General features: G+C 26.0%; 53 protein-coding genes. 51 read left to right on the top strand and 2 right to left on the bottom strand.

The window, feature by feature from the left end; genetic code table 4:
• Positions 1-487: 487 nt before the first annotated feature.
• From T405_RS00455 to T405_RS00385, 15 genes are all read left to right on the top strand, one after another.
• Positions 488-1,468 (top strand): hypothetical protein, encoded by a 981-nt coding sequence (locus T405_RS00455; protein WP_169734320.1) that lies wholly within the window; start codon positions 488-490, stop codon positions 1,466-1,468.
• A gap of 189 nt (positions 1,469-1,657) precedes the next feature.
• Complete coding sequence (locus tag T405_RS00450) at positions 1,658-3,535, top strand: alpha-amylase family glycosyl hydrolase (protein WP_036429992.1); 1,878 nt, start codon at positions 1,658-1,660, stop codon at positions 3,533-3,535.
• 98 nt (positions 3,536-3,633) lie between these two features.
• Positions 3,634-4,083 carry a hypothetical protein gene (locus T405_RS00445; RefSeq protein ID WP_036429990.1) on the top strand — a complete coding sequence of 150 codons (450 nt, stop codon included), beginning with the start codon at positions 3,634-3,636 and terminating at the stop codon, positions 4,081-4,083.
• Positions 4,084-4,116: 33 nt separating this feature from the next.
• Positions 4,117-6,561, top strand: coding sequence for a hypothetical protein (locus T405_RS00440; protein WP_036429988.1), 2,445 nt, complete (start codon positions 4,117-4,119; stop codon positions 6,559-6,561).
• A gap of 1 nt (position 6,562) precedes the next feature.
• Entirely contained in the window at positions 6,563-7,069 is a 507-nt protein-coding gene (locus tag T405_RS00435) for a hypothetical protein (RefSeq protein ID WP_036429986.1), read from the top strand.
• A gap of 2 nt (positions 7,070-7,071) precedes the next feature.
• Entirely contained in the window at positions 7,072-10,134 is a 3,063-nt protein-coding gene (locus T405_RS00430) for an ABC transporter permease subunit (RefSeq protein ID WP_036429984.1), read from the top strand.
• A 1-nt stretch (position 10,135) separates the two neighbouring features.
• Complete coding sequence (locus T405_RS00425) at positions 10,136-11,095, top strand: sugar ABC transporter permease (RefSeq protein ID WP_036429982.1); 960 nt, start codon at positions 10,136-10,138, stop codon at positions 11,093-11,095.
• 1 nt (position 11,096) lies between these two features.
• Positions 11,097-12,341 (top strand): ABC transporter ATP-binding protein, encoded by a 1,245-nt coding sequence (locus tag T405_RS00420; RefSeq protein WP_036429980.1) that lies wholly within the window; start codon positions 11,097-11,099, stop codon positions 12,339-12,341.
• Positions 12,341-13,012, top strand: coding sequence for a hypothetical protein (locus T405_RS00415; RefSeq protein ID WP_036429978.1), 672 nt, complete (start codon positions 12,341-12,343; stop codon positions 13,010-13,012). Before T405_RS00420 ends, T405_RS00415 begins: the two co-directional genes overlap by 1 nt.
• Positions 13,013-13,082: 70 nt before the next feature.
• Entirely contained in the window at positions 13,083-13,793 is a 711-nt protein-coding gene (locus T405_RS00410) for a GntR family transcriptional regulator (protein ID WP_036429975.1), read from the top strand.
• A gap of 171 nt (positions 13,794-13,964) precedes the next feature.
• A complete protein-coding gene (locus tag T405_RS00405; RefSeq protein WP_036429972.1) occupies positions 13,965-15,983 on the top strand; it encodes an alpha-amylase family glycosyl hydrolase in 2,019 nt (672 codons plus the stop codon).
• On the top strand, positions 15,983-17,617 hold the full coding sequence (locus T405_RS00400; RefSeq protein ID WP_036429969.1) for an alpha-amylase family glycosyl hydrolase: 1,635 nt from the start codon (positions 15,983-15,985) through the stop codon (positions 17,615-17,617). The genes T405_RS00405 and T405_RS00400 overlap by 1 nt, the downstream gene beginning before the upstream one ends.
• A gap of 7 nt (positions 17,618-17,624) precedes the next feature.
• Positions 17,625-20,006, top strand: a complete 2,382-nt coding sequence (locus T405_RS00395) for a glycosyl hydrolase family 65 domain-containing protein (protein ID WP_036429967.1) — start codon at positions 17,625-17,627, stop codon at positions 20,004-20,006.
• Positions 19,999-20,670 (top strand): beta-phosphoglucomutase, encoded by a 672-nt coding sequence (gene pgmB / locus T405_RS00390; protein ID WP_036429965.1) that lies wholly within the window; start codon positions 19,999-20,001, stop codon positions 20,668-20,670. The genes T405_RS00395 and pgmB overlap by 8 nt, the downstream gene beginning before the upstream one ends.
• Positions 20,671-20,740: 70 nt before the next feature.
• Positions 20,741-22,729, top strand: a complete 1,989-nt coding sequence (locus tag T405_RS00385; protein WP_169734319.1) for a transglutaminase domain-containing protein — start codon at positions 20,741-20,743, stop codon at positions 22,727-22,729.
• A gap of 36 nt (positions 22,730-22,765) precedes the next feature.
• On the opposite strand, the gene T405_RS00380 is transcribed toward T405_RS00385, so the two are convergent.
• Positions 22,766-23,599, bottom strand: a complete 834-nt coding sequence (locus T405_RS00380) for a Cof-type HAD-IIB family hydrolase (RefSeq protein WP_036429961.1) — start codon at positions 23,597-23,599, stop codon at positions 22,766-22,768.
• 179 nt (positions 23,600-23,778) lie between these two features.
• Here T405_RS00380 and T405_RS00375 point away from each other — a divergent pair, with 179 nt between their 5' ends.
• The 34 genes from T405_RS00375 to rplO all read left to right on the top strand — a co-directional run bounded on the left by T405_RS00375 (position 23,779) and on the right by rplO (position 53,439).
• Complete coding sequence (locus T405_RS00375) at positions 23,779-26,022, top strand: putative immunoglobulin-blocking virulence protein (RefSeq protein WP_036429959.1); 2,244 nt, start codon at positions 23,779-23,781, stop codon at positions 26,020-26,022.
• A 10-nt stretch (positions 26,023-26,032) separates the two neighbouring features.
• Positions 26,033-29,002 carry an Ig-specific serine endopeptidase MIP gene (gene mip, locus T405_RS00370; protein ID WP_036429957.1) on the top strand — a complete coding sequence of 990 codons (2,970 nt, stop codon included), beginning with the start codon at positions 26,033-26,035 and terminating at the stop codon, positions 29,000-29,002.
• 7 nt (positions 29,003-29,009) lie between these two features.
• Entirely contained in the window at positions 29,010-30,617 is a 1,608-nt protein-coding gene (locus T405_RS00365; protein ID WP_036429955.1) for an MSC_0624 family F1-like ATPase-associated membrane protein, read from the top strand.
• Position 30,618: 1 nt separating this feature from the next.
• Positions 30,619-31,119 carry an MSC_0623 family F1-like ATPase-associated protein gene (locus tag T405_RS00360; protein ID WP_036429953.1) on the top strand — a complete coding sequence of 167 codons (501 nt, stop codon included), beginning with the start codon at positions 30,619-30,621 and terminating at the stop codon, positions 31,117-31,119.
• Positions 31,119-32,018, top strand: coding sequence for an MSC_0622 family F1-like ATPase gamma subunit (locus T405_RS00355; RefSeq protein ID WP_036429950.1), 900 nt, complete (start codon positions 31,119-31,121; stop codon positions 32,016-32,018). The genes T405_RS00360 and T405_RS00355 overlap by 1 nt, the downstream gene beginning before the upstream one ends.
• The gene (locus tag T405_RS00350) at positions 32,018-32,470 is read left to right on the top strand and encodes an MSC_0621 family F1-like ATPase epsilon subunit (protein WP_051619505.1); all 453 of its coding nucleotides are present in this window, start codon (positions 32,018-32,020) and stop codon (positions 32,468-32,470) included. Before T405_RS00355 ends, T405_RS00350 begins: the two co-directional genes overlap by 1 nt.
• Positions 32,463-34,727 carry an MSC_0620 family F1-like ATPase-associated subunit gene (locus T405_RS00345; protein WP_036429948.1) on the top strand — a complete coding sequence of 755 codons (2,265 nt, stop codon included), beginning with the start codon at positions 32,463-32,465 and terminating at the stop codon, positions 34,725-34,727. The genes T405_RS00350 and T405_RS00345 overlap by 8 nt, the downstream gene beginning before the upstream one ends.
• Position 34,728: 1 nt before the next feature.
• Positions 34,729-36,249, top strand: a complete 1,521-nt coding sequence (locus T405_RS00340) for an MSC_0619 family F1-like ATPase alpha subunit (RefSeq protein WP_036429946.1) — start codon at positions 34,729-34,731, stop codon at positions 36,247-36,249.
• The gene (locus T405_RS00335; RefSeq protein ID WP_036429944.1) at positions 36,249-37,628 is read left to right on the top strand and encodes an MSC_0618 family F1-like ATPase beta subunit; all 1,380 of its coding nucleotides are present in this window, start codon (positions 36,249-36,251) and stop codon (positions 37,626-37,628) included. The genes T405_RS00340 and T405_RS00335 overlap by 1 nt, the downstream gene beginning before the upstream one ends.
• 86 nt (positions 37,629-37,714) lie before the next feature.
• On the top strand, positions 37,715-39,805 hold the full coding sequence (locus tag T405_RS00330; RefSeq protein ID WP_036429943.1) for a PTS fructose transporter subunit IIABC: 2,091 nt from the start codon (positions 37,715-37,717) through the stop codon (positions 39,803-39,805).
• The gene (locus T405_RS00325) at positions 39,806-40,723 is read left to right on the top strand and encodes a 1-phosphofructokinase (RefSeq protein ID WP_036429941.1); all 918 of its coding nucleotides are present in this window, start codon (positions 39,806-39,808) and stop codon (positions 40,721-40,723) included. It abuts the gene before it with no gap.
• An 80-nt stretch (positions 40,724-40,803) separates the two neighbouring features.
• A complete protein-coding gene (locus T405_RS00320; RefSeq protein ID WP_036429939.1) occupies positions 40,804-42,468 on the top strand; it encodes a ribonuclease J in 1,665 nt (554 codons plus the stop codon).
• A gap of 1 nt (position 42,469) precedes the next feature.
• Positions 42,470-43,495, top strand: a complete 1,026-nt coding sequence (locus tag T405_RS00315) for a hypothetical protein (RefSeq protein WP_036429937.1) — start codon at positions 42,470-42,472, stop codon at positions 43,493-43,495.
• A gap of 21 nt (positions 43,496-43,516) precedes the next feature.
• Complete coding sequence (locus tag T405_RS00310; RefSeq protein WP_036429934.1) at positions 43,517-43,855, top strand: thioredoxin family protein; 339 nt, start codon at positions 43,517-43,519, stop codon at positions 43,853-43,855.
• A gap of 191 nt (positions 43,856-44,046) precedes the next feature.
• Positions 44,047-44,352, top strand: a complete 306-nt coding sequence (rpsJ, locus tag T405_RS00305) for a 30S ribosomal protein S10 (protein WP_036429932.1) — start codon at positions 44,047-44,049, stop codon at positions 44,350-44,352.
• A gap of 26 nt (positions 44,353-44,378) precedes the next feature.
• Complete coding sequence (gene rplC / locus T405_RS00300) at positions 44,379-45,173, top strand: 50S ribosomal protein L3 (RefSeq protein WP_036429930.1); 795 nt, start codon at positions 44,379-44,381, stop codon at positions 45,171-45,173.
• Between the two features lie 2 nt (positions 45,174-45,175).
• Complete coding sequence (rplD, locus tag T405_RS00295) at positions 45,176-45,955, top strand: 50S ribosomal protein L4 (protein ID WP_036429928.1); 780 nt, start codon at positions 45,176-45,178, stop codon at positions 45,953-45,955.
• A gap of 2 nt (positions 45,956-45,957) precedes the next feature.
• The gene (rplW, locus tag T405_RS00290) at positions 45,958-46,431 is read left to right on the top strand and encodes a 50S ribosomal protein L23 (RefSeq protein WP_036429926.1); all 474 of its coding nucleotides are present in this window, start codon (positions 45,958-45,960) and stop codon (positions 46,429-46,431) included.
• 119 nt (positions 46,432-46,550) lie between these two features.
• A complete protein-coding gene (gene rplB, locus T405_RS00285; protein WP_036429924.1) occupies positions 46,551-47,396 on the top strand; it encodes a 50S ribosomal protein L2 in 846 nt (281 codons plus the stop codon).
• Positions 47,396-47,674 (top strand): 30S ribosomal protein S19, encoded by a 279-nt coding sequence (gene rpsS, locus T405_RS00280; protein WP_036429922.1) that lies wholly within the window; start codon positions 47,396-47,398, stop codon positions 47,672-47,674. The genes rplB and rpsS overlap by 1 nt, the downstream gene beginning before the upstream one ends.
• Positions 47,674-48,015 carry a 50S ribosomal protein L22 gene (gene rplV / locus T405_RS00275; protein WP_036429920.1) on the top strand — a complete coding sequence of 114 codons (342 nt, stop codon included), beginning with the start codon at positions 47,674-47,676 and terminating at the stop codon, positions 48,013-48,015. Before rpsS ends, rplV begins: the two co-directional genes overlap by 1 nt.
• Positions 48,015-48,689, top strand: a complete 675-nt coding sequence (rpsC, locus tag T405_RS00270; protein ID WP_036429918.1) for a 30S ribosomal protein S3 — start codon at positions 48,015-48,017, stop codon at positions 48,687-48,689. The genes rplV and rpsC overlap by 1 nt, the downstream gene beginning before the upstream one ends.
• Entirely contained in the window at positions 48,667-49,092 is a 426-nt protein-coding gene (gene rplP / locus T405_RS00265; protein WP_036429916.1) for a 50S ribosomal protein L16, read from the top strand. The genes rpsC and rplP overlap by 23 nt, the downstream gene beginning before the upstream one ends.
• Positions 49,092-49,286, top strand: a complete 195-nt coding sequence (rpmC, locus tag T405_RS00260; RefSeq protein ID WP_036429914.1) for a 50S ribosomal protein L29 — start codon at positions 49,092-49,094, stop codon at positions 49,284-49,286. The genes rplP and rpmC overlap by 1 nt, the downstream gene beginning before the upstream one ends.
• Positions 49,287-49,288: 2 nt before the next feature.
• Positions 49,289-49,558: a 30S ribosomal protein S17 gene (rpsQ, locus tag T405_RS00255; RefSeq protein WP_051619504.1), complete on the top strand. Its 270-nt coding sequence runs from the start codon at positions 49,289-49,291 to the stop codon at positions 49,556-49,558.
• A 1-nt stretch (position 49,559) separates the two neighbouring features.
• Entirely contained in the window at positions 49,560-49,925 is a 366-nt protein-coding gene (gene rplN / locus T405_RS00250; protein WP_036429910.1) for a 50S ribosomal protein L14, read from the top strand.
• 23 nt (positions 49,926-49,948) lie between these two features.
• Positions 49,949-50,284 carry a 50S ribosomal protein L24 gene (gene rplX, locus T405_RS00245; RefSeq protein ID WP_036429908.1) on the top strand — a complete coding sequence of 112 codons (336 nt, stop codon included), beginning with the start codon at positions 49,949-49,951 and terminating at the stop codon, positions 50,282-50,284.
• Between the two features lie 2 nt (positions 50,285-50,286).
• Positions 50,287-50,832, top strand: a complete 546-nt coding sequence (gene rplE / locus T405_RS00240; protein WP_036429905.1) for a 50S ribosomal protein L5 — start codon at positions 50,287-50,289, stop codon at positions 50,830-50,832.
• Positions 50,832-51,017, top strand: a complete 186-nt coding sequence (locus T405_RS00235; protein WP_036429903.1) for a type Z 30S ribosomal protein S14 — start codon at positions 50,832-50,834, stop codon at positions 51,015-51,017. Before rplE ends, T405_RS00235 begins: the two co-directional genes overlap by 1 nt.
• A 2-nt stretch (positions 51,018-51,019) precedes the next feature.
• Positions 51,020-51,415, top strand: a complete 396-nt coding sequence (rpsH, locus tag T405_RS00230) for a 30S ribosomal protein S8 (RefSeq protein ID WP_036429901.1) — start codon at positions 51,020-51,022, stop codon at positions 51,413-51,415.
• Between the two features lie 9 nt (positions 51,416-51,424).
• Entirely contained in the window at positions 51,425-51,964 is a 540-nt protein-coding gene (rplF, locus tag T405_RS00225) for a 50S ribosomal protein L6 (RefSeq protein ID WP_036429899.1), read from the top strand.
• An 18-nt stretch (positions 51,965-51,982) separates the two neighbouring features.
• Complete coding sequence (gene rplR, locus T405_RS00220) at positions 51,983-52,333, top strand: 50S ribosomal protein L18 (protein ID WP_036429896.1); 351 nt, start codon at positions 51,983-51,985, stop codon at positions 52,331-52,333.
• Position 52,334: 1 nt separating this feature from the next.
• A complete protein-coding gene (rpsE, locus tag T405_RS00215; protein WP_156951211.1) occupies positions 52,335-52,997 on the top strand; it encodes a 30S ribosomal protein S5 in 663 nt (220 codons plus the stop codon).
• A gap of 1 nt (position 52,998) precedes the next feature.
• Positions 52,999-53,439 (top strand): 50S ribosomal protein L15, encoded by a 441-nt coding sequence (gene rplO / locus T405_RS00210; protein WP_084271888.1) that lies wholly within the window; start codon positions 52,999-53,001, stop codon positions 53,437-53,439.
• Positions 53,440-53,723: 284 nt separating this feature from the next.
• Here the strand turns inward: rplO and T405_RS00205 are convergent, their stop codons facing one another.
• Positions 53,724-54,149, bottom strand: coding sequence for a hypothetical protein (locus T405_RS00205; RefSeq protein WP_036429893.1), 426 nt, complete (start codon positions 54,147-54,149; stop codon positions 53,724-53,726).
• Between the two features lie 480 nt (positions 54,150-54,629).
• On the opposite strand from T405_RS00205, the gene T405_RS00200 reads away from it, so the two are divergent.
• Together T405_RS00200 and T405_RS00195 are read left to right on the top strand one after the other, a co-directional pair.
• The gene (locus tag T405_RS00200) at positions 54,630-56,606 is read left to right on the top strand and encodes a S8 family serine peptidase (protein ID WP_036429890.1); all 1,977 of its coding nucleotides are present in this window, start codon (positions 54,630-54,632) and stop codon (positions 56,604-56,606) included.
• Positions 56,584-57,609, top strand: coding sequence for a hypothetical protein (locus T405_RS00195; RefSeq protein ID WP_036429888.1), 1,026 nt, complete (start codon positions 56,584-56,586; stop codon positions 57,607-57,609). The genes T405_RS00200 and T405_RS00195 overlap by 23 nt, the downstream gene beginning before the upstream one ends.
• Positions 57,610-57,661 lie beyond the last annotated feature (52 nt).

The following is a 57,661-nucleotide window of genomic DNA, read 5'->3' as shown; positions in this document are numbered from 1 at the left end:
ATAACAAGTATAAAAACTAAAAAGTTTATATAACATAGTTATATAAAAATCTCTAAAAACTAACTATTTTTAGAGATTCTGGGAAACGCAGGATAGGATTTTTAATTGCAACATTAAATGCAATATTCTTAATTATTTATTTAGTTTACAATACTTTATTGATTGATGCTACTTTAAACTTTATATATATTTTAATAATGATTATTACATTTTGAAAAGTTAAAAGAGGAAAAACAAAAAATATACCTAAATATATTATTTCATGAGAAATATTATTAATTATCTTTATTTTAGGACTTTGCGTATTTTTAGTTTTTTATTTTACAAACCCTCTTATATTTATTTTACAAACCCTCTTATAAATAAAGTAGTTAAATATTTAATTTATAAAGATTATAAATATTTTGGTTATAACTTTAATAATTTTATATGAGGTTCCATTTTATTATCAACATCAAATAGTGTTTCTGTTATAGCTTTAATTTTAATGACTATTGGTTTTAAGTCAAGTTGAATTATTTGGTGTTTTAAAAACATCGCAAGCATCTTATTCTTTTCAGGTATAGGTTTTTTAGATATTACATTAATCTTAATCAATGCAATATATATGACTTTTTCTATTTACTTATTTTGGTTAGAAAAAAATGAATCACAAATCAGATTTGCCTTTATTGGTATGGGTGCATCTGGTAAATCAACTATAATCAGAGAATTAAGTGAGTTTTTAAAAACCAATAATATTAAGATTATTGATGAAAGATTAACAGATGAAAAAGTTTTTTTCAAATATATGGAAGATTTCAAAACTAATGGTTATCAAACACAAATTTTGTTTTTTAAAGATAGACTAAAACAAATCAATGAAATGTCTGATTATTCTTATTCACTAATAGATAGACATATGATAGATGATTTCTTGTTTCCAGATACTTTGATTGAGATGAAATACTTTAATAAAAAACAAATTCTGTTTTGAAAATACTTATACAAACCTTATTATAAAATAATGCTTTCAGTTCAACCTAAAGTAGATTATACTTTTGTTGTTCTTAAAAATTATGAGCTAATAAAGTTAAATAGAAAAAGTGCTTCTGAAACATCTGCAGATGACTTTCAAAAAAGAAGAAGAACAGCAGAAATCAATGATGGAAAGAATGATTTATTTTTTAAAAACATCAATAATAAATATTTGAATAATAATAATATTTCTAATGAACTAAATTATTTGTTAAAGAAATATTCGAAAAAATGAGAGATTTTTACTGATGAAGATTATAAAGAATCAATTCTAAAAATAAAAAAACTCATTAAAAATCAAATATTTTTAAATAAAAAGAAAGGAGGGACTATGAATAATAGACCTAATGATCAAAGATCAAATGTCAAAAATTCAAATAATATTGCTTACAAGCAAAATAAGGATAATAGATCTAATCAATTAAATCCAAATAATAAAAAAACTAAATAATTTAAATTACTTAGTTTTTTTATTATTTGTTTGATTTAACTTTCTTTTTTTTAAAATCTAATTCTTATTTTTTCATATCGATATACTTATATATACAATTTATTATGATTTAATTTCTTGTTATATCAAATAAAGTTCTTTTATTTGATATTTTTTATTTTTATAAAAAGGTAAATATATAATTTAAGTATGAAAATTAAAAAACATTTTACTAAATTAATAAATATGATTCCTATTGCTTTATCAGGAATAATTATTAGTTCTTGTAATAAAAACATAAAAAGTAATTATGAAGAATTATCAGAAATTAAAACACTGAAGGATTGGGGAGATGAATCATTTAATAATATAAATAGAATCAATAGTTTAGAAAATTTAACTTATGATGATGAAGTTGCCAAAGCAGAATTTAAAGCAGAATTCAATCAAAAATTTAGACCTTCTAATGTTATGTATCAGCTAACAGTTTATTCGTTTGCTGATGGTAATGGTGATGGAATAGGTGATTTTATTGGTTTAAAAAATAATTTAGATTACTTTGTAAATTTAGGAATAGATACATTATATCTTTCTCCTATTCATCCTGCATCAAGTTATCATGGTTATGATGTTATAGATTATACAAATATAGCACCAGAATTAGGTGGTATGGAAGCATTTGATGATTTTATTAAAGAAGCACACTCAAAAGGAATTAAAGTAGTTATAGATATGGTATTAAACCATACTTCATATGAACATCCTTGATTTTTAAAAGCACTGCAAGGTGATACAAAATACAGAGATTATTATTATTTTTATGAAAATGATGAATCTAAAGGACAAGGAGTAGATACAAATATTAGAAAATTATTCAAAAATATTAATATTGATAAATATCATCAGAATGATACGAAAGCAAAATATGTTGCACAGTTTTGGTCAGGTATGCCTGATTTAAATTTAACTAATAAACAAGTACAAAAAGAAATAGAAAATATCCATCGCTTTTGAACTAAAAAAGGTGTAGATGGTTTTAGATATGATGCTTTTTACCATTATTTCGGTTCTGAAAATAAAAATAAGCCAACAGATTTAAATAATAGAAAAACAACAAGTTTATTTAATTCCTGAAGAAAAGTAGTTGAAGAAGAATTAAATAATTTAAAAAATAAAGGACACAGTGTTTCATCTGATACTGCATTTATGTTTGGTGAATGATGACAAAGTGTAGGTAATTCTAATAAATATTGATTTACTAGAGATTTTGAACCTGCTCTTGGTACAGTTATAGACGGAGAAAATTATAAATACTCACTTCAACCGTTTATTAATTATGATAATGAAGTAAACTTAATTAATTCTTTTAGTTCTATAAATGGGATCAAAAGACAGTGACTTCCTTTTTTAGATAATCATGATATAGATAGATGAATAGCAAATTATAAAACCCACAAAACAACAACATCACTTGACTTAGAATTACATAAACTGACTTTACAAGAGCGTGCCGGTTATTTATCTGCTTTATTTTCATTATTATCAAGAGGAGGAATGCCTATTTTATACAATGGAAATGAAATATTAATGCAAGGTGGAAATAAAAGCAAAGGTGATATAAATGTCAGAGAAGCATTTTATTGAAAAGATAAAAATAAGAGAGTTTATTTTAAGGAAGCGAAATCACCAAATGATTTAATCCAAACTTTAACTTCAAAAGGTGAAGGTTATGTAGAAGATTTAATAGCAAATGAAAATGGATCATATCAAATAATTTCTAAATTAATTAATTTAAGAAAAGAATATAAATCACTTAGAGAACAAGATATTAAATATATTGTTAACCCAAATGATATTATTGATTTTTCTCAATCTAATATAACAGAAAATAATATAACAGTAAGAAAAGAAGATGAAAATACATTAATATTAGTTATATATAATGATTCATTAAAACAAACAAACATTAAATTCAAAGAAGATTATAAAGAAATAAATCAACTTATTTCATATGGTTATGAAATTAAGGGAAAAGAAATAATTGGTTCAAACGATATTCAATTAGGTGTTTACAAATTAATTAAATAAATACATCTTGATATGTCAAGTTATAAATAAAAAAACATCTTTTTATAATTAATATATATAAATAAAATAATAAAAAATATTAAAATTAAATTAGGATTATGGAAAGGCAGCTAAAATTCAAAAAAATATCGTTTAAAGATCGATTACGATGGTTTTTTTTAGGAAAATTACCATTAGAAAGAAAATACAAACCAAAAATTTTAGAATATTTATTTAATATATTTTCTAATATTTTGATTTTAATTATTCAAATAGTATTTTTGTATATGTATTTGAAAATAGTAAATGAAAAAAATGACAATTCAAATGCAGTAAATATTTTATTAGTATTAAAGAAATTTGAATTCAGAGTATTATTATCGATTTTTATTTTATCTTGATTGGTTCAAGTTTTTATGTTTATGCATATTATGTACATTTTATCTAAAACTGAGTTTAATAAATGAATCGGAATTATTGGTGGAATAACTGGGATATTACTTTTAAGTCCACTAAGTATACTTTTTAACATAGTTGCATATCAAAAAAATGAATTAGCTTTTGAATAGATAATCCATTATTTAATTAATTAAAGAGGAAAAATGAAAAAAAGAAAATTATTTTTATTAAGTTCATCACTTTTATCAACTGCAGGATTTTTAGCTGCTGCTTCATGTGGTAGTTCTGAATCTAGTGAATCAAAAGAAATTGTTGTAGCAGTAGATGGAGTTCAACAAAATTTCTATAAAGAAATTATTGAAAAATTCCAAAATACAGAATCATACAAAGAAGGTTACCGTATTAAAACAATAACCAAGGATGTTTGATCTGCACTTGATTTTGGTGTTCAAGGATTAAATGATCCATTAGTACCAGATATTTTTTATGGACCTCAAGATCGTTTAACTGATTTTGTCCAAAAAAATGCTTTAGTAGATTTAAGTGTATTTTCACCTACACTATTTAGTGAATTAGCAACAAATTTAAATTTATCAGATGTTCAAAGACAAGAAATGGAAGCATTTGGTAAAGTTGTTGGAAAATCAAATGATGGTTTAAGAAATGTAGAACAATTTGTTGGTTTAAGACACAATAAAGAAGGAATTATTTTAGCTTCAAATAAATCAGAAGAAGAAACAAGAACAATTTTTAACAATACTAACACAGATACATTAAAAGAATTAGTTGAAGCAGGGGAAACAGTATTAAGAATACAAGACCTTTGATATGGTAATGGTGTCTTTTATGGGGGTATGGAAACATACTTTAACTCATTATCTGAAGAAGAGCAAGAAGCATTTGGTAAGAATTTTGCAAATATTCTAGCTTCAAAAATTTTATATTATGATGGAACAAAAACAACTTCTGGTTTTATTAAAACAGATAAGCATCACGAAATTTACAAAAAAGGTCTTGAAGCAGTTGCGGATTTAGTTTGACCAATTATTGAAGCTGCTTACATTAAGAATGAAACAGAATTCACTAAAACTGTATGAGGTAGAAAAGGGTTCAAGCAAGGTGACTTACAAGGTTTATATGTAAGTAATATGGGTAATGTTCATGATTCATTAATGCAATTTATGTCAGAAGGTAAATTATCATATGCTTTAATTGGAACATGAGATGTTCAAAACTCAGAACGTGCAGGAAAAGCTAAATCATTCTTCAATGTTCTTAAAGTAAATGAAACAGTTCCATATAAACAAGCACAAGGTTCTTGAGCTTATATGGTTAACTCAAGAAACAATGGTGCTAGTGAAGGAAGAAAAAAAGCTATTACTGAAGTATTAAAATTAGCATTCCAACCAAAATCATATTATGAATACTTTAAAACAGATTCAAAAGTTCCATTTGCAGATAGTAGACAAACTGAAATTAATAGAAGTATTGAGCAAGAAAATTCAAGAGAATTTGAGAGATTCAATAAATTATCAAAAGATTTAGGTTATTCATCAATTTCTGAATTACAAACAGCAACAAGTGAATTTTTAAAACCATTAATTGCAATAAGTACAGCAGGAATTAACTGAAATGCTTGAGAAAAAACAACTGATGCTACAAGTCCAATGTCAGAACAAAATATGATACCTGCATCAGAAATGCAAATTACAGGAGATAAAAAAGCAACATTTATTTCTGATGAATCATACAATACATTAAATTCTTCATTAACTTCCACATTACCATTAAGAAACACAATTGCAAGTCTTTTAGGTCTTACAAATGATTGAAGTAATCAATTAGTTGGTGGACAAGGTAACCAACCATGACAAGTAGGAGCGCAAATTCTTAAGGACGGAGCATTTGCTGCATTATCAGAAGAATATAAAGATAATATTGTTCAAGAAGCAGAAAATGGAGAAAATAAAGGTTCATTCCATATGAGAAAAGTGGAAAAAATAATTTTCGGTGCAAACGGAGATAATAAAGAATCAGATGTTTTACCATTAATTGAAGAAATTTCAAACGCAATTAAAGAAAACAAATTAGAAGAATTACAATCAAAAGTTGTTGCTAAAGCTAAAGTCTTTTCAAATAAAGCAGCAAAAACAACAGTAGATGATGCAACAATTGAAAAAGTAGCAAAAGCGTATTTCGGAAACTACGTAAATGCAGCACGTATTTCATCATTAGTTAGATCAGAATTAGCAAATAAAAATATGCCTAAAAAAGATAATACATCTTCAGAATATAAAGGTCAACAAGTTATTGATGAATTAGCTAAATATGATAAATTGCTAAGTTTTGACAAAATATTAAAAGTTGTTACATCAACAAAAGATTTAAAAAATAATGGTATTGGTGTTTTAACTACACAACCAACACGTTTCGACTCATCTAACCCTCAATTCTCACATGTATGAGGAAGATGAAATGATAGAACATTTGGAAATGCAGAATTTTATAAAACACTTAAAGGAAAAGGTGTAACTACAAAAGAACAATTTGTAAGTGCAATTGAAGATAATTTATCAAGTTTATTCTCAGAATGAGCAAGCACATTTACAGACCCAACTGCAACAAGCGTTATTATAGAAACAAAATAAAATGTATCAAAAATACAAAACAAATATAACTAAATCACAGTTTTATATATTGATGACATTATTAGCACTGCTTACAGCAGTGCTTCTTATATGAGTTTTAATTCCTTTTGGATATGGAATTAAACAAACAGATGAAATCAAGAAATTGTCTAAAGAAGAAATCTCAGAATTAGCAAAAAATATTTCAATTAAGACATTAGTTTCATATTTTGCTAACACATTTATAATTATCTTTTTTATGATTTATATCCTTTTATTGAGAAATAAATTAACTGCTGGGTACTTCTTTTTTAGCATTTGAATCATCGTGTTTGTTACATTAATTGCATTGCCCTTTTATCAAGGAACAGATAATTTAACTAATTTTCAAATAGTTTTAGGTTCACTAGTTTCCTTGGTTTCTGGAATTATAACAATAACATTAATAGTTTATGCAATTCAATATTATATAAAGAGAAAATTTAGTTATTATGAATGATATAAAATACACAAAGGACGGAGCAAATAATTATGGAAGAATTAAAACTTTATAATTGATATGGCGAAACGTTCGATAATATATTACCAGCTGCTTCAGGTAATATAAAAGCTTATAAAAAACAAGTTTATAACATTTTTTCAAGACAAGCAACTAAAATAAAAAATCAAGAAAATATAGATAAAGACTTGTTCTTAAGAGCTAGAACAAAATTACAGGATAATTTAAAAAGAAATTTAGATAGTCATAAAGTAGCTTATAAAAATAAGGTTGCTGTATTAAAAGATTCAATTAAAAAACTAGCTTTTAGTGAATCTAGTGTTTCATTATTAAATTTTGAAATAAAGAAAATCAAACACTCATTAAAAGATACTCAAACTTATGCAAAAGAATTTGTTTATTCACTCACAAAATCTGCAGATGATTTAGAAGATAAAGTAAAAAATATTAAGAAGTTACAAATAACAACTAAGAATGAAGAAAATGAATTATTCAAAAAATATACAATTTTTAATATTTTAAAATTATATATAACAACTTTTAATGATTTTGATTTTGATATTAGTAAATTAAAAGATAAGTTATTACCAATTGAACAAGTTTGAATAGATAAGTTAGGTAATAAATCAAGTAAATTCTTTAAAGAAATCTTTGATGGAATTGAAAAACAAAGATTGTCATTATTAAGACGTAAAAATGAACTTGAAAGAAAATACAATCAAACCTATTTAAAAGAAAAAGAACTTTATCATAGAGAAAAACAAGCAATTATTTTAGAATCAAAACAAAAAATATTACAGTTAGAATACGAATATAAAAGCAAGGTAAGTGAATTAAATTCTTTAAATAAACATAAGAAGATTGAATCGTTAGCTAAAATAGAAGAACAAAAACAATTAATTTTAGCTAAAGAACAAAAAAACAAGGAACTTTTTGAGAAAATCAAACTAAAATCAGTTCAAGAAGTTCAAAACATTAAATCAAAATATAAAGAGCAAAAACTTTTCAATAAACAAAGAGCAAAATTGCAACTAAATAAAGATTTATACGGATTTTTAAGTAAAAGAGTAACTGATTTACCAAAAATTACTTTTGGTTTTAATAATTTATCTTTAGAAGAAATAACACAGAAAAATGTTAATATATCAAACGAATTATTAAACTATAAAAATAATTCAAATAATCCTCTGGTAAAAATATCTTTTGAAACTTATTATTCAAAAACTAATATTTTAAGAAATCAATATGAATTTTCATTACTATTAAAATCACAATTAAAATACTTAATTGGTAAATCAAAACAAAGTTATACCTATGAAGGTAAGTTTAATTTAGAAGAATCTAAAGCATTAAAAGAAAGATTTATTGATTATAGGTTAACAAGATTGAAATATCGTGAAGAAAAAATATTAGCTAAAACAAAAATATTTAAATTAAAAGAAAGTGGCGAGTTAACTAAAGAAAAAGAAAAAAATACAATTTTATTTAATGAAATTAAAAATAAATATAACCAAAATATAAAAGAATTAAAAGCAAAACTTCAAGAGAAAGTTATTTCAAAACAAGCTTATAAAAACAAACTATATGAATACAAAATAGAGAAAAAAGAATCAATTAATGAAGTTAAATTACAATCAAAATCTCTAGCAAATAAGGAAATCTTAAAGACAATTTTCTGAAGAGAATTTGCAGAAACAAAGGTTAATAAAAAACTTTATGAAAGTAAAATAACAGAAGCACAAAAATCTATTCCAATCGAAACAATGAAAAATCTAAGATGATTATCACTATTTTTAGGAATAATTTTCCCTGGTTTATCAGAAATTTTATTATTTAAGCAATATGTTAAAGGTATTATTATGTCTATTTTTAGTATCTTTGCTTGAGTTTTAATTATTCCGTTTGCTTTCGGGTTTTATTGAGACCAAATGGGTGGAATACCTGGATTTAGTGATTTAGGAAAAAGTTTACATGATATAAATAAAGGTATATTAACAGATGCTAGATTATACTTATTTGGTGGAGTAATCTCAGTATTATTAATGGTATTTGTTTTCATATATTTTATTGTTTCAGGACTAGGTGCTTATAAAGTTGCAAAATACTTAGAATATGGTTCAAGACCAAGTAAGTGGTCTCACACAAAAAGATGACTAAATACAAGTGGTTTCCCTTGAGTTATTTCAATACTTGGTTGAGTGTTAATGTTATTTATAGTAGCTACACCTATTATTACATCTGTTTTAGTTTCATTTACAAATTATGGGTATCTACATGAAGCGCCTGGAAGAACTGTCGATTGAGTTGGATTGAAAAACTGAGGATATTGATGAGAATTTCGTGAAAATAAAATGTTTTTATCATTAGGTAGAGTTCTTGGCTGAACTGCTATTTGAACAGTTGCTTCAACTTTCTTACCTATTAGTTTTGGTATTATTATTGCTGTTTTAACTAATAGTCAAAGAATAAGATTTAAGAAAATATTTAGATTAATCTATATTTTACCTTGGGCAATTCCTGCCTTTGTTACTTTAACATTCCTAAAAACAGCATTTAAAGAAGGAAGTGATGGTTATATTAATACCATTATGTTATCTCTTAATTTAATAGAAAGACCATTGAATTGATTGTCTGAAATAAATTCAGCAAGAGTATTAGTAATTATTGTCCAAACTTGAATTGCTTATGCATTTATATTTATGTTAGTAACAGGAAACTTGCAATCAATACCAAAAGATATTTATGAAGCAGGTTCAGTTGATGGGGCAAAAGGAAGACAATTATTCTGATATTTAACATTACCATCATTATTACTATCTATTTCACCAATGCTAATAGGACAATTTGTTGGAGCATTTAATAACTTTACAACAATTTCTATCTTTACTGGTGGTGGTCCAAACTTTGCTGAATCTACTATATTTGGTGAAGCTTCAACTGATATTATTATTTCATGAGTTTATAAATTAACTACAGGAGCAGCAAACTTTGAAGGAAATCAAGCCTTTGCTGCTGCGTTAACCACACTTGCAGCTATATTTAGTATTGCAGTAGGTGCAAGAGGATTTATAAAATCAATGTCAAGGAGAGATTAAGATGATTAAGAAATTTTTAAGAAATAGGTTTTATCAACATGTTTTTGATAAAATCAAAGTTTCAGAACAAAAATTATCACCAAAAAGATTAAAGTTCAACGAATCAGACACTAAACCTCCAACAACACTTGAAATAATATGATTGTTCTTCAATTATTTAATATTAATCTTTTGATCTATTATAATCTTATTCCCAATTGTATCGTTGGTGCTTGCTGCTTTCAATGTAACAAACCCTCGTATCATATCAATTACACCTTTTAACTTTGGGTTAGATAACTTTAAATATTTATTTGAAAATGAACGTAGTTTATTCGGTAGATGATATTTAAACACAATTATTATTGCTGGATTGACAATGATTATTTCTACAGTTGCAGTGGCATTAAATGGTTATGCTTATTCTAGATTTAAATTTGCAGGTTCAAAACATTCTTTAACTATTATTATGATGTTACAAATGATACCAGCTACAACTGCATTAATTTCTTTATATTTATTAGTTCGTATGGGGAACAATATAGGTATTCCATCTATCTTTATGCTTGTTCTAATATATTCAGGTGGTTCAGTAGCAGGAAACACATTTATGTTAAAATCATATTTAGATACTGTTTCGCCAGAATTAGATGATTCAGGTAAAGTTGATGGATGTACAAATTGAGGATTGTTCTTTAAGATATTAGTTCCAGTTATCAGACCAGCATTAATAATGGTTGCTCTTTGATCTTTCTTAACACCATTCACTGATGTTATCTTACCTAAATTCGTTTTAGTTAACAATGATGAAAAAACACTTGCAGTAGGATTAGATATATTTATTAATGCTGAACCAAAACATGTTAATGCAGGTGCATATGCAGCTGGTTCATTATTAGCTTCAATTCCAGCTTTTGCATTATTTATGTATTTACAAAGATATATAGTTGGTGGTTTAAGTGATGGAGCAGTGAAAGGATAAAATGTTTAAATTTAATAAAGAAAAATCGATAAATAAAGAAAAAGAAGTTAAAGAATTGTTACCACATACAAATAAATTACAAGATTTAGAAAATGGTTTTGAAACAATTGATATTGACGCATTAGTTTCAGAAGTTGGTGAAGTTTATTCATCTAATAATGGTGCAGAAATTAAACTAGTAAATCTTTCAAAAAAATACGAAGGTAATGAAAATTACACATTAGAAAACATTAATTTAGATATTAAACCTGGAACATTTTGTATTTTTCTAGGTCCATCAGGTTGTGGTAAAACAACATTACTAAGAATGATAGCTGGTTTAAACTCAATTACTAAAGGTGATTTATTATTTAACAATAAAAGATACAATAACCTTTTACCGAATGAACGTAATATAGCTATGGTTTTCCAATCATATGCTCTATATCCACATATGAATGTTTATAATAACATTGCATTCGGTTTAAAAATAGCAAACGAAAGAAAAGATGTTATTGATCGAAGAGTTAAAGACGTTGCTAAAATCTTAAAAATTGACCACCTACTTTATAGGAAACCAAAAGATTTATCAGGTGGACAAAGACAAAGGGTAGCAATAGGTAGGGCAATAGCCAGAAAACCATTAGTATTCTTAATGGATGAACCACTTTCTAACTTAGATGCTAAACTTAGAGAAAACATGCGTAGAGAAATTGTTAATATTCACCGTATGTTAAACACAACCAGTATTTATGTAACACACGATCAACTAGAAGCTATGACTATGGGAGATCAAATAGTTGTATTTAATGATGGTAAAATTCAACAAAGTGGAAAAGGAAAAGATTTATATTTCAGACCTGCTAATATCTTTGTTGCGAAATTTATTGGTTCTCCAACAATGAATACTTTTGAAGCAATTTACAAAGAAGGAAAAGTATTTAGTCCTTTAGGTAAGGTTGAAATTGAATTAGAACCTGAAACAACAAAACTATTAAAACCAAATCAAAAATTAGAAATAGGATTTAGAAGTGAGGACTTACGTATTCATCATAAATCAGTTCCTAATTCTGTTTTAGGAAAGATTACTAATATTGAATTAATAGGTAAAGACCAACTAATAGCAGTTAAAATTAATGAGGATATAGAATTTATAGTAAATGCTTCTAATAATGAAGAATATGAATTATATGGACATGTATATGTTGAATTTATTGTTCCTAGAATTCATATATTTGATAAAGAAACTGAAAATAGAATTAACTAATGAATAAGTTTAAATATTTTGATTCAAAATACAATTATTTAAGAAGAAAAATTTTATTAGGTACTTTATCGTTCTTCTTTTTCATTATTCTTATATTGCAATTTACTATGTTTAACAGATTTGCTCAAAGAATTGAAATTGAATATAATTTTATATCTTCAGGAGAATCTTCAGCAGGATTATCTATTCAAGAAATCTATAATTTATCTACAGCATATAAATTAAAGGAATTATTTACTTGATTAAACTCATTAGTTGTTTTTACTACTTTTATGATTTTGTTTATTTTAAGTTTTATACAATATTTAATTTATACAAATAAAAGTAATGGAGATAAACATTTTAAATTATTATTTTATTTAATTCCTTTAGTTTTTGTATTAATGTTTTTAATTAATGCATTACAACCAACAGAAGTAACTCGTGGTAAATATATCTTTTCTGAAAATGAAAGTAATTGAATAATTTTTGCTGAAAAAATTTCAAACAAAATGAACTATACAACATCATGAATATCAATGATTTTAGCATTTATATCAATTATTCTAGTTATTGTTGCAAAGAAAAGTTTTGGATTTATACAAAAAGATATTATTTTAAATTCATTACCTCCTGAAACTGAAGATTTAAAAAAAGAAATTAAATACATTCTAGACAATTCAAAACAATAAAACCAAGTTAATTCTTGGTTTTTTACTTATATTAACAAAATAAAAAATATTTTTAGTAAAATATAGAGTTATGTTAAAGAATAATAATAATCAAAGAAAGAAAATAGTTAAAGTTTCTGAAAAATCAGCAATCAAAACCAAAACAAATATGGTAGTTGATTATTTAATTGATTTAATAGTTTCAAAAAAAGTACCAGTAAATAAGATAATGCCTTCAGAACACTATGTAATGGAAAAAATGGACTGTTCGAGAAGTATTGTTGTATCTGCATATCAAAAATTAGAATCCATAGGTGCTATTTATTCTATTTCTAAAAGGGGACACTTTGTAGCAGAAAATTTTCATAATTTAATTAAACCAATTCCGTTTATGTTAGATGTAGACAGAATTTTTGGCAATGAAGTTACATCTATTAAACCTAACTGATTCCAAGAAAAGAATATAATTTTTGTTAATGGCTTTAGAACATTTGAAAAACAATTAGAAAAAAAAGGACAAATAATTGGTCAAGCAGAAATATATATTTCACTTAAAGTAGTAGATTTATATGAACCACTTAACTTAAACAAACCTTTAGTAGCAAGTTTAAATGACCGTAAAGCACTAAAAAACATAGTTTATGAATTAAAGTATGAAAAATGTTCAAAATTAAATGATGAGTTATTAGTTGTTATTACCTTTTGAGGTTATGATAATGATAGTGTAAGTATCGCTGGTAAGTATTATATTAAACCTGAATTCTTTAAATTTTATCATCAAGAATTTTCTTTAAATTACTAATAAATAAATAAAAAACTTTTAATTCTATTTTCAAGCACAAAAAAGAATAAAACAAGTCAAAAACCAATCAAAAAAATAACTTTTTAAAGTTATTTTTTCTTTTTGTTTTGATATATCAAGAAAATAGAAAAGACCTAATTAAATACTCTTTTTAACATTATAATTATAAATATGAATATTCAAGGAAAAAACAAACAATTTTTTAAAGATTTTGATGAAAAATTTGCATATAAAAAGCCAGATTTAGGAATTAAATTTTTAAAAGATTTTATTCAATTAAAAATATGACAACCATTAGCAAAAAGGGTAGAAGTATTAGTTTATAGTCCAGATGATTTATCAAAGGAAGTTTATAAATTTACTTCACAAAAACTTGATGTAATTTGAAGAACAAATATTCCATTAGAATACGAAGGTTATTTTTATCAATATAAAATATGAGACGAAAATAATGAATTTAAAATTTGTTTAGACCCTTATGCTATTTCTTTAGCACCTTTTAATTGGCAAGGAGATGAAACAAAAGTAGGTTTTGGTGCTTTAGTTAATATTGATTCTAAGTTAGCAGGAAAAAAACCTAGAAAATTAAAATGAACAAAAAACAATCATACAGATTCATTTATTTATGAATTACATGTTAGAGATTTTACAAGTTTAAAAAACCAAAATGAATTAAAAAATCAATTAGGAACATTTAATTCATTACTAGAAAATAATTTATTTGATTATGTTAAAAAAATAGGAATGACACATGTTCAATTTCTACCTATACATTCAGCATACACAGTAAATGATTTAAATAACAGTATTTTGTTAAAAAATCAAGGTGATAAATGAACAACTAATTATAATTGAGGATATGATCCACATAATTATTTTTCTATAAATGGAATTTATAGTTCCAATCCAAAAGATCCATATAATAGAATTAAAGAATTTCGTGAATTAATTGATAAAGCACATGAAAAGGGTGTGGGAATTATTATGGATGTTGTTTATAATCATATGATGACCAATAATATATTTAACAATATCATACCCGGATATTATTATCGTGACAATGCTAAACATAAACCTGTTATCTATCCACCTCTAGCAGATGAAAGATTTATGGTTAAAAGATTGATAATCGATTCATTAAAATATTTTGCCACTGAATTTAATATAGATGGATTTAGATTTGATTTATCTTGTTTCCATCACAAGGAAACAATAGATGAATTAACAAAAGAACTAAGAGAAATTAATCCAAATATAATCTTACATGGCGAAGCATGAAAATTTACAGATTTAAACCACAAAAGTTCTTATGTTAAAGGAGTGACAGATAATAACATAGCATTCGGTTATTTTAATGATACTTTAAGAGATTCAATAAAAGGACCTGAACACAATAGCATAGAACCTGGTTTAATTACTAAGTATGACAAAGACTTATTTAAAAAATATGTTACATCTGTTCCTGGTAATTTAAAAGATTTTGACTTTAAAGAATTTAAATTTGCAAGTGATAACTATTCATTATTTGCAAACGATATATCAATTAATTTAGCATATTCTGCTTGTCATGATGGATTTACATTATGAGATAAAATAAACATTACTGCAAATAAAAATGTTTCTTTTTTAGAAAGAATTGAAATGTATCGTCAGGCTTTAATGATGACAGTTTTAGTTCAAGGTAGACAATTTATGTTAGCAGGTACTGAATTATTACAATCTAAACCTTGTGATGTTTCAGGTGAAGAACCAGAAAAATGTATGTTCTCACCATTTGATGATTTCAATGAACAACCATATAAAAATTCATTCCATCCAAATTCATATAAAACAACAGATTATGTAAATGGGATAAAGTGAAATCACTTAGACAATATATTAGTTAAAGAATATGTTTTTGATTTTGTTTCAAATTTAAATAAATTTAGAAATAAAACACCACACTTTAGGTTAGGTACGAATTCTGAAATATTTGAAAGTTTAAAATTTAAGACTGTGGATGTGAAGAATGGTATTTTAATTTTTGAAGTTTCAAAAGATAATAAACTATTCCAAGTTTTACATAATTTCTCAAATTCAACTTATGAATATGAATATACTGCAAAAGATAAAATTTTATTTAGTTCAAGAATTAATTTTAAAAAAGGTGAATTGCTACCTAATTCATCAATCTTAATGGAGAAAAAATAATGAAAACAGTTAAATTAGAAGACAAAATTTTATATCAAATTTTTCCTAGATCATTTTATGATTCTAATAATGATGGAGATGGTGATTTAAAAGGTATTACAGAAAAGTTACCTTATTTAAAAGAATTAGGTATTAACGGAATTTGATTATGTCCTACATACGATACACATTTTGTTGATGCAGGATATGATGTATTAGATTACAAGTCTGTGTGAAAACAATTTGGTACATTACAAGATTTTAAAGAAATGTCTTTAAAAGCATCTGAATTAGGTATTGATATAATTATGGATATAGTTTTAAACCACGTATCAAATGAACATGAATGATTTAAAAAAGCTTCTGAATCAGAAAACAATATTGAACATAGTTATTTTATTTGAAGAAAAGAATTAACAGAACAAGAAAAACAAGCACAAAGTATTTTTGGTGGTTCTGCTTGAGAATATGTTGACAGTGTTAAAAAATACTATTTCCATTTATTTTCAAAAGAACAAGTTGACCTTAATTGATCTCATCCGAACACAATCGCTGCAATGGTTGATGTTATTAATTTTTGATATGACTTAGGTGTTAGAGGATTTAGATTAGATGCTATCAAACATGTGGCAAAAACATTTGATAATGTTCAAGGTAATCCTTATTTTGCTTGATGTGATGGCGCAGTAGATTTTCTTAAAGAATTTAATAAATTAGCTTTTTCAAACAAACCCGATGCATATACATTAGGAGAAGCTTCAGGAATTACTGCAGAAGAATTATTAGAATATGGTTCAGGACAAAATCAAGTTTCACAAAATTACTTCAATTTTGCTTGATGATGAATAGGTTGAGGTAAAACAGGAAGAAATGGTTATGATGCAAACTGAAATTACAAAGAATTTGTATACCAACAACAACCATTCCAACACAATGAAAATATAAAACCACATATGTTTACTAATTTTTTATCTAATCACGATACTTCACGTAGTGTTTCACGGTGAGGAAATGAAGGAATATTTAGAGAAGAAAGTGCAAAAGCACACGCTTTAATGTTGTTAACTTTAAAAGGTATTCCATGTTTATACTATGGTGAAGAAATTGGATTGCTAAACACTCAATTTAATTCAAGAAACGAATTTAAAGATGTTGATATTCATAATGGGTTCAAATCTTTAGTAGATGAACAAAAAATATATAGTGAATTAGAATTTATCAAATATTTAAATATTAATTCAAGAGACGCTGGAAGATCATTAATGCAATGAAATAATACAATTAATGCAGGATTTAATGCAGGTAATAAACCATGATTAAATTTAGGTAAAAATAAAGAATATATTAATGTAGAAAATGCATTAAAAGACAAAACAAGTATTTTCCACTTTTATAAAAAGTTAATTGATATGCGTAAAAATGAATACAGAGATGTTTTTGTTTTAGGTAAATCAGAAATTTCTTTAACTGAAAATGCTTTGGTTAAAATATCAAGAACATTTAATGATACTAAATTAACTGTATATATTAATTTAACCGATAAAGAAGTTCATCAAAAAATTAATTTAGGAACTCAATTATTATCAACTTATAAAGATCAAAAAAATGTAGTTAATGTATTTAGACCATACGAAGGTATTTTAATAAAAGAATAGGAGCATAATGGATTTTTTAAAATATGATTTAGAAAATAAAAGAATTTCCCAGGTGAAGTTCGATAAATCAGTAACTGCAAAAACAGAGAGTATATTTGCTTTAGGTAATGGTTATTTAGGAATACGTAGTGCAGATGAAGAGAAAACTTCATATAACAAAGAAGACTTTTTTGTTAATGGTATGTTTAATAAAGATACCAAAGATGATGTACCTGAGTTAGCGAATTTAGCTGATTTAATGACTAACCCCATTTTAATTAATGGTATTACATTTGATGTTAAAAAAAGAGATTCATATAATAAAACATTATTTATTCGTGATGGATATTTAAAAAGAACAGTTGAAGTAGAAAGGAGTCATGGAAAGTATCTATTTACTTTTGAAAGATTTGTTTCTAGAGATGATGCTAATGTTTATTCACAAAAAATAGAAATTAAGGTGTTATCTACAACAGAAAATCAACCTGTAGAAATAGTTTTAAAACCAGCAATTAATGGACAAGTAACAAATTCAGGAACTCAACATTTTGGAGAAGGACTAAAAAGTCGTCCCACAACTGAATCATTACAAATGGAGCAACACACAACAACAACAAAACGTTGAGCAATTCACAATTTAATCACTAAGTTTTATGTAAATGGAAAACTGATAGAAGGTGGAAATGATGATTATGTTGTTGAAATGAAACGTAGATATGTCGGTTTTAAACTTAAAACTAAAGCAGTTGCAGGTGATGTAATTGTTCTTGAAAAGTTAATGTCAGTTCATACGTCAGTTGATTCAAAAAAATATTTATTAAGAAAAGCACAAGTTAAAGAAAATGCTGATAAAAAACACAATGAACTCTTAAAACAAAGTTATGATTCTTTAAAAAATGCATCAATATTAAAAATGCACCAAAGAGTATGAAAAGAATTCTATGTGAACATCGAAGGGAATGGTCAAGATAGTAAATACGACTCATTAGCTTTAGACTTTGGAATTTTTCATTTAAATGGTTTTGTTCCTAGACACTCTACAAATATGAATGTTGGAGCAAAAGGTTTATCAGGTGAAGGATATCAAGGACATACATATTGAGATACAGAATTCTTTATAAATCCAATTTATTTATTTAACAATCCTAGAGTAGTACGTAATTTATTAACTTATAGATACAAAGGTATCAAGGGTGCCAGAGAAAAAGCAAAAGAAATTAAAGAAAGACCACAAGAAAGTAATTTACATGGTGCACAAATACCTTGAGAAATGGCTTGACCTACAGATGGAGAAGTTTGTCCATATTGAGGTCAAGCAGATGTAGTAACAGGAAAACAAGTACCAATTGCTTCTAGAAGACAAGAAATTCACGTTTCTGCAGATGTTGCTTATGCTATTAATCAATATTACCAAGTAACTCGTGATGAGAAATTTATGGAACAAATGGGTTATGAAATGATTATTGATACTGCTATTTTTTATTCAAATAGAGCAGAATTACAAGAAGATGGTTCATATGCAATTTTAGATGTAATGGGACCGAATGAATATAAGGGTAATATTGATAATAATGCATATATTAATATGTTTGCTAAACATAATATAGATTTAGCATTGAAATATATTAGATATCTTAAAAAACATAAAGTTGGTTTATGACACTTAATTGAAAAGAAAATACCTTACAAAATTAATGTATCTAAACTAGAAGAAGTTTCTGAAAAATTAATTCAACAAGTTCCAAACAAGGATTTCATCATAGCTGAAAATGATCAATTCTTAAAACTACCTAAACTTAATGTTTCTGAATTTCAAATGCTAGGGGATGCAGGTAAAAAATTATTTAATACCAAAGAAGGTAATAAATTATTATCTGCTCAACTTGTAAAACAAGCAGACGTAGTTTTATTATTAAATATATTACCTCATTTATATTCTAAAGAAGTTCGTAAGGCTAATTTTGAATATTATGAACCAATTACAACCCATGATTCATCATTGTCTCCTGCAACATATGTAATTGAAGCAGCAAGATTAAAAATGATACAAAGAGCATACAAAATTTTTAAATATGGAATTAACATCGATTTAGGTCCGGCTATGCATACTTCAGATGCTGGAATTCATGCTGGTTCTTTAGCAGCTATTTATCAAATGATTGTATTTGGGTTTGGCGGTTTAGATTGGCATAATGATAAGTTATATTTAGATCCAAAAATACCTAATGAATGAAATAAGTTAACATACAGATTTAGATATCAAAGTGCATTGTTTGAAGTAGTAGTTGAGCAAACACATTTTAAAATTAAATTAATTTCAGATTTAAAATTCAGAGGATTTATCTATATAAATAATCAAAAAACAAAAATTACTCATGAATGACAAACATTTGAGGTAAAAAATGATTAAAGGATTTGTTTTTGACCTAGATGGTGTTATTACTGATACAGCAGTATTACACTATAAATCATGAAAAGAAGTTGTCAAAAAATTAGGTATAGATTATACTGAAGCAGATAATGAAAAACTTCGTGGTATACCTAGATTAGAAACCTTAAAAGAAATTATAAAATTAAAAAAACCAGAATTAAAATTATCTACAGAAGAATTATTAAATATTTGTGAAATTAAAAATAATTTATATAAAGAATTACTAAATACAGAAATTAATAAAGATTCAGTTTTACCAAATATTAAAAATTTCTTATTAAAAGCAAAATCACATAACATTAAATTATCTATTGCTTCAAGTAGTTTTAATGCTCCGAATATATTAAAAAAACTTGAATTATTTGAATTATTTGATTATATTGTATATCCTGGTTACATTAAAAACGGTAAGCCTGCGCCAGATATCTTTATAGCAGGTGCTAATGGAATTGGATTAAAAACAAGTGAGTGTATTGGTTTTGAAGATGCAATAGCTGGAATACAAGGTATAAAGGATGCTCAAATGCTTGCAATAGCTATTACAAATGGTTCTAATGAAGATTTCAGTAAAGCAGATTTAATTTTAAATTCTACTTCTGATTTAGATTTTGATTTTATTATTAATAAATTTAATAAAACATAAACAAAAGTTTATGTTTTATTATCATTATTTTTAATTTAATTAATAAAATAAAATGATAATATTTAATATTATGATTAAAAAATATTGCAAGATAACTAAAGGTTTATTTTTAACATCAGTAACATTACCAATTATACTTACTGCAAGTTGTAAAGAAGAAGTTAAACAAACTATTAACAAAGAACCGGAAGAAGAAAAAAAACCATCAGAAACCCCTAAAGCACCAAATAATCATGATGCAAAAATACAAGAACCATCAATAGAGGATAAAAAAGAACCAGAAAAACCCGCAGATTCAACTTCAGAACCAATATCAGAACCAAAACCATCGGAACCTAAAAAAACAGAAACAAGTATTGATAATAAAAATCAACAAAGATTTGAAACTCAAATTAGAAATTATCACCAAAATCTAGAAACTGTAATTTCTAAGAGAAATGATATTAAAAAAGAAGCAACTTATAAATATGAAGCAATTGTAGATGATTTAGATAAACTTGAGGAAAAACTTAAGTATTTTAATTTAAACTTTGATAATTTACAAGAAATAGAAAGTTTAAATTCATATACAATAGATGAATTTAAACGTATTAATGAATTAATTAACAATTTAAAAAATACTAGTGATTCTAAACCTACATATGCAGTTGGAAACTTTGATAAAAATGCACAGAAAGTAGATAAAGACGCTGCAGATTTAGACCCACTACAAAATTATCCAGAGTTAGATGCAATTAATAGAAGTTTAAAATCAAATAATACAACTATTAATGCTGCAAATGCTTTTATTAATAATCAAGCAATTCAATTTGCAAAATTTGCTGGTAGTGTTTCAGTACCAGGTGTTACAGAAAATGGCTATACAGACCAAAAAAAGGAGTTAGTTAGACAGTTTGTTAACAGTCATATTATTAAAAACTCTAATATGACTTTAAAAGAAAAAATGAGAGCAATCTTTGATTGAATAACAAGTAATGTTAAATACGCAACAGGTTCTTCACATCCCGCTATTGAACCTCATGAAGTTATGACAAGATTAGTCGCTGTATGTGGTGGTTATAGTACTTTATACAAAGCTATGCTAGATATTATTGGAATAAAAAATGTTATGGTTGCAGGTTGATCTGCAGCAGGTGCTCATCAGTGGAATATAGTTGAAGATCCTGAGACACATGAATGATTCCACTCTGATGCTACTTGAGGTTCAGTTAATAATAAATATTACAATTTATCTTCAGAAGCAATTTCTCCAGATCATAGAGTTGATACCATAATTGATTTATCTACAAATCACGAAGGTATTCAATATAGATATTGACACGGATTATCTGTTTTTAATTCAACAAACCCTAATACAATAGTTCCAGATACTGTTTCAAATATTAAAGTAGAATCTATTTTTAATGATTTATTCAATAATGACAAAGTAAAGACATTATCAGTAGGTAGATATGTTAATCGTATAGGCTATAGGGGTGGAAGTCACAACTTAGTTTCATTTGAAGTTAATTCAGAAAATCCTAATTTTTCTGCAAGAGATGGAATTTTATATAGAAATAATTTCATTGAAATTCTTTCTACTCCTGGTCAAAACCCAAGAACCGAAATAGTTATTCCTAAAGAAACTAGTGATTTAAGAGATGGTAAAGAAATATTTAATACACCCAATTTAACAAATATAGTTGTTGAATCCGGAAACTACTCTTTTGCTTCATACAAAGGAATCTTATACAATAACGATTTTACACAAATAATCTCAGTTCCTGCTGGTTTAAGAGAATATTTTGTTAAAGGAACAGTTAATTTACAAGGTCAAGAGTTTTCATTTAAAGATAGAGTTAATAAAATAGTTTTAGAAGAAGGAATTACAAGCATTCCTGAAAGCACATTTAATCAATTAAATAATCTAAGAGAAGTACATTTACCGAATTCAATAACTTCTATTAGTCCATATGCTTTTAATCAAATCAATCATGTTACCTTAATAACTAAGGAATTTAATCAAGTTATTTCAGATTTTGCTAAACAAAAAGGTTTTACTTATAGAATAGACAAATAAACTAAAAATAACAGAACTTCAAATTCTGTTATTTTTTTAGTTTAAAAATTGTTCTAAATATCTAGCTAAACCAGATTCATCACAAGTAAATTCAGTAAAATCATCTGCTATATCTTTGAGATCTTGATGTGAATTAGCCATAGCAACTAAAGTACCTATTTTTCCTTTGGTACTTGCATCATTATTAGAATCACCTATATGCATTGCTTCCATAGGGTCAATTCCTCATAATTTACATAATCTAACTTCTTCATCACCTTTGGAAACTCCAACATTTGTTATTTCTAAAATATTATTACTTCCACTAAGAGAAACATTTAATTTACCTTCAAATTTTTTAGATCACTCATGGTATAGTTTCATTATTTTATTTTTAGATAAACATCAAACTAACGCTTTTAATGGTTCAAAATTTTTATTATATTCAGAATAGTTTTTTGCTGTTTTTTTACCAAAACTCATAAATAATTTATATATTTTATTTTTTGTATAAGCATTATCACGAGGATTTGAATCATACACAACAAAACATTTATGTTTTTTTATTTCTTCAAATAACTCATTTGCTATTTCTTTTGGAATAGAATTAGAGTGAGCAACTTCTCCATTAATAACAGTTTTAGCACCGTTTCAAGCAATATATGTAGATGAACCAAAACTATTAACTATTGCTTGTGTTTTTGGATTAACCCCACGACCAGTTGAAACTATAACGGGAATACTTTTTTGTAATTTATTAATAACATTTTTAGTATATTCTGTTGCTTCTTTTTGTCAGAATTTTTCTCCTGGTCCATCTAATGTTGTTCCATCTAAGTCAATAAAAATTATTTTAGGTTTTTTTACTTCTTTTATTTCTTCTTTTTTCATAAATAAATTATATATATAAATACGTAAAATAAATTTTTTTCTTATAAATATAAGAGCAAATAATTTTTTTTTATTTTATTTCATATTTTAAAAAAATAGTAAAATAAAAAAGAAGAGAAATTCTAATCGATATATATATATATATATATATATATTCAACTACTTTTTAGGAGGTGATTATGAATTTATTCAAAAAACGCAAAATAAGAATGTTAACAATAGTTCTTGGATCTACTGTTGTGATTGCTTCTATTAGCGGAACACTTTTACAAAAAACTCTGGGAGAAATAAATTCTAAGAATTTTGTTATCGATGATTCTTTAAAAGCAGAATTAATCAATAAAGACAACTTGGATTTAAATAAAGCCAGAGAATTCAATACAGATATTGGTTTAAAAGAAATCCCTAAACCAAAACCCATTTTGGTAGATGAACCCAAACGAGAACCCAAACCAGAACCACCTATTATTATTTTAGAACCAGAACCAGTTCCTCAACCAGAACCAGAACCAATTCCACAACCAGATCCAATCCCTGAACCTCAACCTATTCAACCACCTAAACAAAGTGGTAATGAATTAACTATATTAATAAGAGGTGTTCGTGTTAAGGCAAGTATTACTAAGGGTAGACCAAGAACAGTTTTTGATTATGATGTTGCTAATAATATTGCTAATAATGAACCATACACAGCTGAATTAACTGGTAAATTAAATAGTATAGAAGTAACAGATGAATTAAGAAGAAAAGTAGTTAGTGATACTGCTCAAGAATTTGTATTCAAAAGAAGTAACCCAAATGATACATTTGGTTTAGCTACTTCTGTCTTACAACATTATAATAATGATTTAAACCAATTAGAATCTTTTTTAAGACAGCAACCTGATAATTGAACTAATTATGTTTATAAATTTTCTCGTTTAATAAATTCTGATAATGTTGTTAATTTCTTAAAGGAAGATGCAAAACCAATGTATCCAGAAATTAAAAATCACCCTAATAAAACTTATAGAGAATATTGATTAATTAATAATTTAGATTTTTCGTTATTTACTAAATTATCATCTGCAGCAGAGAATTTCTTGAAAAAAGGTGAAACTCTTGATCCAAGAAATGCATATATAACAGAAAATGGAGAATGGGAATCACATTCATATTCTCCACCGGATGAATTTAATACTGTTACAACACTTAGAATAAGAGATAATCAACATAAGCGTGCTTTTGGTTATGATACATGATATGGTAGATCACCTTCTAATATTAAAGAAGGTAGATATGATGGTTGAACTAAAACTAATGTTAAAAATCAAGAGAAGTTCAATAAATTTAATATCCAAGACATAAGAGGGATTCAAATTTTTGAGTTAACAAGGGATACCGAAATTCCAAATGATTTTAATAGAGGTTATGTTGTTGAGTTAGATTCAGCAGACCCAAAAGCATACCAAAGAACTAAAACTTTAATAGAAGATTTTAAAAAAGAAGGAATTGAAATTAGTTCTTATAGAATTTTTAATATGGGTAAAACATCTTCAAATCAAAAATTTTTAGAGATATTATCTGTTTTACCTAATGAATTAAGACAATTAGAACTATTTTTTGATGCATCTGCAGCTAATACATCTGCACTCATTGCTCTTGAAAATAAAAAAATTAAAGAACTTTCATTATACACAGAAGGAAATTCACTCTTAGAATATTGAAGTTTAAATCCTCTAGCTTTAAGAAACACCAATTGAGTTAATACAATTGATTATAATGTAAGTAAGGAAAATCCAGCTAATACAAATATACCAACACGTATAACCTTTAATGCATTAGCATTTGAAGATTCTGATTATTTAAAAGGTGAAGAAGATCCATACAAAAGAATTAATGATGGTTTGAGATTGGCATATTTTTCTCGTAATAATGAAGGAATTTTCCAGGGTAATCATGGTCCAGGTTTAAGTCCAGACCATAATGAGGGTGATAATAGTTATCCAACTGCATTAGATTTATCGAGAGCACCATCACTAAGGTCCCTTAAAGGTTTAAAATTTTTTGATATGTTTAAACCTTCTAATAAATCAAGAAAATTAAAAACTTTATGACTTTACAATAATTCTGAAAACTTTGACATTGATGTTTCAGAATTAAACTCAGCTGGTTTTGAAAATATGGCAATAGGTGAACCAGGTCCACCTAAAACTAAAATTGAATTTTCTAACAAGGAATCTACTAGATATCTTTATATTAAAGGTGTAGGAACTTTATTTGGTTCTGGTTTAACCAATTTAACATTATTAATGGATTTATCTCAATCACTTGATAAAACAACAATTAAAGTAGATCCTGGAGCAACAGAATTAAAACAACAATTAAGAAGTCAAGGATATACTGTTGTTGATTATTCAGAAGATGATTTTGTAATTACATAGAAAGGTAAATATGAAGAAGTTTAAACTTATTACTTTATGAGCAAGTAGTGTTCCTATTACTTCATTAATGGTTTTATCTGCTGCTTGTGATAATTCTCAAGAACCTGGGCCAAAACCAAATTCTAATGAAAATGATCCAGTAGCTTTAGAAAATAAAAAAAATGAAGCAAGAGAATTAATAAGAAAATTAAAAAATAATAGTGGTGCTTTATCTGCTGATATTACTACTGCTAGTTCTATACAAGAAATAGAGCAAGTTATAAACAGTATAAAAGGTGCAATTGAAGATCAAAGAAAAGAAGAAATCAAAAATTCTACTCCTGAGCAATTAAAAGAAATAGCAAAAAAAGAATTATCTTTTTTAAGAGATAAAAAAGATTATTTAGCAAGAATAGAAAGTGAAGTTGATAAAGAAAAATTATCTCAATTAATTGAGTTAATAAAAAATGATTTAAATAATCAACAGAAATTAACCGGTGAAGAAGCAGAAGTTAACAATCAAGAATTTCAAAACATAGTTAATAATGCAAAAGAATCGGTTGAATTTGATTTAGTACAAATAGGATTTGGTTTTTCTAAACCAAAATCAGAAACATTACCTTCTGAAGTTGTAGAAGATAGTGCAAATTGAGAAGTTAGAGTTAATTCAGAATATGCTTCAAAAATAAAAGCACAATTATCAAATATAAGATTAGAAAACAATGATAAAAATCTTGCCAATTCAAAAGGTGAAGTAGAAATATTTGTTAGATTTAGCAATCCAAACACTGATATAAATGAAATAACCAAATCATTTAAAGTTACAGGATTTAAATCAGGTAGTGACGGAATAATTACTATATCACCAGAACCACCAAGAAATGAATTAGTTGAATACTTAAAGAAAAATCATTTAGATCGTTATAAGTATGATAACAATAAGTTTGTGGAAGCTGTTTCTAGAAGAGATGGTGGAAATTGAAAATCATTAAGAAATGGACAATTGCAAAATACCACAGATGTTAAAGTAACAGAATTTAATACAAAAGCTCAAGAAGTAGGAGTTAGTTCATATTCAGATTCGGTTTTCAAAGGTTTTGGAGTTCCTGCTTATAAAACAGATGGTACATTAGATGGATTAGTTATTTCTCAAAGTGATCCTGGTAATTTAGCATCATGAGTTGATGCATTCGGTAAAAAAGACCCGCATCGTGCAACAGGATTGGCAAGAAAATTACCTAATACAACCTATGTTGATATAGCTAAACAATCATATTCAATAGCTTTTAGTTCATATTTAGCTTCAAGTGTTGAAAGTGAACGTAATGAAGTAATGAGATTGTTAACTAATAAAGAAGATTTAAAAGAGTTAATTAAGAAAATTAATAATACTGAAAGAAGAGACTTCTTTTTAAAGCGTTTAACAGATAATCCGGATGCAAATTGAAGAGAAAAAGTTAAATTAGAAGTATTCGATGAATTAAAAATTGAAAATAATAATAATGTAGATGCAGCAGCAAGAATTTATACTGATTATATAAATACATACAGAAATCAAATGAAAAAAAATGTAGATGCATCATCATTACCACAAGATGTCAAGGATAGAGTAAAAGCAAAAATAGATAAAGAACCTAATTTAGATCAACTTGCTTTATTTGGAAATCAACAAAGTGATGTCCGTGGAACTATGTGATTGATGGATTATGAAATAAAAGATGGAGAAGATTATCCTACCAAATTTTATTTCGGGACAAATCTTCACGTAGCAGATGGAATGATTCCTGGTTTATTTAAAGGATATAACATATCAAGAATGAAAAAAGATGTTAGTCCAGTTTTAAATAAACTTAAATTTGTTGGTTTAGATGATAATTTTGAAACATTTATTTTAGATAGTTCTACAATTAGGAGAGTTTTTGATGGAAGAGATTATCTAAATAAAAAGCCAGCAGATTATTTAGCAACTAAACAAAAAGAATTATATAAAGATGCAGAGGAATTCATTGATTTTGCTATCTTAGAAATAGATTTTTCTAAAGCAGATTTAAGTTCATATCAAAATGCACATCCAAATGCAACTGCAAGTGATTATGCAAAACATATAACTAATGATTATAAAAATTTATCAGATGATAAAAAAGTTAAGTTTTTAAATGAATCATATTTAAAAAACTATGCCAAAATAGATTTTCCTTTAGCATTAAATAAAACACAGAGTCAAACATATGATTGAAGTAAATTGGATCAATTATTTATTTTAGGTTATCCATTAGCAAATTCCGGTAAATGAAGAGATTATTATCTTGAAACGCATATTGATGATAATTTAGATAGAGTTGCAAAATATTACAACACTATTTGAATTAATGCAGATCAAGATTTTTATAAATTACAATTAGGTGAAGATGAACCAGAAAAATCAGAAAAAGATAAATTAAATAGAGGTAATTTCTTATCATATAACATTGGTTATAGAACTTTTATAGATAAACCAGGTATTACAGATGCATTCTTATCTGCGCCTGTTATTGGTTCAAAAAGTAATCCATTAGATAACTTATATATATCTACTCAAGATAATAAACATTATATTAATTTTGGTTTAGAATACACACCTAGATGATATGCTCCAGGAGGAGGTGCTTCTGGTTCTAGTGTAAGAAATCAAAGAAATGAATTAGTTGGTGTATATCATGCATCAAATATTAGTGCCAGAACAGGTTTAGCTGCTGCTTTTAGATCAGAAGGATATGATTATAAAGGATTATATGGAACTTATAATCTACCTCAATATGACTTAATTTATGGTGGTGGAAAAGACCAAAAAAATTCATATAGAGATGCAATGTTAAAATTATCTAAAGAAACAAATGGTGGGGGTATAACAAAAACATGATTATTTAAAGATGGTTTTGAAAAAACAAATATACCTAGTGAATATAATTTTACAGAAAACATATTAACATATGAAACAACTAAAAAAACAAATGAAAGTTAGGAGATAAATGAATTCTATTACATTAGAAAATAGAAGGTTTTATATTGATTATAGAAATCAATTAAGTTCTAAATCATATAATACCTTGAGTTCTATTTACAAATGATTATTAATTGGATTTTTAGCAATTGGTTCATTGATGTTATTTTTATTTATGGATAAGTCATTGTTCCATGCAAAAATTTTAAGATCTGAAGTAGCTAAATACCCACTAGAATTTTTATTTAATTTTGAAAATACACAGTTTAGACAAATGAATGCAACGATTATTTTAAGGTTTAGTCCTTTAATATTTGTCTTTCTGTATTCAATATTTAAAAATTATAAAAACATAAATACCCAAAAAGAACAAATTAATAAATATGCAACCTTTTATGTTTTATATTTTGCTTTAGCATTAATTTCATTATTTTTATTATTCTTTTATATTGATTATTCATCTCAATCTACAAGAACCATTGATATAAAAAATTTAACACCAGAACAACTTAATCAATTAGATTCAAGTAAAATAGATCCAAACACAGGAATTTTTACTGATACTATTACCACCTCTGTTCCCTATGGAGCAAAAGATGTGATGTATTTATTCTTAATTTTAATTCCCTTATTTTTAGTTAATTTATCATTTGAAATTTATAATCATATTTATAAAAGAAAATCTGAACCAGTTCTATATTCTTCATATTCTTCTTTAATTATTCAACTAGTATCACAATTTATTTTATTGACATTTATTTTAATTAATATCTTCTTATGAAGAAATGGAAATGCAGAATTTAATAAATACCCTAATACTTATTTATTCGATGAAAACAAATATTTTGAAGGATTAGAAAATATTTTTAATCAAAAATCTACTTCAAATCTGTTTATAGTTATAGCGATCTTTTTATTTATTGGTATTTCGTTATTCGGTGCTAATATTAAAAAAGTTTATAAAGTTTCTGAGAAAAATTTATTACAATCTAATTCAAAGGATAAATATGTATTAAACATAACTTTATTTGTATTCTTATTGTTGGCTTTCTTTAAAGTTATGACCATTAAAATTAGAACAAATGTAATTGGAGAAAGTGAAATTTATAATTATTTTTATTTATTATTTATTTTTAGTGCAATTATAGTAGGAATTATTTATTTTACTGTTGTTCACTTTAACAAAAGAGTAAATAAAAATTCCACAGTATTTGCTATATATATGACTTTAACTCAAATAATATTATGAACTTTATTGGTTATCTCAGTTTTTGTTATTGAAAGTTCAAATCAATATGTTTATAATATTTTTGTAGTTGGTATAGTTTCAATATTAATTTATATTCATTTCATAGTTTCAAATAAAGGAATTAATAAATGAATTTCAGGATTCTTAAGATTATCTATTTCATTACAAACATTATTAATGTTTACATTTGCATTAAATCAAGTACTAGTTGCTCAAAATAACTTTGTTTTAGTTTCTGTACCAACACCAATATCTATTATTAAAATTATTACAATTATAAACTTTGCATTATTATTAGGTTTCTTTATGTGTTCTATTGTTTATATATTTATTACATTACAAAAAATTGAATCGCTTAGTAATTATGTAAAAAAAGGAGTAAAGTAAAATGAGTAATCAAAAGAAAGAACTAACAACAGAAACTCAAGAATTATTTGATTTGTATGCTGATTATAAAAAAATACAAAAAGATTCTAAATTTATTTCTTATAAAAAGTTGTTGGCTTCTATTTTGTTAAGAATTAATTCAAGTTTTAATTCAACTGAATTTCAAAATCTATCTGAACAAATTGAATATGCTATAGCAAACAAGTATGATATTTTATTTGATGAATTTACAGTTAATTTCAATTTAGTTCCTAAGTATAGTACAAATGTACTTGTACCAACATTAAGTTCAGCTGAATCAAGTTCAAACGAAGGTTTTTTATTAACAAGTTCTACAACATCTGATTTTCAGGTAATAGTTGAACAATTAAATAAAGAAATATGAAAATTATTAGGTGAATCATATTTTGTTGAATTTTTACCTAAAATGATTTTATTTGTATCTTCTCAAACCGGTTCTTTAAAATTATTCTTTGATAAATCATTGACCGCTAAAATCTAATGCATTTAAAAGATATAATTCAAAAGAAAAATAACCTAGAAAACATTAGGGTTAAAGTCAATAATGACAAAAATATTCTTTTGATAACAATTATGAAACTAACTAAAAAATTATCTTTTTACCTTGATAATTCATTACTTAATATTCAATTAATTAATGCATTAAAAAATAAATATAGTATTAAAAATAATTTTGTTAGTTCACAAAATAGTAAATTAATAAACAATTTTCAAAAAATTCTAATCAAAGACAAAGAACTTTATATATATTTAACTGAAGAACAAAAATACGGTACTGATTCATATACACGTTATGAAACAACAATATTAGAGAATATAAAAAACAAAAATGCTGATTTTATTTTAATTGGAGAAAGAGCCATTCAATTTGGTGCAAAAAATAAATTAAGTGTAGTTAAAGAATTCAAGAACAGTTCTCATAAAGGTTTAGCAAAAATTCTTACTCAATTAACTAAAATCTTATTTTTAGATAGTACATATAAAAAAGTACACTTTGTAATCAATTCGAATAAAAACTATAAAAAACCATTTACCTTATTACCTTTAGATAATTTTGATGTTGATAAATTATTAAATATTAAGCATACTAATAGTTTAGATTCTGTTATTAAAACATATAAAATCTATCCTAATATTGAAGGTTTTATAGAAAATCAAATTCATATTTTTTTAGAAAATGCAATAAATGCTTTAATAGTAGAATCATCGTTTTATAATGCTAAAAACGCTTTAGTTTCAACAAATCAAAAAAGCAAACAGTTAGATGAAGAAATCATTAAAGTATCTAAAAAAATAAATCGTGTAAAACAAGAAAAACAAATAGAAGAAATTGTTTTACTAACAAAGAAAAAGAAAACAATTTTTGAGGAAGGTAAATAATGTCTAAAAAAATTATTATGTCTTTCTTAGATAATAAAGTTTTAAAATTAAAAAATTATGAATTATATTTAAATCATAATGAAGAATTAGATTGAATTAAAATTACAGATAAATCTATCAGTGCATTTTCTAGAATGTTAATTAAGTTGCATAATAAAGAAAAAGATAACACTTTTTATTTATTCTTAAAAAATTTAAATATAGTTGATACCGGACAAGAAATTCTGGTTAAATCATTTTCTGATATTCATTTTTATAAACATTCAAAACATAAACAAAACTATAAACAAGAAATTAAAGAATTAAAAAAAGAAATTTCTAAATTACAAACTGCATTATATTTAGGTTTATCTATTGATGATATTATTGAATTAGAAGAATATACTGATTTATTATATGAATATGAATTAAAACAACTATTAAATATTAAAGAAAGGGAGAATTATGAATAAAAAAAATAAATGAATAAAAAACCTTTCTTTATTAGGAGTATTATCTTCTCCTATAATAGCCTTATCAATGGAACCTGGAACAACTAATACACAACCAAATACAAATAAACCACCAGCTCCGCCTGTTTTATCTAATGATTTTCCTAAATTTAAAGATCAAGCACAAGAAGCAACGGCAACAAATTTAGCTCAAGCATTAAAAACAGCTATTTCATATTTAGAAAATGAACTAAATAAAGTTGTTTCTGAAAAAGATCAGGTAAATGAAAAAGATGAAAATGGAGAACCTGCCCCATATGATTACAAGAAAAAAATTAGTAGATTAACTTATTTAAATCAATTAATTTCATTTGTTAAGGAAAACGAAGCAGATATTAATCAAAATCCATTAAAATATGGAATTAATGCAATTTTCCCAAGAGTTATTTCTGAAGAAACTAAGCTGAATTATGGTGAAGTAACATTTAATGGTGAAAATTTCCAAAATGTTAAGTTAGGATTAAAAGATCCAACTGATTATGTTAAAGCTGTAGAGGGTAATGGAAACATAAGAAAAACTTCATCACAACCAGAAGTTAATGCAATTACACCAAATAAATTAAAAGAAGCGTTAGCTAAATATGGAGAAAAATTACGTTCAGATTTAGGTTCTGTATTCTACAATCCAGAAGATTTAACATTAATTGAAGAAGACTTTAATGTTACATTCGAAAAAATAGATGATAAATATGTTTATACAATTTCAAATCCTAAAGATTTTAGTTCTTGAAATGAATATTTTATAAGCAAAATAAAACCAAGATATACTGCATTTGATTTAAGTGCTAATCAAGAAATAGAAATTCAAGAAGAAAGTGAAGAACAACCAAATCCAGATGATCCTGAAAAACCACCAAAACCACCTTTAACAAATCCGGATGAAACTAAACCAACTGAACCAGTAGACCCAGAAGAACAAATTTTATCATTACCAATCTTAAGTCCAATACCAACATATAATTATTTAAATAAAAATATTACGGATTTAAAAAATCTATTTGATTCTTCAAACAATGAAGGCAAAGAGAAAATATTTTTCTTTGATAATCCTATTAATACTAGATATGTTTATTCTGTTCAAAGTTTAGAAGTTAAAAATAATCAATTAATAGCTGTTGTTAAAATTCAAGATTCTAACCAAGATGACTTGCATAGAAGTTATTCAGTTGTAGTAAAAGAATATGCAAGCAATGACAAATCAATAAAATTTCAATATTTATATGAAGTTCAAGTTAAAAGCTTAAAAAATCACTTTATTAAACTTTATAAAGCAGTTGGTTTGGATGAAAAAATCAATTATAAAGATTTAAGATACCAAGAACTAATCAATCCGTTATTTGCAATGGTAGCAAAAGGTGTGGATTTTTCAAATGAAGAAAAAACATATATTGAAACACAAAAGAATATCCTAAACATATATGCTGATTCACAAGATATTGGTAGATTAAAAGAAGGTAATAGCAATGTAGAAAGTTCTATTAACACTTTTTTAGCTTATGTAACAAGTAATTTAAAATCTTCTAGAATTAATAATTATGGTTATTATGCTAATTTAGCTAATGGTTATGAAAGTATGTTAGATAGAGTTAAAGAAAGTATAGAAAACACAGATTCAAAAATTAAGGCAACATTAGAAAAGAATTTAGAATCATTAAACTTTAAAACAAGTATAGTAAATTCATTTTACAATAAATTAGAAATTGATGTTTTCAAACTTAAACAGTTAGCACAACCATCACAAGCAACATTTAATGTTTTAAACTGATATGAAAATTATATTAGTCAACTAACAACTGTATCAAATAATATGAAAACACTTTATGAATTATTTAATTCTAAAGATTTAACTGAAGAAATAAATAAAACAAAAGATAGTACTACTTCTGAAACACCAAAAAGTCAAACAGAACCTAATTCAGATGAAAATACAGAAACAAAACAACTATCTGAACTAGATATATTTAAAAATGCTTATGCAAAAATGGAAAAAGAAGTAACAGATGAAGTTAATACTAATAATAATACCTTAAAAACTTTTGGATATGTATTATTAGCATTAGGTTCAATAGGAACAATTATAAACGCATTAGCTGCATTAATTAACTTAAAAAATAAATCAAGAAAAGTTAAAGGATTATACTTAATTATGGGTATAGCATTAGCAATGGTAATTATTATTGCTGCAGTATTTTTAGGCGTAGGAATGAAAGGAATTTAATATGAAAAACCCAAAAATTACATCAATTTTTGATTACATAGTTGAAGTAACTGGTGAATTTCCTTATAAGCAAAGACAATTTTATACATTAAAAGGAAATTCTAATGTTAAATTAATGTTAATTAATGCATCAAAAGAAAAAGCTTTCTTGATTGCTAACACAAAAACTGATGAATTAAAAATTAATACAGAAATCATTTTAGAAAATGATAATGCCAGAGTAGATACATTTGAAAACTTCTTTGGTAAAGTTATTGATATAGAAGGAAACGTAATTTTACCAACAAAAGAAAATTTTGAAAAAACAGAAGCATCTGGAGCTAAAATTTTTGAACTTGCTCATGATTTAACAACTGTTAAAACATTAAATGAACAATTATTTACTGGAATAGTTTCAATTGACTTATTAATCCCAATTGGTAAAGGTCAACGTGAATTAATCATAGGTGATCGTCAAACAGGGAAAACTCATATTGCTTTAAATACAATCATCAACCAAGCAAGAAATGGTGTTAAATGTATTTATGTAGCTATTGGTCAAAAAAGAGAAGCAATCTCAAGAATCTATAATACATTAAAAGAATATAATGCATTAGAAAATACTATTATAATAGATGCTCCATCAACAAGTGCATATGAACAATACTTAGCACCATACATTGGTATGGCTCATGCAGAAAACATTTCAAATTTTGAAGATGTTTTAATAGTATTTGATGATTTAACAAAACATGCTAATATCATTCGTGAAATTGCTTTATTAACTGATAGACCAGTTGGTAAAGAAGCTATGCCTGGAGATACCTTCTTCTCACATTCTCAATTGCTAGAACGTTCAGGTTCTTTTGTTGGTAGAAAAACAATTACAGCTTTACCTATTTTACAAACAGTAGATGGAGATATTACTTCATTAATTTCTTCAAATATTATTTCAATTACAGATGGTCAAATTGTTACAAGTGCTGACTTATTTTCTCAAGGTGTTTTACCAGCTATAAATATTAATTTATCTGTATCTAGAACTGGTTCATCAGTTCAAAGTAGATTAGTTACAAAAGTAGCTGCAGAAATAGGGAAAATTTATAAAGGATACAAACGCCACTTAAAATTAGCTTTATTAGATTATGATTTTAACAAAGAAACATCATTATTACTTTACAAAGGTAAAATGATTGATAAAATGTTTAACCAAAAAGGTTTTTCACTTTATTCACAAAAATTTGTCCTATTTATGTCAAAATTGATTTCATGAACAATTTTAAAAGGTATTAAAAACGAACAAAAAGCACTAGAATTTCTAGATGTATTAATTGAAGTTAACGAAGAAGCAAAAAGAGCATATGAGATTATAATGAGTGGCGAAAACTATGATGATGAATTAGTTAAAGCTTATTTTGCTAACGCATTAAAACAATACTCAGATTACTTAAATTTAGGTTGAGAAGTAGAAACAGAACATGAATTTGTTTCATTTGAAGAAGCAGAATTAATGAAAATTGCTAGTGAATTAGGAGATATGTAATGTACGGAAAAATTATTAATTTATGATCTGATGTTATAGAAATAGAATTTGATAAATCAAATTTACCTGAAGTTAATCATTTACTAACCTTACATAATGATCAAACTTACTTATTAGTAAAAAGAGTTTTAGATGAAACAACAGTTAGAGCAATTATTATTTATAATTCTGAAGAAATTTCAATTAATGATCAAGTAAAGAACACTAGAAAAAGTTTTATGGTTCCAGTAGGTTTAGAATCTAGAAATAATATGTACTCATTCAAAGGTATACCACTTTTAGAAGATAGAAAAACTAAACCAAAATATGTTGAAATGAATTCAACAATTAATCAAAATAGATTTTTAAATAGCGAAATAGAAATAGTTGAAACAGGAATTAAAGCAATAGACTTCTTTATCCCAATTATTAAAGGTTATAAACTAGGTATTTTTGGTGGTGCTGGAGTTGGTAAAACTGTTTTAATGAAAGAAATTATTTTTAATGTTAATAAACAAAGTGTTAATACTTCTAACATTTTCATAGGTTCTGGTGAACGTTCTCGTGAAGCTATAGAACTTTTAAATGAATTAGAAGGATCAAAATTAATGGATCGTTCAGCTATGTATATTTCAAAAATGAACGAATCTCCTGGTGCCCGTATGTCTATTGTTCCAATTGGTGTAACAGCAGCAGAATACTTAAGAGATCAAGAAAAACAAGATGTTTTATTATTCATCGATAATATTTATCGTTTCGTACAAGCTGAAAATGAAACAAGTGCTTCGTTAGGTAAAAAACCATCAGTTGGTGGATATCAATCAACTTTAAAATCAGATGTTGCAAACATAGAAGATAGATTATATAAAAATGAAAATGGTTCAATTACTTCATTCCAAACGATGTTCCTACCAATGGATGATTTATCAGACCCATCAGCTGTAGCTGTGTTTAACCACTTAGACGGTTCACTTGTTCTATCTAGAGCACAATCTGCTAAAAATATTTTCCCAGCTTTTGACCCATTAGCATCACAATCAAATTCAGTTGATGAAAAAATACTTGGTAAAAAACACTTTGATGCCATCATAGAAACAAAAAGAATTTTAAAAGCATATAAAGATTTAGAAGATGTTATTTTAATTTTAGGTTTTGATGAACTTGATGAAGAGAGTAAAATAACTGTTAAAAAAGCTTTACAACTTGAAAACTTCTTTACCCAAAACTTCTTTATGACAGAACACTTTACAAAATCTCCGGGACAATATGTTTCTTTAGAGGATACTGTAGATAGTGTTATTAGAATTTTAGAAGGTAAATACATCAAACAAAGTCCAGAAATTTTCCAATATGTAGGTTCTAATTTTGAAATTCCTACAGATGAAGAATTAGGTTTATAAAAATCACTTTTGTGATTTTTATTTTTTTTAAAATTCATTAAATTTTGATAATATAAAAATACAAAATATTTTAAAGAAAGGATTGTATGAAAATATCAGGTTTATTTAGTGAAAATACTTTTTATTTAAAAAAAGATTTTGCTTCAAAAAAAGACGCTTTAAACTTTTTTTGCCAAGATTTACATTTAAATAAATATCTATCAGATTCTCAAAAAGCAAATACACTTTTTTGAGAAAGAGAAAATCAATCATCAACAGGTATTGGTTCTCAAATAGCAATGCCACATATTGGTGATGATATTGTGTTAAAAAACACACTATTTTTTGCAAGAGTTAACAACTTAGATTGAAATTCATTAGATGGTCAAAATGTTAAATATATTTTTGGTATTGTTTTATCAAAAACAGACCGTGGAACATCACACATGAAAATAATGCAAAATTTATCAACTTTACTAATTAATAATGAATTTATTAATGAATTAGATAAAGTATCTAATTACAATGAATTCATAACATTAATTAATAAGTATGAAAAACAATTAATTAGTAATGAAGTTAATTCAGGTAAAGAAAATAGTTATGATGTTGTTGCAGTAACAGCTTGTCCTACCGGTATAGCTCACACATTTATGGCTAAAGACAAATTATATCAAGAAGCTCAAGATATGGGAATTTCAATTAAAGTTGAAACTCAAGGAGCAGAAGGTATTGAAAATAAACTAACAGAACAAGAAATTAAAAATGCAAAAGGTGTTATTTTAGCAGTAGATAGAGAAATTGAAAAATCAAGATTTGCGAATGCAGAGAATGTTTTAGAAATTTCAACTCAAAAAGCTATTCATAACCCTGGAGAGCAAATTAAAAAAGTTTTAAATAAAGAAGGAACAAAATTACAAGTTTCTTCATCTTCAGAAAAAACAAATGAAGATTCACAAATGTCATTTAATGGTTTTGGTAAAAAAATGTACAGATCATTAATGTCAGGCATTTCCCATATGCTACCATTTATTATTTTTGGTGGTATATTAATAGCACTTGGATTTATCATTGATATGATAATAGGTGCATCAAACGGAGTAGACCTAAATAATAGTCATTTCCTAAGTAATTTTGGATTTAATTTTGGAGCATCTAAAATAATTTTTAATATAGGTAAAATAGCTCTAGGTTTAGCTGTTCCTGTGTTATCTGCTTACATTGCTTTTTCATTAATCGGAAGACAAGGTTTATTACCTGGTTTCGTTGTTGGTGGTATAGCAAGTGGTCAATTATCAGATACATATGGTTTTTTATCTAAAACAATAGAAAGTTCTGGCATTTCTAACCCAGAGAAATTCTTAGGTACAGGATCAGGATTTATAGGAGGAATTTTAGGAGCATTTTTTGCTGCGGCTATGGTTATTGTATTTTCTAAATATATTTTTGGAAAATTACCGAAAACCCTGAGCGGAGTAAAAAATATTTTATTCATTCCAGTTTTAGGAACAATAACAATCGCAATAACATTCTGATTCGTTAATATAGCTTTAATATTCATTAATTTAGGACTAGTTTTATTCTTACAATTATTTGAAGGTAAACCATATCTAGCTTGATTGTTAGGATTGATTTTAGGATTAATGATGGCCTCAGATTTAGGTGGACCAATCAATAAAGCTGCATATATTTTTGGAACATTAACTATAGCTAATGGAGCAAGTACAGTATCAATGGCAGCTGTAATGATTTCAGGTATGGTTCCACCTCTTGGGATTTCAGTATCTATGTTTATTTCAAGAAAACTATGATCAAAAGAAGAAAGAGAATCAGGGAAAATCTCAAATATCTTATTTGGACTTTCATTTATTTCTGAAGGTGCAATCCCATATACAAGTAAAAATCCAAAAGTTTTAATTCCTGCAAACTTAGTAGGTGGAGCAGTAGCAGGATTGTTATCTGCTGTTCTTGGTGTTAATATAGTTGCTCCTCATGGAGGTATATTTGTTATTTTCTTAGCAAGAACTACACTATTTGCAGATTTAGGGACATCAATTGGTTTAGGAATTTTATTCTTTATTGCTGCTTTATTAGTAGGAGCATTTGCTCAAGCAGGAACAATATATTTAATTACTTTCTTAAATAAAAAATACCCAAATCTTTTTCAATTTAAAAAGAGAAGAAAGTTAAGAAGTTAAATGATTTATACATTAACTTTATCTCCTTCAATAGATCTATTTATAAGTTCTGATAATTTTGAATTAAACAGCGTTAATAGATATAGTGATTTTGAATTATTACCAGGTGGCAAAGGTTTAAATGCATCTATAATGCTCAAAAGACATGGTTTTGATAACATAGCTTTAACATTGTTTGATAATGAAACACATAAATTATTATCAAATTTCTTTAACAAAGAAAATCTAAATGTTCATAATATTAATTATCATGATAAGACAAGAATTAATATTAAATATTATGGAAAACAGAATAATTTTGAATTAAATGGTCCTAGAACTAATTTGAATAATAACGAGTTTCAAGAAGTTATCGATCAAATAAGCAAACTAAATAAAAATGATGTTTTAATGTTAATGGGGATTGGAAATGAAGAACAATTGTTCGAAATCCTTAATATAGTATCAAAAAATAATGTGAAGTTAATTTTAGATATAGAAAGTTCTAAATTCATTGATTTATTAAAATTTAAACCTTTTTTAATTAAACCTAATGTTAATGAATTAAAACAAATTTTTAATTACAAACAAGAAGTATCTCAAGAATGAATCGTTAAATCAATGTTATTATTACAAGAATATGGTGCTTTAAATATTATTGTTTCAGATGGTTCAAATGGTTCTTATTTATTAACTTCAAATAAGGAATTATATCAATCTAAAATTAAAGAAAAGGTTAATTTAGTATCAGCTACAGGAGCTGGTGATACATTAATTTCTATTTTTAGTGCTGAATATATTAAAACAAGTAATCCAATAGATTCCTTTCAAAAAGCTACAGCAAGTTCAATCGGAACAGTAACTGTATCATGATTAGGAAATTCAAGTTTAACAGAACAATATTTAAATAATGTCGATATAAAAAAACTAAATATCTAAATGGTTATTTAGTTTTTTTATATGATATAATTAAAAAATATTTATAAACAATTTTTATATATTAATAACTAGGAGTTTTAATGGAAAAAGTCAATATTTTTGCATTAGGTGGTCAAGATGAAAATGGTAAAAATTGTTATGTTTTAGATTACGATGATTCATTATATATAGTCAATGCAGGTGTGAAAATTCCAATTAATATGAGTAACGGAGTTGATACTTTAATTCCTGATTTTTCTTTTTTAGAAAAAAATAAAAACAAGATTCAAGGAGTTTTTATTACAGACATTAAAAACGAAACTTTTTCTGCACTACCTTGATTAATAATGAAAGTTCCTAATATAACAATTTATACTTCTTTTTTAAATAAACAAATAATTAATGAACGTCTAAGTAAATACAACATTAAATCCCAATCATATAAAGTTCAATCAATAACAAAAAGAGAAAAAATTGGAAACCTCTATGTTCAACCTTTTTCTTTACCAGGAACTGCTCCAGGTAATTTAGGTTTTGATTTTATTACTCCAAATGGTGACTATGTATTTATGATGAATTATTCTGAAGGTGATTTAGGTATTTTTGGAAAAGCATGATTTATACATTTACCAAAATTATTTAATAAACGTAAAATAAATGCTTTAATAACTGATGCTGGTAAATCTAAACAACCAACTAGGTCAATTGATCGTTATTTTATTCCTGAATCAATTAATAAAGTATTTCAACAAACAAATAAGAATAACAAAATCATAGTTGGTGCTTATTCTGAAGATATGGTTAATTTGCATCAAATACTAGAATTAGCAACAAAGTATAATCGTCCTGTTATTCCTTATGGTAAAGCTTATTCGGACTTATTATTTCTAACAAAACAAATTCAAGAAAAATTAAATCCTGAGTTTAAATATCCTGTAATTCAAGACCATAAGTCTATTTCTAAACATGACAACGCTGTTGTTCTTGTTACTGGTTCTGTTGAAAGACTATATCAAAGATTTTTAAGAATTAGTCAAAATGAAGACTTGCATTTAAAAATATCAAGAAATGATGCAGTTATAATGATGGCACCACCAGTTAATGGTTTGGAATCTCTTGCAGCAATTACCTTAGATGAAATAGCAAAAAAAACAAGAAATATAACAGAAATCCTTGAAAGTGAATTATTTATATGTAGACCAACAAGATTGGATATATATAATTTAACTAAAGTCTTAAAACCAAGTGTTTTAATCCCTGTTCAAGGACTATATAGATATTTAGTTGATGCTATATCTTACATTGAACAAGATAAAGAATTAAGTAAAACAGTTAAATCTATTATTTTACAAAATGGAAAAATTGCACATTTTGCAAATGGTAAACTATTAAGTCAAAATGGTAAAATAAAAGAAGTTGGAGATACTATTATTGACGGATTTGGTGTGGGTGATATTTCTACTGAAGTACTAGCTGAACGTGAAGTTCTAGGTAGAGACGGAGTAGTTATAATTAATTCACTATATAGTCCTAAAACCAAACAAATAGTAGGGCAATTACATATTAATTATATTGGTGTTATTGACCAAAATGAACAAGAACAAATAAATAAACTTATAAAAGATTCGTTGATTAATATAATTGATTCTAATGAATTTAATACAATGCGTGAAATGAATGAAAAAGTGCGTAAAACCATAAGAAAAAAAATTTTTAAACTAACTGATAAAGATCCAATGGTTGCATTTACATTGACTATGGTATAAAATGAAACAAAGACAACTTCTAAATAAATTAAATATAAAATTTATCGAAAACGAACCAGTAAATAATGAAACTATAACAATTAATACTAATTTATCATTATTGATTTCTAGTTGATTTATTTATTTAGTTAGTTTAATATTTAATATCTTATTTTTAATTAATTTGTTACCACAATGAATGAATTATATTTATATTTATACATATGGTTTGATATTTGGTAATTCTATATACATATTCTTTTTAATGTTTGGTATTTTTTTAGTTTTTCAATTAGTTAATAAATTATTTATTAATAAATGTTATTCTTTTGGTTCGAGATTAATAAAACTTAGGTGATGAGATTTTGAAAGAGAATTGAATAAAATGTTAATTAAAATATCAATTATTTTGAGTATTTGATTGTATATTGTTTTTTATTTCATTCAAAAAAGGAACTTCTTTGAATATGATTGAAATAATTATTTATACAATTTATTTACTAAAGGTTGATGAAATAATTTTATTGATATCAAGAAAATTGAAACAAATCATTTAAATGTTTTTTTAACAACTGGTTTTATTATTGATTTTCTTTATAATGTATTGAGTATGTTAACAATTTTATTTCCATTGTTAATTTCTATAATCTTAATAATAATAATTATTTTAAAAATAACTAATTTTAAGATTAAATATAAAATAAAAAAAATGAATATATATGATTTTGAATCCTTAATAAAAAATAAATTTAATTCATTGAAAATTATCTTAACAGATGATCTTGATACTTATTTAAAATTTTTAATTCATAGTTGCAATTACTTTAAAGTTAATTATTTGGAATTACCATTTTTAAAATTAAACAAATTAATTCTTAATAAAATAAAAGATGAAGTCATTTTGAGTTTCATAAATTCATATATAAATTCATATAATACTACTAATGAAGAACATCAAATTAATTTAAATCAAGAAGAAACTTTTAATTCACAAGAAAACAGAGAACAAAGAGATAATATAGAAATACTAGATGAAATGTTTAAATAATAATAAATATAAGAGGTATATATGTTTAATCAGATGTTATGAAAAGATGCAGAAGAACACATAAATAAAAAACAAAAAACACAATTAACTTTTTTAATTTTTACTACTGAATGATGTGGTGATTGCAAAATGATGTTACCAACATTTAATAACATAGCAAAGAAATATGAAAATCAAAAAATAGAATTTATACAAGTTGATGCAGAGGAAGCAAAGTTATTTAGAAATCCATTAACTAAATGAAAAGTTTTAAAGGCTCCAACTATGATGTTATTATCAGGTGATCAAATACTAGAAAAAGCATATGAATATGTTCCTGAGGAAGTTCTATCTAGCTGAATAGATGATAGGATTTCGTAAGTTGATACACCGGAATTAGTTGTTAAAAATAAAATACAGAATTTTCGTTTTCTGTATTTTATTTTTACTATATAATTTAAAAGCAACTATAACTATGAACTATAAGGTTGCTAATTATAAATAAGTTGTCAATATAATTAGGTTTTTATAGGGAGTTATGTTCAACAAAAAGAACAAAGGAGACAACAATAATGAGTAAATTAAATATTAAAGTAAAAGGTTTTGACCATTCTTTAGTAGATTTAGCAGCAAAAAAAATCTTTTTAGCAGCTAAAGAAGAAAAAGCTAAAGTTAGTGGACCTATTCCTCTTCCAACAAAAAGAGATGAAGTAACAATTTTAAGATCAGTTCACGTTAACAAAACAAGTCGTGAACAATTTGAAAGCAGAACACACCAAAGATTAGTTGTTATTAACAGTGCATCTGCTCAATTAACAGACAAAATTAATAGACTTGAATTACCAGTAGGTGTTGCAATTCAAGTAAAAGTAAAATAATTATATTTAATTTTTAAGGAGATAATATGAAAGGAATCTTAGGACGTAAAGTTGGTATGACTCAAATATTTACTGAAACAGGTGCTATTATGCCAGTTACAGTAATAGAAGTTCAACCAAATGTTGTATCAAAAGTTTTAACAAATGATAAAAATGGTTATGTAGCTACTCAACTTGCTGTTTTTGACAAAAAAACAAATAGAGCAAATAAACCTGAAACTGGTCATTTTAAAAAAGCAAATACAACACCTAAGCGCTTCGTAAAAGAAGTTCGTAATATGTTAGGTTATGAACTTGGACAAATTATAACTGCTGATATATTTAAATCAGGAGAACTTGTAGATGTTACAGGAACATCTAAAGGTAAAGGATTTGCAGGAACCATTAAAAGACACAACCAAACCATTGGACCTAAATCACATGGTGGAGGTGGAGGTTCTCAACCTATTAGACAAACTGGTTCACTTGGAGATATTTCAGGTAACAGAGTTTTCAAAGGAATGACAATGCCAGGGCATTTAGGTCATGTGAAAACAACTGTTCAAAATTTAGAAGTAGTTAAAGTAGATTTAGTTAATAATTTACTTCTAATAAAAGGTTCAATTCCCGGACCAAAAAAATCATTTGTAGTTGTTAAGAAAGCCGTTAAAGGTTTACCAGACCACAAAGAAGTTAAATTAGTTGATATTGAAGAAGTTAGATTAATGAATGAATTAATTGAACATGCTAAAAAATATAATATTGAAGTTACAGTTGGAATGAACTCAACTGAATTAAAAGCTTTAATCCAAGAAGCAGAAGCAAAAGAAGGAGATAAATAATTATGGCTGAAACAAAAGTTAAAAAAATTACAACAGCTGCAAAAACAACTAAAGCAGCTACAACTAAAACAACAGCTACTAAGAAAACTCCTGCAAAAACAACTAAAGCAGCTACAACTAAAATAACAACTACTAAAAAAGAACAACCAAAATCAGTTAAAGTAACAGTGAAAAAAGAAAAAGTTCAAAAAGAAGTTTTCAAAGCAGATTTGCCTAAAAAATTATTTGCTTCAGAAAAAATATATGAGCAAGCAATCTTTGATTCTATTCTTTCTGAAAGAGCTTCAAGAAGACAAGGTACACACCAAGTTAAAAACCGCGCTGAAGTAAGTGGAAGTGGTAAAAAACCATGAAGACAAAAAGGAACAGGTAGAGCTCGTCATAGTTCAACACGTTCACCAATTTGAGTGGGTGGTGGTAGAGCATTCGGTCCTCAAGCAAACAAGAACTATTCATTAAAAGTAAATAAAAAAGTAAAACAAGCTGCTTTTATATCTGCTTTAACATTATTAGCTAAAGATAATGCAGTTATTGTTAATGATTTAGAGTTAAAAAACATTAAAACTAAAGATTTATTAAACAAGTTAGTTGAATTAAAAGTAAATCATTTAAAACGTATTTTAGTTGTAACAGAAAATACAGTAGTATTTAAGTCTTCTAAAAACCTACCAAATGTTTCTACTTCAAAAGCTAATTCATTAATGGTTGAAGAATTAATTGGTGCTGATGTAATGATTATTTCTAACGAAAGTTTAAAATTATTAGAAAGTAGAGCAAAATAATTATGGAATTAACAAAAGTAATTAAATCACCAATTTTAACTGAAAAAACAGATATTTTGAGAATGAAAAATCAAGTATATGTTTTTAAAGTTGATTATGCTGCTAATAAATTTCAAATTAAAGAAGCAATAGAAACTATTTTTAATGTCAAAGTTAAAGATGTAAACACTATTAAAGTAGGTAAAAAACCAAAAAGTGTAGGACGTTTCCATGGATTCCAAAATCGTTATAAAAAAGCAATGGTAACCTTAAAAGAAGGTCAAAAAATTAATTACCTTCCTGCTGAAGAAAAAGCACAAATGAAAGAAGCAGAATTAGAACAAAAAGAAAAAGAAGTAAAATTAGCAAAAACTCAAAAATCTAAAGAAATTGAATCTAAAGTTGCAAAAAAACTAGCATCTAAAAAATCAGTTGCAACAAAAACTACATCAACTGTTAAAAAAACAAGTACTAAACGTAAAGTTGGTGGAGAATAATTTAATTTAATTTAAAAATAATGAATGCAATAGTTATATTCATTAAGTATTAATAAGAATTTTAAATAAAGTAAATTGCTTAAAAGAAATAAATATTTTTAAGCTAAGGAGAAAAACATATGGCAATGAAATATTATAAGCCAACTACTAACGGTAGAAGAAATATGTCTTCTCTTGATTTCAAACAAAATCTTTCAGGTCACGCTCCCGAAAAATCATTATTAGTAAATTTAAAAAATCATGCAGGGCGTAATAATCAAGGAAAGATTACTGTAAGACATCACGGAGGACGTGTAAAAAGATTTTACAGACTAGTAGACTTTAAACGTAATAAAGATAATATTCCAGCTACTGTAAAAACAATTGAATATGATCCAAATAGATCAGCAAACATTAGTTTAGTTGTTTATGCAGATGGAGAAAAAAAATATATTTTAGCACCTAAAGGAATAGTATTGGGACAAAAAATTGTTTCTGGACCTAGTGCAGATATTATTGTGGGTAATGCCTTACCTTTATCTAATATTCCAGAGGGAACATTTGTTCACAATATAGAAATGCAACCAGGTGGTGGAGGAATCATAGCACGTAGTGCAGGAACTTCTGCTCAAATCTTGGGTAAAGATGATGATGGTAAATATGTTGTTTTAAAATTAAAATCAGGTGAAACACGTCGTATATTAGCTAAATGTCGTGCTACAATCGGTGTTGTTGGAAACGAAGAACATTTACTTGTTAATGTTGGAAAAGCTGGAATCAATAGACATAAAGGTATTAGACCTACAGTTCGTGGTTCTGTAATGAACCCAGTAGATCACCCACATGGTGGAGGGGAAGGAAAACAACCAGTTGGTAGAAAAGCTCCTCTTACTCCATGAGGTAAAAAAGCTCTTGGTGTTAAAACAAGAAAAACTAAAAAATCTTCAAATAAACTTATTTTAAGAAGAAGAAAGGATTCTAAATAATGGCTCGTAGTTTGAAAAAAGGACCATTTGCAGATGAACATTTATTAAAAAAAGTAGATGCAATTATCGAAGGTAAAGCACCTAAAAAACCTATTAAAACATGATCTAGAAGGTCAACAATTTTCCCAAGTTTCGTAGGTTTAACATTTGCAGTTCACAATGGTAAGCAATTTATAGAAGTATATGTAACAGATGATATGGTAGGTCATAAATTAGGAGAATTTTCTCCTACAAGAACCTTCTCAGGTCATGGTGCAGATAAAGGTAAGAAAAAATAATGTCACAACAAGCAAAAGCACATGTTAAATTACAAAGAGTAAGTAGTTCAAAAGCAAAATTAGTTGCTAACTTATTCAGAGGTAAAGACGTTAACATCGCATTAGCTATACTTAAAAATACTTCTAAAAAATCTGCTCCAATATTTGTAAAATTATTAAATTCAGCAATTGCAAATGCAACAAATAACCACGGTATGAATGCATCTAAATTATTTGTAAAAGAAGTTTATGTTAATGAAGGACCAACACTAAAAAGATTCCAACCAAGAAGTCAAGGTAGAGCTTATTCTATCTTAAAACGTACATCTAACTTTTCAATTATTCTAGAGGAGAGAAACTAATGGGACAAAAGGTTAATCCAAATGGATTCCGTTATGGAATTACAAAAGCACACAATACTATTTGATTTGCTGATAAAGATCAATTTGGAAGTTATTTAGTAGAAGATGCAAAAATCTATAAATTCTTTGATAAGTTAGTTCGTCAATACCAAATAGGACAAGTACAAGTAAAAAGAAACCAAAATAACAAAGTTACTGTTTTAGTTCATACAGCAAAACCAGCTGCTATATTAGGACAAGAAGGTAAAAATATACAAGAACTTACAACAAAAGTTCAAAAATTTATAAAAAACAAAAAATTAGAATTAAGAATTCAAGTAATAGAATTAAAAAAACCTGATCTTAATGCAAGATTACTTGCAGAAATGATTGCAACAAAATTAGAAAACCGTGAAAGTTTTCGTCAAGCACAAAAAATTGCTATGAGATTGGCAATGAAATCAGGTGCTAAAGGTATTAAAACAATGGTTAGTGGTCGTTTAAATGGTGTAGATATGGCTCGTTCAGAAGGTTATTCAGAAGGTGAAATGAGATTACACACATTAAGACAAAATGTTGATTATGCTACAGCAACAGCTAGAACAACTTATGGAGCAATAGGAGTTAAGGTTTGAGTTTCATTAGGTGAAATTTTGGAAGGAGATAAACAAAATGCTACAACCAAAAAGAACTAAATATAGAAAACCTTTCTTAGTTAAACATGACAAGCGTAAAGCAACAAAAGGTAATACTGTATCATTCGGAGAATATGGATTACAAGCTGTTACTTCAGCTTGAGTAACTGCTCGTCAAATTGAATCAGCACGTATTGCAGCAACAAGAAGAATGGGACGTGAAGGACAAGTTATTATTAGAATTTTTCCTCACTTTTCAAAAACTTCTAAACCAATAGGAGTTCGTATGGGTTCTGGTAAAGGAGCACCAGAATTATGATATACAGCTGTTAAAGTAAACACAATGATGTTTGAAGTTAGTGGAGTTTCAGAAGATATAGCACGTGATGCTTTACGTTTAGCAGGACACAAATTACCAGTAAAATGAAAAATAGTTAAAAAAGATGAAGGAGTACAAAAATAATGCTTTATAAAGATTTATTAAATAAACCAAAAGAAGAATTGGAAAAATTAGTGATTGAACTTAAAGCGGAATTATTTACTTTGAGATACAGAAATGTAACTGGTGATTTAAAAGAAACTCACAAAATTAAAGTTTTAAGAACTGATATTGCTAAAATTTTAACTGCGCTAAATTCATTAAAGGGAGCTAAATAATTATGGAAAGAAACACAAGAAAAACACTTGTTGGTACAGTTGTTTCGGCTGGTAAAACTGCAAAAACAATTATTGTAGCAGTAGACACATACAAAAAACACCCATTATATTCTAAACGTTATAAATCAACAAAAAGATTTGCAGTTCACGATGAAAAAGAAATAGCAACTTTAAATGATATTGTAACAATCATGGAAACTAGACCACTATCAAAAACTAAACATTTTAGATTAGTATCAATCAAAGAAAAAGCAACTGAAGGAAATAAATAGTATGATTTTAGAATTATCAAGAGCAGCTGTTGCTGACAATTCAGGTGCAAAAGAAATTGGTGTAATTCGTATATTAGGTGGTTCAAAGAAAAAAGTTGCCAAAATAGGTGATATTATTGTATGTTCAGTTAAAAAAGCAATTCCAAACGGTGCTGTTAAAGAAGGTCAAGTAGTTAAAGCTGTTGTAGTTCGTTCAAAATATGGTATTCACCGTTCAAACGGTTCATACATTCGTTTTGATGATAATGCTGTTGTTATTTTAAAAGAAGACTTAACACCACGTGGAACACGTGTGTTTGGTCCAGTAGCTCGTGAATTACGTGAAAAATTCCCTAAAATTGTTTCTCTTGCACCTGAAGTATTATAAAAAGAAGGAGATTAATTTAAATTATGTCAAAAATTAAATTTAAGAAAAACGATCAAGTTCTTGTTATAGCAGGAAGAGAAAAAGGAAAAATAGGAACAATTGAAAAAGTATTGCATGATTCACAAAGAGTTATAGTTAAAGATATTAATATAGTAACAAAACACAATAAACCTACACAACAAAACCAAGATGGTTCAATAACAGAAAAACCTGCTCCAATTCATGTATCAAACGTTGCTTACTTAGTTAAAAAAGCAGGAAAATCAACTCCTAATCAAATTTCAAAACTAGGATATAGAATTAACAAAGATGGAAAAAAAGTTAGAGTAATCAAAAAAACAAATAAGGAAATTAATTAATTATGTTAAAACAAGTTTATTTACAAAAAGCAGTTCCTGCTTTAAAAGAAAAATTTAATTACTCATCTTTAATGCAAGTTCCTAGAATAGAAAAAGTTGTTTTAAATATGACCGCTGGTAAAGAAGTTTCGAACTCTAAAGCCATTGAAGAAGTCTTAAATGAATTAACAATTATTTCAGGTCAAAAACCATTTCAAACTAAAGCTAAAAAATCAAATGCTTCGTGAAAATTACGTGAAGGTATGCCTATGGGTGGAAAAGTAACACTACGTAGAGACAGAATGTGAGATTTTTTAGAAAAATTAATAAATGTTGCAATGCCACGTATTCGTGATTTCCGTGGTGCCAATCCTAAAGCTTTTGATGGAAGAGGAAATTTCGCTTTAGGAATTAAAGAAGAAATTATTTTCCCAGAAATCGAGTTCGATAAAATCCGTCGTATTAAAGGATTGGATGTATTAATTGTAACTACAGCAAAAACTGATAAAGAAGCAAAATCATTATTAGAATTACTAGGTGTACCATTTGAAAAAAAAGGAGCTAAATAATGGCGAGAAAAGCTTTAATAGTTAAATCAAAACGTCATCCAAAATTCTCAACACGTGCTTATACACGCTGTGAATTGTGTGGACGTCCTCATGCTGTTTTAAGAAAATATAAAATATGTCGTATCTGTTTTAGAAACCTTGCTCATGAAGGTAAAATACCAGGTATGAAGAAAGCGAGTTGATAATAATGTTTATAACAGATCCTATTTCAGATTTAGTTGTTCGTATAAAAAACGCTAATGCAAGAAAACATAAAACAGTTTCAATCCCATATTCAGTTAAAAAAGAAGCTATTATTAAGCTAATTGAAAATGAAGGATATATTGCTTCATATTCAGTTGAAGGTCAAGGTACAGAAAAAAAATTAGTAGTTACATTAAAATACAAAAAAAATCAACCAGCTATTGTTGGAATTAAAAGAGTTTCTAAACCTGGTTTACGTGTTTATGTTAAATCAGAAGAAATTCCTTCTATAATCTCAGGTTATGGAACAGTTATCATTTCTACATCAAAAGGATTAATAACAGGTAAAGAAGCTAGAAAGGAAAATGTAGGTGGGGAAATCATCGCTTACATTTGATAGGTATAGTTTATGTCTCGTGTAGGAAATCGTATTTTAACTATTCCTGCTGGTACTAAAGTAGCAGTAGAAGGTTCAAAAGTTTCTATAACAGGTCCATTAGGAACTTTATCAAGAGAATTTAGTTCATTAATTTCAATAAATGTAGAAAATAATCAAATTACAACTACTCGTGCAAATGAAGAAAAGCACACTAAACAATTACATGGAACAACTAATGCTCATATTTCAAATATGTTAATTGGTGTTTCAAAAGGGTTTAAAAAAGATTTAGAAATCAAGGGTGTTGGATATAAAGCAGTATTAAATGGTTCAATCTTAGAAATATTTGCTGGATACAGTCACACTCATAAATTAGAAATTCCATCAGATTTAAAAGTAACAGTTAATAAATTAGTTGAAGTCTCAGTTTCAGGTATGGACAAGCAAAGTGTAGGTCATTTTGCATCAGTAATTCGTGCAGTTAGAACACCAAGTGTATATTCAGGAAAAGGTATTTCATATAAAGGTGAAAAAATCAGAAGAAAAGAAGGGAAAACAGCTTCTAAATAATAAGCTGAGAAAATAATTATGGCAAATTTATCAAGAAATAAAGCAAGAAAAATTAAACATAATCGTTCACGTTACCATATTAATGGAACAGCAGCTAAACCACGTTTAAATGTTTTTAAATCTCACCAAAACTTATATGCACAATTAATAGATGATCAAGCAAGAATTACTTTAGCTAGCGTTTCAACATTAAAAAATTCTGAATACAGTGGAAATATTGCAGCAGCAAGCAAACTAGGTGAACTAATGGGTGAAAAGATTGTTAAATTAAATATAAAAGAAGTCGTTTTTGATCGTGGTGGTTATTTATACCATGGTCGTGTTAAAGCTTTTGCAGAAGCTGTAAGATCTAAAGGGGTTAAATTCTAATATGTCATCAAATGAAAAAGTAATACCAGTTAAAGAAACAAATGGAACAAAAGAATTAACAGCAAAAAGAACTTTAAGACCAAGAAAACAATTAACTGAAAATTCAGAGCAATCAAATTCACAAAAACAAGAACGTCGTCCAAGAAGAACAAATAAATCTGTAGAACGTCGTCCAAGAGAAGTTTCAGAATATACAGAAAAAGTTATTGATATAGCACGTGTAACTAAAGTTGTTAAAGGTGGAAGAAGATTTAGTTTTTCTGCTTTCGTAGTTATCGGAAATAAAAAAGGTAGTGTTGGATATGGTCATGGAAAAGCAAACGAAGTACCTGATGCTATTAAAAAAGCTATTAAAGATGCAAAAAATAACTTAATCTCAGTACCATTAGATCCAAAAAGCGGAACAATATTTCATCAAGTAGATGCTAAATTCTTAGCATCAAAAGTTATGTTAAAACCAGCACCAAAAGGAAAAGGACTTATTGCTTCAGGTACAGTTCGTGCTGTTACTGAATTAGCAGGTTATACTGATATTGTTACTAAAACATATGGTTCACGTTCAAAAACAAATATTGTTAAAGCCACAGTAGAAGCTTTAAAACAATTAAGAACTCCAGAGCAAATTGCTGAAATTAGAGATAAAGATGTAAAGGATTTAAAATAATATGGCAATTAAATTACATACATTAAAATTTACAGAAGGTTCAAGACCAGAAAAACACCGTAAAGGTCGTGGGCATGCTGCTGGAAAAGGTAAACAAGCCGGAAAAGGACAATCAGGACAAAACAAACGTAAAGGTCACAGATTAGGTTTTGAAGGTGGTCAAACTCCTTGATTCCGTCGTATTGGAAAACGTGGATTTAATAATGTAAATCATATCGAATATCAAATTGTTAATTTAAGTCAATTAGAATTAAATTACAAAAATAATGAAGAAGTAACAATTGAATCTTTATTTGAAAAAGGTTTAATCAAAAGAAATCTTCCCGTTAAATTATTAGGTAATGGAACTTTAACTAAAAAACTAACTATTACAGTTAACAAAGCTTCACAATCAGCAATTGAATCTGTAGAAAAAAATGGTGGAAAAGTAGTTGAATTATAATAAAATCTTAAATTAAAAAACTTATACAATCATTAAACTTGTATAAGTTTTTTAATTTAAGATTTTAAATAAAAATGGAAACATATACAAAAAATTCTTAAAATATTACTTTAATTTATTAATTTACTTGTTTAATTATTAAAAAAGAATAATATAAAAATATATAAGAGGAGTGAAATATGAATAAATCAGTTAAAAAATCCTAAGTTTCTGAGTTAATTAAGATAAAAAGACGAATAAGGAAGTGTAGTTAATTTTGTGTAAATTCTCTTAATAGCAAATATTTAATTTAAAATATTTATATTATGAGATTTTTTATGCAAAAGAAAAATACGTTTAATCAAAATAAAAATTCTAAAATCTTCATTATTAAATTCTTTAACAAAACTATCAGAAACAGTTAATTTAAAACTACGATCAAAAAGATAATCTCTTACTTTCTTAAAATTTCAATCACCATGAATTAAATTTCCATTATCAAAAGCAATTTGCTTTCTAAAGCAAAAACTATCTTCATTAATTTCTTCATCATCAATTCATTCTAAAGCAAACAAATCATCAATTTTTCTTTTATGTCTTTTTTTAATCTCGTTTATTTGATCAATCTTCAAACTTAACAACCTCTCAGACTTCTCAAAAACATTTTTCAAATTTAAATTTAAATTTTCAAATTCTTCTTCCTTCAATTTCAATTCACTTAATTTACTCATTATTTCTCCTAATTTTTTTTCAATCACGGACGAAATAATGTATAATAATTTCGTCCGTGATTGAAAGGACTATTTGGCTGAAAACTTCGCAAGAAGTTTTTTTACAACACTTTTAAAAATCAAAAAAAACTACAAGAACTTAGCTTGTAGTTTTTTGCTCCCTTACTTCTACGCTATCATATTTATTACCGAATATTAGTTATTGGATATATCAACAATATATTCTTAAAAAGAAAATAGATTGTTGTTATAGACTTGTTATCAAACTTAAGATAAATTATCTGCTTGTCTATAAATATAAAGAGTATTTACTAGTACTATAGTTTCTTAGTAAATTTATTTAAATTTATATAAATAGTTTATTTTCTATAATATTTTCATATTTCTTTGTATTTTCATAAGATTTTTCTTATAAAATAAGAACACAGAAATAATTTTTTATATAATTTAAATATAAGCAAAATATAAATTGGAGAAATTATGAAAAGAATTAAAAAAATATTATTAACTTTTTTGAGTGCAATGATCCCTATCGCAACAATTTCGGCCTCATTAACTGAAACAAATACATTAGAAGTTAATTATATAAACTCACAAGAAGTCAAACAACTAAGAGATGAAATTATTATTGAATTTAAAGAAAAAATAACAAATTTTGATGAAAATTTAGTTATAAAGGAATTTCAAAAAATCAAAGAAAGAAATATTGATTTTTCATCACTTATTTTAAAAGAAACTACAGTACCATATAATAATATAATTCATTTACAAATTAAAAATAATAATTTAAACACTATTATTAATTACTTAAATAAATATAATTCAATTATTAAAAAAATTGATTTTCTAGATTATAAAAATACATTAGTAAATAATAGCCGTCGCATAGAACCCACATTAGATGATATTCTTTATGTACCTGGTACACCAAAAAGTGAAATTCAAAAACATAAAATTTTAGACTCTTCTAATACAAGAAATAATTATGAAGAGAAGTATGCGACTTCAAATGTGTTTGCAGAATATAAATATAAAAAAAGATTTTTAGACACTTCAAAAATTATTAATGTTGGTGTTTTAGAAGTAGAGGGAGTCATAGAAGACAGTGATGAAGTTTTCCCGTTGCGAGAAATTTATTACAAAGATGTAGGAAAAACTTCTAGACATGCAAATATGGTAGCATCTATTATAGGCGGAAAATACGGAGTTTATGAGAATTCAAAAATATTCTCAGCATCAACAGAAGATCATAACTTTATACAATCATGGTTAGAAAGACTTTCATGATTGGTAAGAAAAGGAGTTAAAATTATTAATCATAGTTATTCTTTTTTAAAGACACCCAAAAATAAAAAGGAAATAGATTTATTTCCTAAATTAGATGAATATAAATATTCATTTTACTCAAGTACTTTAGATAATCTATCTTTAAAAGGTAATATTATTAATGTTGTTGCAGCAGGAAATGGAAATAACCTCCCAAAAGAACATTATGTAAATGAAATTACATCAATAGGAATGTCTTATAATAGTATTATTGTTGGATCATTAAATGATTCTAAAAATTCATATTTAAAACCAAGTAATTTTTCATCATATAAAACAAATTCAAGTTATTCTTATGAAAATTTACCAAAGCCTTTAATTTTAGCGCCTGGTGAAAACTTTGTTTATCCTGATGAAAAATGACATAACAAATGATTAAAGTTAGATAAATCTAAAAATGGGTATGCTTCATATTCAGTTAGTGGTACTAGTTTTGCTGCACCAATTATTTCAGGTTCTATAGCATTATTTTTATCTAATCAAACTAGAGAACTAAAATTTTATGAATTAATATCATTATTATCTTTATCAGGAGAAATAGATAAGGAAAAATATAAAAAAGATGATTTAAATAAACCATTATATAAAAGTGATACTGGTGTAGGAATTTTTAATTACGAAAAAATGGTCGATGCTGCAAAAAATACAATACTAACAATTAACAGTAAAGATTTTCATAATGATGTTTGAGAATATGAAACAGAACCAAATAGGTGAGAAACAAGAGTGAATCTCAGTTATGCATCTAAAAAATTTAGTTTCTCAAAGTCATATCATTCACCAATTGTATTTTCATTATTCTGATCAAGAAAAAATGGTTTTAATACTAACTCCTATGTATACAATAATATAGATGATTTTGACTTATACTTACAGTATGAAGAAAATAATGAATGAGTTACTGTAGAAAGATCAATTGTAACAAATACAAATCTTGAGATTATAAAATTTATACCACAAAAGAATGTGAATTATAGATTAGTTATTGAATTAAACGAAACAAATTCTAGTTCAAATATAGACTTAGAAAATTATTTAAATAATGCATTATCTATTTCATCATTAGTTTCAAAAGACATCCATAACATTTTTCATTGAGAGGAGAATTATGAAATTATTAACTTGAATTAAATATTCATTAATTCCTATTTCAACAAGTATATTACCAATATCAATTTCTTGTGGTTTTAACAAAAAATATGAAGAAGAAGTTTCACAAAACAACGAAGCAGTAACTGAATATTTTTCCATAAATCCTTTATTGATTGGTATAGATGAGGAATTAACTAATAAATTAAAAGAAAATTTTCCAACTTATTTAAATAAGAAAATACTTAGCACTAACATTAGGTATTCAGGAAATAGAGACACACATACAATAAAATCCTCAGATAATGAGTTAAAAAAATATATTTATATTACATTTGATAAAGAGTATCGAGATAGACAAGGTAATAAACATATAAATAAATGAGAAACTTTTGAATTTATCAAAAAAAATTTTGAAATAGATTATTTAGATAAAAAACAAGGATTTGCCTATCTGAGTTCAGAAAAGTCTATAGAAATACTTAAATATCATTTTTGAAAATTTGACTATTTATTAAACTTTACTGATGCATTTTTTGTTAAGAAACCAGAAAATTATTCTAATTTCTTAAAGAATGAATTAAAAGAATTAGAAAATAATGAAATAGATTTAGTAAATATAGACAAAGAGCAAAACCAAGAAAATATTATATTTAATGAAGTTACCAAAGAGAATGTATCAATTTATTTTGATGAATTAAATATAACAAAACTTGATTTTAAAAACAACAAATATTTTTATTACTCTAATTCATATTTCAAGGATATAGAAAAAAAATATAAATTTGGTACTAACCATATAGTCACTCACAAAATATTTAAAAGATTAGATAATGAGGATCTTTATTTCGAATTTCATCAAGATATAGAACACATATGTGATATTCATTCTAACCCTGATAAAAATAAATCATATCCATTTAAAAATGGTTTCCTTTTTAAAATAAGCAATAAAATTTTAGAGAAAAACAAAAATATTTATATAGATTTTCATCAAAATTTAATTAAAAACGAAAAACAGATTTGTGTTTCTAATGCAGAATAAAATTTATTTATTTCATGTGTTTCCCACTTGTGTATTAATAAGTAAATAGAAT

The sequence above is a fragment of the Mycoplasmopsis felis ATCC 23391 genome (assembly GCF_000701865.1).
In the GTDB taxonomy this organism is placed as follows: domain Bacteria; phylum Bacillota_I; class Bacilli_A; order Mycoplasmatales; family Metamycoplasmataceae; genus Mycoplasmopsis; species Mycoplasmopsis felis.
Note: the sequence above shows the minus strand (reverse complement) of the source record. Positions and strands in the feature narration are given on the sequence as shown.